The sequence below is a fragment of the Bacillus sp. JCM 19034 genome (assembly GCF_001310635.1).
Classification (GTDB): Bacteria; Bacillota; Bacilli; order Bacillales; family Bacillaceae_D; genus Halalkalibacter.
In genome coordinates, this window is the sequence record NZ_BAXR01000027.1 from 1 (window position 1) to 41,135 (window position 41,135).

The 41,135-nt window shown below is 38.2% G+C and carries 61 protein-coding genes and 1 pseudogene; 9 read left to right on the forward strand and 53 right to left on the reverse strand.

All coding sequences use genetic code 11. The annotated features are described in order from the left end of the window. Positions 1 to 212 precede the first annotated feature (212 nt). Positions 213 to 464, reverse strand: a complete 252-nt coding sequence (locus JCM19034_RS19115; protein ID WP_062052314.1) for a hypothetical protein — start codon at positions 462 to 464, stop codon at positions 213 to 215. Positions 465 to 558: 94 nt separating this feature from the next. Between JCM19034_RS19115 and JCM19034_RS19120 the strand changes: the two genes are divergently transcribed. Beyond that, positions 559 to 900, forward strand: coding sequence for a YolD-like family protein (locus tag JCM19034_RS19120; protein WP_062052316.1), 342 nt, complete (start codon positions 559 to 561; stop codon positions 898 to 900). A 66-nt stretch (positions 901 to 966) separates the two neighbouring features. Continuing rightward, a complete protein-coding gene (locus JCM19034_RS19125) occupies positions 967 to 1,803 on the forward strand; it encodes a toll/interleukin-1 receptor domain-containing protein (RefSeq protein WP_062052319.1) in 837 nt (278 codons plus the stop codon). Here the strand turns inward: JCM19034_RS19125 and JCM19034_RS19130 are convergent. From JCM19034_RS19130 to JCM19034_RS19175, 10 genes are all read right to left on the reverse strand, one after another. Then, entirely contained in the window at positions 1,796 to 2,023 is a 228-nt protein-coding gene (locus JCM19034_RS19130) for a hypothetical protein (protein WP_062052320.1), read from the reverse strand. The two genes, JCM19034_RS19125 and JCM19034_RS19130, sit on opposite strands and share 8 nt — an antisense overlap. Before the next feature lie 54 nt (positions 2,024 to 2,077). Continuing rightward, entirely contained in the window at positions 2,078 to 2,398 is a 321-nt protein-coding gene (locus tag JCM19034_RS19135) for a peptidoglycan-binding protein (RefSeq protein WP_156324067.1), read from the reverse strand. Between the two features lie 47 nt (positions 2,399 to 2,445). Then, the gene (locus JCM19034_RS19140; protein ID WP_062052324.1) at positions 2,446 to 3,042 is read right to left on the reverse strand and encodes an N-acetylmuramoyl-L-alanine amidase family protein; all 597 of its coding nucleotides are present in this window, start codon (positions 3,040 to 3,042) and stop codon (positions 2,446 to 2,448) included. Positions 3,043 to 3,058: 16 nt separating this feature from the next. Further along, the gene (locus JCM19034_RS19145) at positions 3,059 to 3,493 is read right to left on the reverse strand and encodes a holin family protein (RefSeq protein WP_231687050.1); all 435 of its coding nucleotides are present in this window, start codon (positions 3,491 to 3,493) and stop codon (positions 3,059 to 3,061) included. Positions 3,494 to 3,564: 71 nt separating this feature from the next. After that, complete coding sequence (locus JCM19034_RS19150) at positions 3,565 to 3,819, reverse strand: hypothetical protein (RefSeq protein WP_231687051.1); 255 nt, start codon at positions 3,817 to 3,819, stop codon at positions 3,565 to 3,567. Then, entirely contained in the window at positions 3,819 to 4,241 is a 423-nt protein-coding gene (locus JCM19034_RS19155; protein ID WP_062052330.1) for a hypothetical protein, read from the reverse strand. The genes JCM19034_RS19150 and JCM19034_RS19155 overlap by 1 nt, the downstream gene beginning before the upstream one ends. Then, positions 4,238 to 4,417, reverse strand: a complete 180-nt coding sequence (locus JCM19034_RS19160) for a hypothetical protein (RefSeq protein WP_062052332.1) — start codon at positions 4,415 to 4,417, stop codon at positions 4,238 to 4,240. The genes JCM19034_RS19155 and JCM19034_RS19160 overlap by 4 nt, the downstream gene beginning before the upstream one ends. Then, positions 4,384 to 7,293, reverse strand: coding sequence for a gp58-like family protein (locus JCM19034_RS19165; protein WP_062052334.1), 2,910 nt, complete (start codon positions 7,291 to 7,293; stop codon positions 4,384 to 4,386). The genes JCM19034_RS19160 and JCM19034_RS19165 overlap by 34 nt, the downstream gene beginning before the upstream one ends. Then, complete coding sequence (locus JCM19034_RS19170; RefSeq protein ID WP_062052336.1) at positions 7,290 to 7,859, reverse strand: hypothetical protein; 570 nt, start codon at positions 7,857 to 7,859, stop codon at positions 7,290 to 7,292. The genes JCM19034_RS19165 and JCM19034_RS19170 overlap by 4 nt, the downstream gene beginning before the upstream one ends. Further along, the gene (locus JCM19034_RS19175) at positions 7,820 to 9,178 is read right to left on the reverse strand and encodes a prophage endopeptidase tail family protein (RefSeq protein WP_062052338.1); all 1,359 of its coding nucleotides are present in this window, start codon (positions 9,176 to 9,178) and stop codon (positions 7,820 to 7,822) included. The genes JCM19034_RS19170 and JCM19034_RS19175 overlap by 40 nt, the downstream gene beginning before the upstream one ends. Before the next feature lie 177 nt (positions 9,179 to 9,355). On the opposite strand from JCM19034_RS19175, the gene JCM19034_RS19180 reads away from it, so the two are divergent. Further along, positions 9,356 to 10,111 (forward strand): DUF4393 domain-containing protein, encoded by a 756-nt coding sequence (locus tag JCM19034_RS19180; protein ID WP_062052340.1) that lies wholly within the window; start codon positions 9,356 to 9,358, stop codon positions 10,109 to 10,111. A gap of 23 nt (positions 10,112 to 10,134) precedes the next feature. Here the strand turns inward: JCM19034_RS19180 and JCM19034_RS19185 are convergent, their stop codons facing one another. From JCM19034_RS19185 to JCM19034_RS19360, 42 genes and pseudogenes are all read right to left on the reverse strand, one after another. Further along, complete coding sequence (locus JCM19034_RS19185) at positions 10,135 to 10,833, reverse strand: distal tail protein Dit (RefSeq protein ID WP_062052342.1); 699 nt, start codon at positions 10,831 to 10,833, stop codon at positions 10,135 to 10,137. 1 nt (position 10,834) lies between these two features. Beyond that, positions 10,835 to 14,395: a tape measure protein gene (locus JCM19034_RS19190; protein ID WP_062052344.1), complete on the reverse strand. Its 3,561-nt coding sequence runs from the start codon at positions 14,393 to 14,395 to the stop codon at positions 10,835 to 10,837. Further along, positions 14,396 to 14,968 (reverse strand): Gp15 family bacteriophage protein, encoded by a 573-nt coding sequence (locus tag JCM19034_RS19195; protein WP_062052346.1) that lies wholly within the window; start codon positions 14,966 to 14,968, stop codon positions 14,396 to 14,398. A gap of 143 nt (positions 14,969 to 15,111) precedes the next feature. Beyond that, on the reverse strand, positions 15,112 to 15,432 hold the full coding sequence (locus JCM19034_RS19200) for a hypothetical protein (protein WP_062052348.1): 321 nt from the start codon (positions 15,430 to 15,432) through the stop codon (positions 15,112 to 15,114). A gap of 112 nt (positions 15,433 to 15,544) precedes the next feature. Continuing rightward, positions 15,545 to 16,006, reverse strand: coding sequence for a phage tail tube protein (locus tag JCM19034_RS19205; RefSeq protein ID WP_062052350.1), 462 nt, complete (start codon positions 16,004 to 16,006; stop codon positions 15,545 to 15,547). Further along, positions 15,999 to 16,397: a minor capsid protein gene (locus tag JCM19034_RS19210; protein WP_062052408.1), complete on the reverse strand. Its 399-nt coding sequence runs from the start codon at positions 16,395 to 16,397 to the stop codon at positions 15,999 to 16,001. Before JCM19034_RS19210 ends, JCM19034_RS19205 begins: the two co-directional genes overlap by 8 nt. Beyond that, complete coding sequence (locus JCM19034_RS19215) at positions 16,397 to 16,720, reverse strand: minor capsid protein (RefSeq protein WP_062052352.1); 324 nt, start codon at positions 16,718 to 16,720, stop codon at positions 16,397 to 16,399. Before JCM19034_RS19215 ends, JCM19034_RS19210 begins: the two co-directional genes overlap by 1 nt. Beyond that, positions 16,720 to 17,055: a putative minor capsid protein gene (locus tag JCM19034_RS19220; protein WP_231687052.1), complete on the reverse strand. Its 336-nt coding sequence runs from the start codon at positions 17,053 to 17,055 to the stop codon at positions 16,720 to 16,722. The genes JCM19034_RS19215 and JCM19034_RS19220 overlap by 1 nt, the downstream gene beginning before the upstream one ends. Next, positions 17,055 to 17,462, reverse strand: a complete 408-nt coding sequence (locus tag JCM19034_RS19225) for a hypothetical protein (RefSeq protein WP_062052356.1) — start codon at positions 17,460 to 17,462, stop codon at positions 17,055 to 17,057. Before JCM19034_RS19225 ends, JCM19034_RS19220 begins: the two co-directional genes overlap by 1 nt. Before the next feature lie 2 nt (positions 17,463 to 17,464). After that, complete coding sequence (locus tag JCM19034_RS22475) at positions 17,465 to 17,611, reverse strand: putative Ig domain-containing protein (protein ID WP_197276459.1); 147 nt, start codon at positions 17,609 to 17,611, stop codon at positions 17,465 to 17,467. After that, positions 17,602 to 17,937 carry a hypothetical protein gene (locus JCM19034_RS22480; protein ID WP_062052358.1) on the reverse strand — a complete coding sequence of 112 codons (336 nt, stop codon included), beginning with the start codon at positions 17,935 to 17,937 and terminating at the stop codon, positions 17,602 to 17,604. The genes JCM19034_RS22475 and JCM19034_RS22480 overlap by 10 nt, the downstream gene beginning before the upstream one ends. 75 nt (positions 17,938 to 18,012) lie before the next feature. Next, entirely contained in the window at positions 18,013 to 18,948 is a 936-nt protein-coding gene (locus JCM19034_RS19235) for a phage capsid protein (RefSeq protein WP_197276460.1), read from the reverse strand. Positions 18,949 to 18,967: 19 nt separating this feature from the next. Beyond that, entirely contained in the window at positions 18,968 to 19,537 is a 570-nt protein-coding gene (locus tag JCM19034_RS19240; RefSeq protein WP_062052360.1) for a phage scaffolding protein, read from the reverse strand. A 106-nt stretch (positions 19,538 to 19,643) separates the two neighbouring features. After that, on the reverse strand, positions 19,644 to 20,219 hold the full coding sequence (locus JCM19034_RS19245) for a hypothetical protein (protein WP_062052362.1): 576 nt from the start codon (positions 20,217 to 20,219) through the stop codon (positions 19,644 to 19,646). Positions 20,220 to 20,269: 50 nt separating this feature from the next. Continuing rightward, a complete protein-coding gene (locus tag JCM19034_RS19250; protein ID WP_269431735.1) occupies positions 20,270 to 21,178 on the reverse strand; it encodes a phage minor capsid protein in 909 nt (302 codons plus the stop codon). Further along, complete coding sequence (locus JCM19034_RS24335; protein WP_269431736.1) at positions 21,175 to 21,444, reverse strand: phage minor capsid protein; 270 nt, start codon at positions 21,442 to 21,444, stop codon at positions 21,175 to 21,177. The genes JCM19034_RS19250 and JCM19034_RS24335 overlap by 4 nt, the downstream gene beginning before the upstream one ends. 4 nt (positions 21,445 to 21,448) lie before the next feature. Next, a complete protein-coding gene (locus JCM19034_RS19255) occupies positions 21,449 to 22,939 on the reverse strand; it encodes a phage portal protein (RefSeq protein ID WP_062052364.1) in 1,491 nt (496 codons plus the stop codon). Between the two features lie 13 nt (positions 22,940 to 22,952). Continuing rightward, positions 22,953 to 24,250: pseudogene (locus tag JCM19034_RS19260) on the reverse strand (PBSX family phage terminase large subunit). Then, entirely contained in the window at positions 24,189 to 25,160 is a 972-nt protein-coding gene (gene terS, locus JCM19034_RS19265; protein WP_082394257.1) for a phage terminase small subunit, read from the reverse strand. Before terS ends, JCM19034_RS19260 begins: the two are co-directional and overlap by 62 nt. A gap of 46 nt (positions 25,161 to 25,206) precedes the next feature. Further along, positions 25,207 to 25,446 carry a hypothetical protein gene (locus tag JCM19034_RS19270; RefSeq protein ID WP_062052366.1) on the reverse strand — a complete coding sequence of 80 codons (240 nt, stop codon included), beginning with the start codon at positions 25,444 to 25,446 and terminating at the stop codon, positions 25,207 to 25,209. A gap of 137 nt (positions 25,447 to 25,583) precedes the next feature. After that, positions 25,584 to 26,870, reverse strand: coding sequence for a site-specific DNA-methyltransferase (locus JCM19034_RS19275; RefSeq protein ID WP_062052368.1), 1,287 nt, complete (start codon positions 26,868 to 26,870; stop codon positions 25,584 to 25,586). Positions 26,871 to 27,272: 402 nt separating this feature from the next. Continuing rightward, entirely contained in the window at positions 27,273 to 27,680 is a 408-nt protein-coding gene (locus JCM19034_RS19280; protein ID WP_062052370.1) for an ArpU family phage packaging/lysis transcriptional regulator, read from the reverse strand. A 112-nt stretch (positions 27,681 to 27,792) separates the two neighbouring features. Then, complete coding sequence (locus JCM19034_RS19285; RefSeq protein WP_062052373.1) at positions 27,793 to 28,551, reverse strand: Panacea domain-containing protein; 759 nt, start codon at positions 28,549 to 28,551, stop codon at positions 27,793 to 27,795. Between the two features lies 1 nt (position 28,552). Beyond that, positions 28,553 to 29,278 carry a hypothetical protein gene (locus tag JCM19034_RS19290; RefSeq protein ID WP_062052375.1) on the reverse strand — a complete coding sequence of 242 codons (726 nt, stop codon included), beginning with the start codon at positions 29,276 to 29,278 and terminating at the stop codon, positions 28,553 to 28,555. Continuing rightward, a complete protein-coding gene (locus JCM19034_RS19295) occupies positions 29,278 to 29,478 on the reverse strand; it encodes an XtrA/YqaO family protein (RefSeq protein ID WP_062052377.1) in 201 nt (66 codons plus the stop codon). The genes JCM19034_RS19290 and JCM19034_RS19295 overlap by 1 nt, the downstream gene beginning before the upstream one ends. Positions 29,479 to 29,551: 73 nt before the next feature. Next, positions 29,552 to 30,310: a phage antirepressor KilAC domain-containing protein gene (locus tag JCM19034_RS19300; RefSeq protein WP_062052380.1), complete on the reverse strand. Its 759-nt coding sequence runs from the start codon at positions 30,308 to 30,310 to the stop codon at positions 29,552 to 29,554. Positions 30,311 to 30,402: 92 nt separating this feature from the next. Beyond that, positions 30,403 to 30,930: a Holliday junction resolvase RecU gene (locus JCM19034_RS19305; RefSeq protein WP_062052382.1), complete on the reverse strand. Its 528-nt coding sequence runs from the start codon at positions 30,928 to 30,930 to the stop codon at positions 30,403 to 30,405. 18 nt (positions 30,931 to 30,948) lie between these two features. Then, positions 30,949 to 31,725 (reverse strand): DNA cytosine methyltransferase, encoded by a 777-nt coding sequence (locus JCM19034_RS19310; protein WP_062052384.1) that lies wholly within the window; start codon positions 31,723 to 31,725, stop codon positions 30,949 to 30,951. After that, complete coding sequence (locus JCM19034_RS19315; RefSeq protein WP_062052386.1) at positions 31,725 to 32,318, reverse strand: DUF6011 domain-containing protein; 594 nt, start codon at positions 32,316 to 32,318, stop codon at positions 31,725 to 31,727. The genes JCM19034_RS19310 and JCM19034_RS19315 overlap by 1 nt, the downstream gene beginning before the upstream one ends. Further along, positions 32,302 to 32,469 carry a hypothetical protein gene (locus JCM19034_RS22045; protein WP_156324068.1) on the reverse strand — a complete coding sequence of 56 codons (168 nt, stop codon included), beginning with the start codon at positions 32,467 to 32,469 and terminating at the stop codon, positions 32,302 to 32,304. Before JCM19034_RS22045 ends, JCM19034_RS19315 begins: the two co-directional genes overlap by 17 nt. Further along, positions 32,466 to 32,846: a hypothetical protein gene (locus JCM19034_RS19320; RefSeq protein ID WP_062052388.1), complete on the reverse strand. Its 381-nt coding sequence runs from the start codon at positions 32,844 to 32,846 to the stop codon at positions 32,466 to 32,468. Before JCM19034_RS19320 ends, JCM19034_RS22045 begins: the two co-directional genes overlap by 4 nt. Next, a complete protein-coding gene (locus JCM19034_RS19325) occupies positions 32,816 to 33,484 on the reverse strand; it encodes a helix-turn-helix domain-containing protein (protein WP_062052390.1) in 669 nt (222 codons plus the stop codon). Before JCM19034_RS19325 ends, JCM19034_RS19320 begins: the two co-directional genes overlap by 31 nt. 22 nt (positions 33,485 to 33,506) lie before the next feature. Then, positions 33,507 to 33,698 carry a hypothetical protein gene (locus JCM19034_RS22485; RefSeq protein WP_197276462.1) on the reverse strand — a complete coding sequence of 64 codons (192 nt, stop codon included), beginning with the start codon at positions 33,696 to 33,698 and terminating at the stop codon, positions 33,507 to 33,509. Positions 33,699 to 33,835: 137 nt separating this feature from the next. After that, a complete protein-coding gene (locus JCM19034_RS19335; RefSeq protein WP_062052393.1) occupies positions 33,836 to 34,657 on the reverse strand; it encodes a hypothetical protein in 822 nt (273 codons plus the stop codon). Between the two features lie 86 nt (positions 34,658 to 34,743). Next, positions 34,744 to 35,085 (reverse strand): hypothetical protein, encoded by a 342-nt coding sequence (locus JCM19034_RS19340; RefSeq protein WP_062052395.1) that lies wholly within the window; start codon positions 35,083 to 35,085, stop codon positions 34,744 to 34,746. Further along, entirely contained in the window at positions 35,085 to 35,243 is a 159-nt protein-coding gene (locus tag JCM19034_RS22490; protein WP_197276461.1) for a hypothetical protein, read from the reverse strand. The genes JCM19034_RS19340 and JCM19034_RS22490 overlap by 1 nt, the downstream gene beginning before the upstream one ends. A gap of 214 nt (positions 35,244 to 35,457) precedes the next feature. Next, on the reverse strand, positions 35,458 to 35,832 hold the full coding sequence (locus JCM19034_RS19345) for a hypothetical protein (RefSeq protein WP_062052397.1): 375 nt from the start codon (positions 35,830 to 35,832) through the stop codon (positions 35,458 to 35,460). A gap of 19 nt (positions 35,833 to 35,851) precedes the next feature. Beyond that, positions 35,852 to 36,124 carry a helix-turn-helix domain-containing protein gene (locus tag JCM19034_RS19350; RefSeq protein WP_082394261.1) on the reverse strand — a complete coding sequence of 91 codons (273 nt, stop codon included), beginning with the start codon at positions 36,122 to 36,124 and terminating at the stop codon, positions 35,852 to 35,854. Between the two features lie 89 nt (positions 36,125 to 36,213). Beyond that, positions 36,214 to 36,471, reverse strand: a complete 258-nt coding sequence (locus JCM19034_RS19355) for a hypothetical protein (protein WP_156324069.1) — start codon at positions 36,469 to 36,471, stop codon at positions 36,214 to 36,216. A gap of 25 nt (positions 36,472 to 36,496) precedes the next feature. Then, positions 36,497 to 36,667: a hypothetical protein gene (locus JCM19034_RS22050; RefSeq protein WP_156324070.1), complete on the reverse strand. Its 171-nt coding sequence runs from the start codon at positions 36,665 to 36,667 to the stop codon at positions 36,497 to 36,499. A gap of 224 nt (positions 36,668 to 36,891) precedes the next feature. Beyond that, positions 36,892 to 37,056 (reverse strand): hypothetical protein, encoded by a 165-nt coding sequence (locus tag JCM19034_RS22055; protein ID WP_156324071.1) that lies wholly within the window; start codon positions 37,054 to 37,056, stop codon positions 36,892 to 36,894. Between the two features lie 20 nt (positions 37,057 to 37,076). After that, positions 37,077 to 37,310, reverse strand: a complete 234-nt coding sequence (locus JCM19034_RS19360) for a helix-turn-helix transcriptional regulator (RefSeq protein WP_062052400.1) — start codon at positions 37,308 to 37,310, stop codon at positions 37,077 to 37,079. Between the two features lie 163 nt (positions 37,311 to 37,473). Here JCM19034_RS19360 and JCM19034_RS19365 point away from each other — a divergent pair, with 163 nt between their 5' ends. The 6 genes from JCM19034_RS19365 to JCM19034_RS23665 all read left to right on the forward strand — a co-directional run bounded on the left by JCM19034_RS19365 (position 37,474) and on the right by JCM19034_RS23665 (position 40,955). Beyond that, entirely contained in the window at positions 37,474 to 37,836 is a 363-nt protein-coding gene (locus JCM19034_RS19365; RefSeq protein WP_062052402.1) for a helix-turn-helix domain-containing protein, read from the forward strand. 2 nt (positions 37,837 to 37,838) lie between these two features. Further along, entirely contained in the window at positions 37,839 to 38,411 is a 573-nt protein-coding gene (locus tag JCM19034_RS19370) for a hypothetical protein (RefSeq protein WP_062052404.1), read from the forward strand. Between the two features lie 92 nt (positions 38,412 to 38,503). After that, positions 38,504 to 39,052 carry an ImmA/IrrE family metallo-endopeptidase gene (locus JCM19034_RS19375; protein ID WP_231687053.1) on the forward strand — a complete coding sequence of 183 codons (549 nt, stop codon included), beginning with the start codon at positions 38,504 to 38,506 and terminating at the stop codon, positions 39,050 to 39,052. Beyond that, entirely contained in the window at positions 39,030 to 39,389 is a 360-nt protein-coding gene (locus tag JCM19034_RS19380; RefSeq protein WP_062052406.1) for a hypothetical protein, read from the forward strand. Before JCM19034_RS19375 ends, JCM19034_RS19380 begins: the two co-directional genes overlap by 23 nt. A gap of 26 nt (positions 39,390 to 39,415) precedes the next feature. Then, positions 39,416 to 40,114 (forward strand): recombinase family protein, encoded by a 699-nt coding sequence (locus JCM19034_RS23660; RefSeq protein WP_231687054.1) that lies wholly within the window; start codon positions 39,416 to 39,418, stop codon positions 40,112 to 40,114. Continuing rightward, positions 40,083 to 40,955, forward strand: a complete 873-nt coding sequence (locus tag JCM19034_RS23665) for a recombinase family protein (RefSeq protein ID WP_231687055.1) — start codon at positions 40,083 to 40,085, stop codon at positions 40,953 to 40,955. The genes JCM19034_RS23660 and JCM19034_RS23665 overlap by 32 nt, the downstream gene beginning before the upstream one ends. Positions 40,956 to 41,135 lie beyond the last annotated feature (180 nt).

A 41,135-nucleotide genomic window follows, 5' to 3' on the forward strand; every position in this document is an offset into this window, starting at 1 on the left:
CTCTAAGGTGTATACATTTTCATTTAAAACGAACTTACTCTCTTTCTTTTTACATCAGCTGCTAATATATTTTCAAGTTTAAAGATTCTTCTTTGTTTTTTGTGATAGCAATAACACACAAGATGAGTTTCATTTACAGTAATTACTCTTACAAACCTTTGAGACATCTGCCTTTATCCGAAAGATAAATAATTTGTAACTTCACATTAGCGTCAGCTGCTCTTTGCAGTAACCCTCTCATTGGTCTCTTCTCCTTTCAACACTCGTAAAGTTCTGGGTTTAGATTCAACCCAATCAACATACCCTTTTTTTCTAAGCTTAACTAAATGTCCGTGCGTAGTAGATGTAGATTTGTGATTAAGTAAATCGGCTAGTTCTCTTGTTGTAGGAGAGTACTTGTTTTTATTTATATATTTATTAATTGTCACTATTACATTTTTCTGCTTGTTGGTTAGTTCATTCATCATGATCACCTCATGTTTATTATATACGAACGTACGTTTCTGTTCAACTTGAAACAGAACATTTGTTTGCGTATAATGTAGATGAGGTGATCTTATGGAAAAATTACAAAGAGGCAACAAACTGTGGCACATGAAATTCGTATTACCGGAACATGATATTGCTCTAAAACATTGGCATGCTGCACAAGATAAAATATCTAAACCTACTCTGGACGAACAAGAGCTTGCAGAGATTGGCCATATAGTCATGGATAGTTTGAGACACGAACTTGAAGTTAAAATTATTTATTGGGTTAATGGTGGCTTTGACGAGATCATTGGAGTGGTCGATCACGTGGATCAGTACGAAAAGTATATAAAAGTAAGGGCAGAGGATGACATTTTAACAATTAATGTTGATTGTTTGATTAGTGTAATTTATTTATCAGGAGAATAGAAACTATCTTTCTACTTGTATTTTGTGGTATATATTTAAAATAAATACTAAATTGGAGGTTGACACATGAGCATATCATTTTTAGAAACAAAGCTAAAAAGGCTACACAGGGAATTAAATACATTAGAAAGTCAACGTGCATCTGCAATGAAAGATGAAGCAAATGCATTGAAGAAAGTAAACAATGCAAATTCATCTATTTCTAAAACAAAAAACTCGTCCACAATTAATAGTAAATTAAGAGAAATTGATAGAGAAAATAAAAAAATTCAAAAAGCAAAGGAGAAACAATCTGATCTGTTAAATAAAATCAACAAAAAGAATACAGAAATTAATAATACATCTCTTGAATTATCTAAAAATAGACAGAAAGAACAGGAAAAAGCGTTTGAACTTCAAGAAATGAGAATTAGAGAATATGAAAACCAACAACAAACATTGTTATCTAATGCTACCGTACAAAATGAACTTTTACCCGAGCAGGAAGAAAGCAAAGAATATGATGTTTTCATCTCCCATTCCGCCGATGATAAAGATGACTTTGTAGAAGAGTTAGCCAATTTATTAAATGAATCTGGAATAAAAACCTGGTATGATTCAAATGATATCCCATGGGGTGGCAGTATCCGTCAAGAAATTGATAAAGGTCTTTCTAGTTCTCGTTACGGTATTGTTGTAATATCCCCTTCCTTTATAAAAAAGTATTGGACAAACTATGAACTAGATGGAATTTTATCTAAGCAAAGTAGTACTGGTGAACAAATGATACTACCAATTTGGCATAACGTTACCGCAGATATAGTAAAAGAATACAGCCCTTCTATTTCAAATATAAATGCTCTTAACTCGGCATTTATTACTAAGTCGGAGATAGTAGAAAATTTAAAGAAATTACTTAAATAATTTGATTTCTCACTAGTAACGCAATAATACGATAATAATCGTAACTTCCATAAGTATCTGTTTTTAGGAATGGATATGGTACTTCTCCCTTATCACCTACTTTTTTTAGAGGATCTTTTGCCCATTCAGGCACAGTTGATATTAAAATGTTTTCCAAAACACTTATCTTTAGTTGTAGTTCCTTTATTTCATTTTCCAGTTGTTGAATTTTTTGACTCACACTACATTCTCCTTTTATTATTAGCCCCTCACTACAGTGAAGGGCTATTTTTTATTATCTGAATAACCGTCCCCAAGTCTGCTGACCAACAATACCGTCCACAGTAATACCTTGTGCACGTTGAAAATCACGTACAGCTTTCTCTGTTCCACCGCCAAAAATACCATCAAGTGGACCAGGATTAAACCCTTTAATGTAGAGCAACGCTTGCAGTACTCGTGTAAGATTCCCTCTCGCACCATTACGAACAGTGACTAGCTTAGAACGTGTTTTAGGACCCATAATCCCATCTACTACTAATTTTGCATGAAACTGACGATTAAGCTCACTTTGTAGCACACGAATTAATCCACCTAGTGTTTGTGGACCCGGCAATCCATCAATTGTAATCTTAAATCCGAAATTATTTACCCATTTTTGGATTACACGTACAAAAGCATCACCAGTTGGCTTTGTAGCTGTTGTGGACGACTTAGGCTTGTTAGCTTCTCAGGAGCTTTTTTCACGTCACCCTTTACTTGCTTTCCTTTCCTCTCAATCATCTCTAAAAAGTCAGACCAAGAGATGCCATCTTTCGCAGCTCTTAATTGTGCAGGACAATTCTTATTTGCCCAATCAGCATGTTGCTTAACATCTTTGATAGATAAGTCATGCTTGTCCATTAAATGCTTAATAAGAGTAGCACCAAGTTCCAATGTCTTTTTGTAATCAGAATCACTATTGATACACAATTCAACGTGAATCGAAGTCGTGTTACCTGGTCCACGACCATCAGTAGCAGCCCAGCACATCACGTCATCATCAAACGACTGAATAATATCTTTGTCATCTACTTGGTAATGCCAACTAGCTTGACGGCTATTGAGCCTAGATTGCAAATTAGCATGAGCTTGTGCATTTGCCCCTTTATTTGTGTTTCCTGTTTGGTGGACAGTGATTGACGTCTTTTTATTACCGCGTCCATACGATCGTTGGTTAACAACAGAATGTGATACTAATTGCTTTTTGATTGCAACCATAATTACTTATCCCCCTTCAATTTTTCTCCACATCTGATCCAATGACTTCTTTTTTTATTTCCTGTGTCAAGGTCGGACTTTTCTTTGATTCCATCACTTTCAATTTTTCCGCTAGACTGGTTGGAACTAACACATCAATTTCAGCCATGTTTTCTAAAATGGATAATCCTTCATTTGCAATATAAAAAAGAACGGTTGCGTATGTAATCGCACCGCCCATCCCTAATATTTGATCCACCACATTGGCCAAGATGATCACGACCAAAATCATTAACTTACGTGCATAGCCAAACAATGACTTCCTACTCCACAGGTTACCTTTTTTAATGGCCTTAAAGACACCTGTTAAAATGTCTAAAGCCATCAGTAACAACAGCAAGTGTAAAAACTTCACATCTCCAAACAAGTACATTCTAACCACGTCTAAACTCTCTAAATTAAACATAACCATTTTCTCCATCTCCTTTAATTTAAAAAGGAGCTAGCAACTGCTAGCCCTATTTTGACCATAATAAAAAAGCCTTACTGATCGGCTCCAGGTACATCTTCTGTGTCGCTATTTAAACGTGCAACAATTTTTTGACGAGTAAACTCCTGCAACCCTTCCATGCCTTGCCCAGCATACGTAAAGTACTCATCCATCGTCCCCACAACATAACCACTCAAATTAATTTCACCCTGTTGATCGACACCTCTAAAATCGACACGGACCGTATCATCACTATTGAACCTTGTACCATTTACTTGTATCTGCAATTTCTCAATAAGTCCCATCATTATTCATCTCCTTCCTTATTTTCAAATGCTTCGACCAATAAAAAATGAGCCTCTGCATCTTTGTCAGAAAGCTCTTTGTTATAGTCGTTGACTACTTCTTCTACTGTTTTCAATGCTGTTTCTAAGTTCTTGTCATCGACTACGAAATACTCTTGATACAATTCTTCTTGTTGTTTTCTGAATTCCTTCTTGTCTTTGTCCTCCTTAATCTTGAAACCACCTCCTTGCGTTGGTACTAATTCCCCTTGCTCATCCAGTTCAGCATATGATTTCAACAACTCCAATTCTTCTTCAGCAAACTTCTTATTCTGCTCTTCCAGAACTTTTACGATTCGCATACGATGCACCGATTTTTTACCTTTCAGCGATATCTTCTTCAAAAAGTCTGCTGCAACCTTCAAGTCTTTATATTGTAATTTCATGCTACATTCTCCTCTAATTGTTTTATTTTCATTTCTAAATACTGAATTTTGAGCTTAAGATTATTAACCTCGTCATTAACTTTTACGTCTAACTCCTGGATTGCTCTGATTGTTGGTGCTATTAACTGTTCATATCGAACACTTAAAAATCCATCTTCATCAGACCGTTGCACCATTTATAATCATCTAACGAGCCATGCGTATCTAAAGCTGACAAAATGTTTTGTGCTACAACGCCCGTGTTTGTCCCATCCTTATCTCTTGTGAGTTGGTACGTTACGGTTTCAATACTATTAATAAAATCTAGCCCTAGTGTATTAGCTTTAATATCTGTTTTTAATCTCGAATCAGATACAACGACTGGATTATTGCGTAGATAAATGTTACGTATTGCATGAGTTTGTGAATTCTCCCCGATTTGGTAGTTATAACTCCCTCCATTTAATCCTCTTAATGTGATGTCTCTACCTTGTCCTGAATAAGCTGATTCGAGCCGCCAACCACTTAGCTGGTTCGTCGTATTTCTTACGACAAAGGTTTGTCTGACATATAATTGATTAAGCGTTCTAATGTCATAAGCATAGTCAACCGCACTATTCATAAAGGACATAGTTGGATTATTTCCAGACCAGTCAAATGTAACACCTTTCTCAAATCCGGTTGCTTGATTACGCAATTGCACTCTATTTCCATTGAGGCTGATTGCCGCATCATCATTAGCGATAGCAGCACTAGTGTTTACGATTAACCCTGTAAAAAATTGATTTAATGTATCTAATTCGCTTGCCCCAGTTGTCCCAATATAAACAAATGGGTAGCGACCTCCAATACGATTCCCGACACCCATACCAGCAGACCGTGTTAATGATGATGTACTGTCATACAAACGATACGTAATACGGTTACCAGGATCGTCAAAATCAATTTTAGCTCCGTTAGCAATCGTTAGATTGGCATTTTGCATCGTTAAATTACCCGTATTGAGATTAAGGTCCATGTTATTATTGTTACTTAGTAAACGACCTGCTCGCACTGTGCCTAAGTTAGAAGATACAGCAGACAAATTCGCCACGTTCAAATGATCAGCTGTAATCGTACCAGCTGTAATACGATTACCGTTTAACGTGTTTACTTGGATACGGTTCCCATGCATCGTTCCGGTTGTGATCTTAGTAGCTGACAAATTCGCAATGTGTGCGTTTTGGATAATCCCGTTATCGATTAGCGTTAAGCCATCTAGGTGTATGAGGCTACCTTGTATACGGATACCTTCTTTCGATAGGTTGATTGCTGATACGATACCATCAACATCAACTTTAAGTTCTATCTTATCTGCTAGTTGAGTGATAGAGGATTCAGCTCGACTAACTCTACTCAAGGCTAAAGAACCATCGTTATTCCCAAAGTCAACTGTTCCATCCTTAATTGTGAAAGTAACGTCTAACCATCCCCCATAATTAATGGTTGTACCTACTGGACGGAAATATTCAAGACCTGCTCCTTCACCCATTCCGGGAATACCTATTAGGATATAGTTAGCTCCACCGCCCCAACCCTCACTCTCATTAAAGATTTCTCGAGATCCACCACATCTACGAATTTGTGCTGGTAGCCCCCCAGCTAATCTATTCCTTTCTGGAGAGTGTCCGGCTATTAGGATCACCAAATAGTTCTCATCATACCGAGCTAAGTCATTAGCCAATCTAGTAGCTTCTGTATTGGTAGTATAAACATCATATAATTTTCTTAAAACCCAATTTTCAGTTGATCTATTCATCACATATAAAATATATGAACGATCACTAGAACTTGTAGGCGCATTTTCGTAACTTATATGATTTCCTTCTTCATCATGAAGTCCAGAAGTAACAGGGTAGCGATTATTTCCTCCTCCATTCCAAGCCCTAGCTACTGCCCTGAAGAGTTTACCTTTCCTATCTAATCCATTATTAAGCTGGGTCAAAGTAATTCTTTGTGTAATAGCTTCTGCATTATGTTCAATTGAAGATTCGGCATCATTCAACCTAGTAATAACTCCATTTTGATCGGTACTATACTGAGAGACAGTCACTCTTTGTGTTATGGCTTCTGCATTCTGCTCGATTGAACTTTCCGCATGAGTTAGTCTAGTTAGAGTATTTTCATGATAGTTATTAAATTGTACATTCCCTCCGTTTATGATTAGCTGAACGTCTAACCACGGAACATCAGTAGAAGACAAGTACTCGTTACCCTTACCTTCACCCATTCCTGCTATTCCAACTAGAATATACTCTTTTCTTGTATTACCCCATGCAACTTCGAATACATCCCTAGACCCACCACATCTATAAATGGCCTTAGGTAAGCCATTAGTTAGCCGATTCTGCTCAGCGGCATGAGCTCCTACCAATATAATTAATTTGTCATTCCCTAGACTGTTAAGGTGCTCTGCTAAAAGTAAAGCCTCATTCTCGTCGGTATAAATGTCATATCGGGTATGACTTTCCCATGTCCTAGAAGATCTATCATAAATGCTTAAAGTATATGATCGGTCATTACCGGAACTATCACCCCATAAAGTTGTATCCCCTCTGTAAAGACCGGACATCTTGTGGTACCTTTGGAATCCTGAATTGTTGTATCTAACTGAGACTATACGGTAGATTTCTATTTGCTCAAATTCGGTTCTCGTCACCCTTTGCTTAATTGCTTCTGCATTCTGCTCGATTGAGCTTTCTGCTCGAGATACCCTGTTTATAACACCATTAAGGTCATACTGAAGGGAACTAACACTAGAGGACATACCATCCACAGATACCCTTAAGGTAGCTACATCACTAGATAAATTAGTTATCCTACCGTCTACTTGCTTTAGTTCTTCGCTACTAACCTTCATCTCGATTTCGCCAGCAAGTATCTGTAGTGTCGTATTCATAGAGCTGATGTTCCCAGACAAGGTATCAACTTCATCTTGACTCGCCTTTAGAGATATAGCTTCTGCATTAGCCTCAATCTGTATCTGTTGATTTTGGATCGTATCATCAATGACCGACAACTCGTCGATGGTCAAAGACAACCTACCTCTATGTCATCAATCTCAGTCTCGATAGTAACAATTTTACCATCCGCTTCGGCTAATGCTTGTTCATTTTGTGCCACTCGCTCACGTAAATTATCGGAAATGGTTGTTAGGTTATCGACCGTGTCTGTGACAAATCTGATCTCCTCATCCATTAACCTAAATTGCCCATCTACGTAATCAAGATTTGCCTTTTCTGCCAAGTCTTCCAACAGTTCTCTTTGTATGCGTTCCACTTCTTTATCCGTGTATACTCTCGCTTCTTGTTCTAAGAGTTTACGAGCATGTTCCGAAATGTTTTCAAAATCTACACCGCCCTCACCAATGATATCACTTATGCGATTTAACTCACGTAAGTGTTTCGCTAGATCGGGACCAAACAGAATATCGTCACTAATTACTCGATGTGTAGAAGCTGTCACTTTCACTGACCAGTCACTAGGAGTGTCTTGATAATTTACAGCTCTTACATAGTAATACCAGGTTTGATCGGTACCGACCGTATGAGCAAAAGCACTTACTTGACCACGCCATAATAGATGTTGACTTTCCGGCACAAAATCTTTGACTTGGGATCCGTATACTTCATAGTGCTTGATAAAAATTTCATCGGCGTAGTCCAATACAGCTGTATTACTTCAATTCCACCTTCTGCTCGTAGGTTCACAGGTCTGGATGGTTTAATGTTTGGGTAACTTTTGTCTGTTACTTGTTGTGGACGATTTCCAATCCTTTCTATTTCATTCTCTAACTCTTCAATACGATCATCGTCCAAATTTAAAAATTGCCCCATCTCTACGACTGCTGTGTTATCCGGATCCATCAGATCATATTCAACTGCTATCACGCGAGCCTGTATTTCAATCGGTCTGCTAAAATAACGATCAATTGCAATAGCTGTATCACCAAGACTTACTCTGTCCTCAAATAAATCAACCGAAAGCTTATATAAAACCTCCGGCTGTTGCTCAGTTTGCAATTGTTGCCATGTAGCTTTTAAGAGTTCAACACGATCCTCAATGTCATGGTTACTATATTGACCTTTACGGTGGATCCGTACTCCATCTTTTAATCGACCGTATTTTTGTAATGCTTTAGGATCACCGACCCATTTTTGACCTCGAGGTTTGTCAACTGGATCTCCTTTTGCAACTGACCATTCTACGTCACTAAAATCAATATAACGTGTATAACCACCACCATCAGTTTCTAGTGACGCTCCCCAACCGTATAATGCAGTCTTGGGATAACTCAATACAGTACGCTGTATCTCGGTTATATTGTGATCAATCTCAAAACGCTGTCCGTGATCCTTACCCAACCTTTGTACAAGCTTGGTCTTACGAGCGACAATATTATTTTCCTCGTTAAACTCAACGACATCTTTAATGTCACCGCCCCACGTATTTCGTATCTTCCAAATAGCGTTGATCGATGACAGGTGGTAAAAGTTTGTGCTTGCAAGCCCTAAGTTCACTTCGACTTCACCAGTATAGCGGGTACCTTGAAGAGCTGCATCCATCGCTTCTTGTGCTTCTTTATCCGAAAAACGACGATCTTCAATGACATTGTCACTTAGTTCGTCCACAAAATTGGGTTCGCATGTTGCAGTTGTTTGTGGACCATCTATATTGTCGATGTCGTCTAACTCCTTGATGACGTACAATCTTAGATCGCCTTCACGATCACGAAAAACTACCTGATGTTCTTCTTTGACGTATTGGGCGTTCTCGCTATCAGCTTCAATGGTAAAAGAAAAAGGCGTGTCAGGCACACGGTTTAATTCCTCCCGTACTGTTGCACTGACAAGCCCTGTATCCTCACTAATAATAGTAAGTAATTTGTCATCTCGGTCAAAAATGTAGATTTCTGACATTTTTTTCTCCTCTCTATAAAATTCTTCAATTAAACTAATCCTTTTTGATCTGACTAAAAGCAATAGTTAACCAAAATCCTAGTAAAAATATAAACCAAGTTGTCAAAAAAGGATGATTGTATACTGTTTCCATTTCCAATTCTCCTTTATAATGTATTTAAATAAGGAGGTGAAACCATGGATATAAACATAGTCCCTAAATTTATTGACAACGCTCTATCTCCCCCAGCAAAAGCAGCAGGCGATACTCTTACTAACCTTTGGGAACTAGGTGTCGGTAACCACCTTAGACTTTGGGTTAAGAAGCAAGAAACAAGACACCAAAAAAACCTTGAACTCTATAAACAAAAAATTGAAGAAAAAACACAAGCTATACCACCAGAGAATATTACTGAACCTAATATTAGTATAGTAGGTCCAGCTATCGAAGCTTCTAAATACTACATAGATTCTGAAGAACTTCGAAATATGTTTGCTAATTTAATTGCTTCATCTATAGATAAAACGAAAATTGACGGTACTCATCCATCTTTTGTAGAAATCATTAAACAGTTAGATTCCTTAGACGCACAAAACATAGAGCGATTTAAAAACAAAAAATCATATGCTTTATGTGAGATAAGAGCAAATTTTAATGATGGAGAAGGTTACAATCCAATTTTAACTAACATATTTGAACCTACTATGGATCATAAAAATTATTATGCGATATCTAGTTCTTTAAATAATCTGAATAGATTAGGTTTACTAAATATATCTTATAGTATTTATCGTCCTGATTTTAATTACGATAAATTTAAAGAAACGCAGATTTTTAAAACAATTGAAAAACAAGCAGACATATCTCAAGAATACAAAGACTGTGTAATAGGTAAAGGTGCGGTTAGTAAAACACCTTTAGGAGAAAATTTTATAAAAATTTGTCTTAGTTGACCTAGGATACTAGGTCTTTTTTTTTACAAGTATTTCTCATCATATTTAAGCGTACACACATGGATGGCCCTCAACCTAACCTCACCTACATCCAACTCTACAAAATTACTACTCATACTCACAGCGCTCCTTAGATCGTTTCCGTTTAGAGTCACTTTTCGACCGACATAATCGATCTGCAGGACGTCACCAGCTATAAACGAGTAATTGAGTTGCAGGTTTAGACCGTTAGATGCATGTATCTCGAATCTCGATTGAGGTACCGTGAAATTTACTTGGATACTCCACGGTGTTTCGGTTTGTCCTGTGATCGTATGAGTTGCGTTAGATGTTGTCACATTGATTTCTTTACGCTCACCAAATCGATAAGCCTCTGGCAAATAAAAATAAATATATCCAGTTGCATAATACGGAGTATGAATATTTAAATCCATATTCTCATAGTAAGCTAGATAATATCTATTTGGAGTACCACTGAATACTAGCTTTTTAGGTTCATCATGCACTAGCCAAGCGGACATTTCTTCCTCAAGTTCCTCTATACGTCGATCGCTACTAATACGGATCGGTACAGGCAAAGTAGCATCGGTAAACCTTTTTTTCTTTACCCTGCTTCCACCTTTAGCACTTGCTATGGTATTGAACTCTATAGGAGGTGTAGGTGGTCGAAATAGTTCCATACGTACTCTGATGTATTCTTTTTCGGTGCCATTAAAAATCATTCTAAGCACCTCCTGGCTTCGGTCTTCTATTCTTTCTGATTTTGGATCGATCTTGAAGTTTGGTTATATCATCTACTAATTCACTTGCAAGCTTCTTGGTTCCCACGTAAACGTTAATAATAGCTGGTTGTTTTTGATCAGTGATACCTTGACTGCTGTTGCCAGTAGAAGGTAATTTAAATCCTTTTATGGCTTCGGCTACTTGATTACCGGTATTTGTATAAGCCATTCTAGATGTGCCTAGTGCCTGTTCAGGAGTTGATGTCATGACCATTTTATCTGATAGTGTTTCCAGCTCCTTATAAACTGACTTTGCATTTTCTCTTATCCCCAAAGCAATCCCCTCAGGAATAAATCGCCCAACATCATCACGCATTAAACGAGAAGGAGAATGAATTCTCAATGCACTCTTCATGGTACTTGCGACGCTATTGGCAATTGACCTTGCCGTCGACATCACTTGTCCTCTACCAGCTAACAGACCTTGTTTTAAACCAGCCATCGCATTACGACCAACGGAATTTAGCTGAATTGGCGTGCTGTTAAAAGGTCTGATTAAATCAACTGCTAATTTACGCATAACGTTTACTTGATTTGTAGATCCATTTTTTAACCTCGTCAACATATAACTCATAGACATTTGCGTGATAATTGGCAATCGTTTGAGTGATCGTTCAATCTCGTTTACGGCTCGATCATGTCCTTTGGTAATCGATTGAAAGCTTCTTTCCGAACTCCTGATAACATGTTCAAACATTTTCTCGACTGCTTGAATAACTGCTGTGGTACCGTTGATAATGCCCAGGACTAAACCTTCTGTGATGTTGCCACCAAATTCCTCGAACTCTTTAGATGGACTATTTATACGTGCTTGAGCCTTAAATGAATCAGCCACGCCTTTAGCCAGTTTTTTAGAAGCTTCTTCTGCTTGTGGAGTTCCTCCCTCAACTCCATCAACAAGACCTTCAGGGATCATGCTACCTATTTCATCAAAGCCCGACTTTTTAATTTGGTCTCTAAGTGTCTTTGATCCATCGTCAACAAAATGAACCATAACATCCACAGCTTCATCAAAGCCATCACCTAAAGAATTTTTGAGTGCGTCAGTAGCTACGTCCGCACCATTTTCATAAGTTTCGGCTAACTTTTCTAACTCTCTCCTCTGGTCATCATTTGAGCTTTCTAGATTTTCTACCAACATCGCCAATTCCCCAGCATGGTCAGGACCAAGTTGTTCAACCCATTGCATGAAATTCTCATGCCCTTCCTTAGAGGCCCATTCCATTAGCTTTGCTTGATTTTCTCCCCATTCTTCAACGGCCTGTTGATTATGTTCTAAATTCTCTATCATATCCGACAAGCTTATTTCTGATTCGGTGGATATTTTATCAAATGCATTAGTAGCACTATCCACCAACTCATCATAAGTTGCCTTCATACTATCGAATGCTTCTTTTTGAGCTCCTTCTAATTCTTCGTATGAAGTAATCTGACGTAAATTGTTTTCTTCGATTACTTGAGTAACATTTTCAGTAGCTGTGACTATTTGTTCCTCAGTTATTTCTTGTTGTTCCCCTAAATCTTCTAATGCTTCCGTTAATAATTTTTCTTGTTCTATCAAGTCTTCAGTTATCTCTTTTTTCTCACTTCTAGATAGGTTACCATTATCTTCTGCTTCTTTCCTTTTAGCTATCGTATCAGCTAATTGAGCCTCCACTTCCTCTTGCTCTTTTAAGATTTCAGTTAATCTGCTTTGAGCTTCTTGTGCAGTCTCCTGCTCTTTCATGAGATTAATTCGTGCTTGCATTTCTTCTGACGACATACTTAAAGCGTCAGCTTCTTCGTCATATGCTAAATTTAAATCATCTACAGAACTATTTAACTCTTGGATATATGAATTTAATAACGCCTTATCTGCAGCTGATTTATTCTCTTTTTCCGAAAGTTCTTCGATCTTTTTGGCCAAATCGCTATTGACCTTTGCACTGTTTTTGATTTCATCTTGATTCGATTTATAAGCATCCGAACTCTCATCGATGGAGTCGACAAGGGCATCTGTTTCCTCACCAAGTTTCTCTGTTTCTACTTTTAAACGCTTCGCTTCAGCACTTGATCGGTTGAACCACTTGACAATTCCTACTACCGCACCAACAAGTAATCCAATACCAGCTGTAACCCATCCAATAGGACCCATCAAAAATCTGATCGCAGCCCCAAATGCATAAGACGCTGCTGTTGCAATTGTTTTAACTGCTGTTGCTGCCGAAATGGCACCGGTCATCACACCCATTGCTAATGAGCTAGCTTTTATCACTGCTGTCTTTGCTGCTAAGGCGACAGTCATTATTTTTGTTTGAGTAGCGTTGATTAGCGTTGCGGCAGTATTTCCTTTTATAGATGTCGTGTATAAATTCATGGCTGCTGTTGCTAATTTTTTTAATGTTGTTGCAGTAGAAATGACTGCATTAGATGTTTTTATAACTGTAATTGTTTTCCCTATCACCGCATGCATTGCATATGCCGTGGCCATAGCAATTAACGCAGGAGATAGTGCTTTTACAACTGGCAATGTCGCCTGGACACCAGAAGCAAATGCTTTTACAAAAGGTGTAGTCCTATCGATAGCATTACCAATCGCTTGAAAAGAAGCATTTGTAATATGTTTTAAACTGTCAATATTTTGAGCGATATCTTTCCCTGTGACCTCTTTTGATAAACGATCAAATCTCTGAATCATATCAGCTACACCACGAGCTATCGCCGTTCTTACGTTTTGCAAGGAGGTAGCAAGCCCCAAGCTGTTTTCTTTGGCCAACTGTGCCATAATGCCTGTTCCAGTCCCGACTTCAATTAACTTGTCGTTAAACAGATCCATGGTAATAGTTCCATCTTGTAAAGCTTGATATAGATCATCTTTTGCACTTTTGCCAGCAAAACCAAAGCTTTCTGCAATTTTAATTAGACCTACATCCATTGTTTCCTGCAACGTGCGCCATTGCTGCATATCCATATTTCCGGTTTGTAGTGCCTGTAAGTATTGCTCGGTACCTCGTCTTGCTTCGTCAGCACTTGCACCGGAACCTAACAAAGCGTTATTAAGAGCAATTGCCGAATCTGACGCCTTATCCATATCATTAAAAGATGTGTACATACGTTGTGCAGTTGAAGCAATTTCATCTAGTTTGGTGGGCAAACCCTCAATTCCATCTGATAATCGTTCCATAGCACGTTCTGAATCTTCCGCTGAAACCCCAAGCGCTTGTAATACCTTCGGAAATTGGTTGAGTGTGTCAAATCTCTTTATAGCATCATCCATCGATGCTTTTAACGTCTTAAAGGCTGCTGCACCAATCGCAACTAATCCCAATGCTGTCGCAAACTTTTTGACGTTATTGCCGGCTTTCGGTGCTTCCTGGTTCACACCTTTAAGTCCATCTTCTGCCTGTTTTGTTCCGTCACCAGCTTTATACCCTGATGATTCTAAGTTGTCTAACTCTTTTGATGCGACATTAACCTGCTTACCGTCCACCTCAATAGCTATACTAATGACACCATCTGACAACTAATCCACCTCCTCCCTATCATCTTCTAATGCAAATCTACGCTGTAAATCTTCCATAGCTTTCTTATATTCGCCAGAATCCCCTTTGCTTGGTTTCCACGTACGTATTTCGATGATTCTTTTCATGATCGTGTCACTTGGTAGGCCGTTCAATAAAGCCTGAAACTCATGCCAGTGTAGCTTTCCTTGTTCTTCATACAGATTCATTCCGTAAGCTTGCTTAAAAGACGCAAAAATATATTCCGCGTCTTGTTCCAAATCAATCACTTTTTCTTTTTCATCATCGGATTGAACAGGCAATGGATTACCTTTTAAGTCATATTCAATCGGTTGTTCATTTTTAATATGGATAAACTGTTCATAGACGTGGTTCCATAACTCAATTGTGGTTGCCTTGTCATATTGAGCATCACCTAAAAGTAAAGCCAGGCATATCACCGCTCTTTCATGTTCCCTCAGTGTCTTATCACCTAGTACATCAAACACATCTAGCACATTATCAAAAGCTAAATCAATTTGATACTCAATGCCTTCAAATTCAAAGCCAGTGACATGAGGATCGTTCAACCTCATAAACGTCACCTACTTCTTTTTAGCTTTTTTGTTTAAGTATTCATATTTCTTGGCTTCCACTTGCTTTTGACGTTCATCTTCTAGTTCTTCAATTCGCTTAGCAATGGCTAATCCGATGGGATCTAATACTTGTTCAAGTGCTACTATATCTGGATAATGCTCGTAGATTTTTTAAACGCTCCATCACCAAATACGATGTCATATTGAGCAGCAATATACTCTTTATTCACATCTAGTGCTGCATCAACTGTTTCAATTTCAACATCTTCAATATTTTCAAGTTCATCTGGAAAGTGAATGTGCTTCGCTTTTTCTTGAGCTTCTCTTAACTTTTCTTGGGCTATTTCTTCAACGTTAAAAAAATGTCTTAGATTTTCGATAGAACTATCAAACCACAGCTCAACCTCTCCCACTTTCACAGGAAACCCCGTTCGTTTTATATCAATCTTTATTTCGTTTGACATTACAAACCCTCCTCATTAAAAGGAGACACTCTAATAGGGTGTCTCCGCTACTAATCTAATGTTACGGTTGCCCCATCCGTTGAAAGTGTGGTACCAACAACAGATGGGGGATTTACTCCCCCGATAAGTCAGTTTCATTCGGGATAGTATCAAATCTGATATTGCAGCTAAATGTTTCATAAGCACTTGCATCACCAGCACCTGCGACAATCGACGAAACAGTAGCTCGTCCGACCCATTCCTTTTTTCCATTAGCTGACACAACTTTGTGCCAAATTTTCCGTCCTTCACCAGTTTTATATTTTAACGAAGCAATTAACGCCTGTGCAGGATCATCTGGATCATAAAACCCTTCTGGAGTGTAGGCTCCTGCAACAGAAGTAACGTCCGTTTCAGGGGTCCCATCCCCATCATAGAATGCTGTATTTTCTGTTTCTTCTTGCGTATCGTCACCTATAGAAGAAATATACTTCGCTAACTCTAACCACTCATTTCCAGGCTCTTTTTGACCCGGCTCATAAGCTTGTACAAAATGCCTCGTAATGCGTTTTTTTGTCTTGGCATGATTATTCACTCTCCTTAAATACTGTTATTTTTGCTTGCACATTCAATAAAAAAACAAACCATCCTTGATCATCAGCGTTATTGATGAATGGTTTGTTGGTTATGATTAATTCATCAAATTCAAAGCTACCATCAGCACTTTCTATCTCTGATAATCCTTCTAACTCATTTTGAATAGCCCACAATGATTGATGTATCTTGCTTTGGGTTTTAGATTTCATGGCTATTTCATAATTTAACTGTTGATCAGTGGTGCCATCCATGTACTCTGCGGTTACTCGAGAGCCTGGTAATGGATACAGCACAAGAGATTCTTCAGTGCCTAGATAGCCTAATTTACTAACGATCGGCAACTGATCAATCGCATTGATTTTGTCATTAAGTCTTTCTATAAAATCCATCACCAACCGGCTCCCCTCTTATATGCATTTATCCAATCTCTTATGAATAGTGGCTTAGCTTTCATATCCCAACGTGGCCCCGTTCCAGGTGTAGTGTAATTATACATATGCATATAAAACAATACGCCTGCATACTTTGCGTGATAATTAATACTCGATCCATCAGTTGCAATAGTCATTTGTTGTCTCAAATTCCCCTCTTTAAAGGGGATGAACGGATTCATGTCTGCTGCAGCTTGATTCGCAAGATCTCTTTGCCCTTGTAGCTGTGCCTGTGAACTCAACTTTTGACGGGCACCTTGTAAATTAATGTCTAATCGCATCAGACCACTTCCAACTCGTATGAGTAAATAACCTTTTCATATGCCTCATAGATCGGTATCACCTTTGTCACAACATGATCTTTGCCATCGAACTGCAATACTGATTGAGTTTTAAACTCCGGAAGTGGAGTAGTAATTCCCTCATAGCAAAAAACAACCGCGTTATAAAGTAGTTGCTTACCGGATGCGTTAGAACTATAAGTTGCACCACGATCAATACGACAATGATCAATTATTACAGGAGGAGCATATTCGGGTTCTGACCAACTATTTCCGCCTTTATACTCTAGGTATATAAAGCGATCAATGCAAAAATCCTTAGGTGGCTTTGGCATTACCATGACCTCACCCCACTATACAAAAGTCCTGTGCCCTCCAAGTAAATATAGACATCCTCAGCAAGTAGAGGCTTACTTTCGTTTGCACCAGACGGATTATATCGGCTGGCATTAGATACAACCGTTCGTCCTGCCTGGAACGTCTGTGGTGAGTTATTAATAGAATCAAAGGTTGTTGCTCCCAAATCATTAAAATATTCAATTTGAGTGCATAAGCCACGTTTAAATTGACGTACACGCCACTTATTATCCTTGTCGATATCATGTCGATGATAAAAATGACTTGTAACATTGTCTAATACAGCTGAAGCTTTAGGGAGTAAATTTTTAAACTCGTCCTCTTTTACTCCTGTAGTCCCTTCTGTCAATTCCACAAATTCTTTAAATGTTAGATAAGCCATCATGATCAACCTTCTTCATCTGGATCAGGTTCCGTAAGTGTCAGTGTATGCTGATCCGTCTTACCTCCGTCATCTGTTGTCACGGTTGTAGTATATTGACCAGCAGGCACATCATCTGTCCATGAAATTAAACCACTTTCACTTACAGACAATCCCTCTGTTTGAGGAGCAATGGAATACGATACTTTTTATCTGTCGCATCATCTGGCTCTACAGTAGCTGTCAATTGACGACTTCCAGCAGTTCCTGCTTCTGCACTAGATGTCTTAGGCGACACCGTTACACCTGTCACGGAGATTGGCAAAGTAGTAAATGCAGGAATATCCACCTTATCACTTTCGTTCTCTCCATCCACTTTCACAGCTTGATATTCTCCTGCAGCAACACTCGTATTTGGATCTAAACCAGTAATAGCCAAGGGAGATGCCCCCTCAGCTACTACATCATCACCTTTATAAATTCTAAATGTGTTAGCCAATGTAATTGCTCCTTTCTCTATGTTAAATCGATGACTGCCCCGTCAGTCGTTGGTGTGACATTATCAATAACGGGGTCAGTTAGTTTCCCTGACCACCAAAAACCACCTTAGCAACTGCTTTTTTGTTGTCATCCAAAATGAATTCTCCGGCTTTACCTGCACCTTGCAATGCCACACCATCAAAGCTCTCTGATTCAATCGTGCGAGCTGTATTAATCCCCGTAAAGGCTTTTCCAATTCCAGTGATATAAGCATAAGCCACTTCATTTTCTTGCAACATTGCATCAGGGATTTTTCAATAGCAAAATCTTTAAAGGTTATGATTCTGTTTTGATCAATGTTTGCTGAAGATGATTTTGCACTTGTTGTAAGTGGATGGTCTACAATAGCGTTATACAATTTCGCATTTACTTTAGCCACTTTTGTTCCGATAGCTTCAATGTTTGTGTAATACTCATCCAGTGTGTTAAATAGTTCAAGCACTGGGTCATTTTCGTATCCTGACAAGGTTTCAGTGCGTGCAGCCGTACTTGAAATAAACTTACTGTGCTGAGCATTGAACTTCTTGATTTTAGCTTGAGCCTGCAAATCCAAACGATCAGCTACTGCAGCCTGAAAATCGTTATTAACCGTGTGACGGTCAATACCTTCGTGGTACACCCATTCCCAAGTATAAGGAACTGGCGTGTCTTGGTAGATGATCTCAGTACGCGGACCAAAGCGTGTGCTGTTACCTGTACCGGATCCAAAGGCAGTGTCCGGATCTTTGTTGTACTCGGTACCCACAACCACCGGAATATCACTTGTCTTGACATAAAACGCTGTGTCGTTGTGCTGCACACCATCCAGTGCTTCAATTTCCCCGCCGAAAAAATCACGGAAATAAGCTTGCGTACGGAAAACAGCTTGAAGTAACTGCTTGAATTGCTTTTGATAACTACGGGCTGCTTTGTTTTGGTTTGCTGTACCCTCAGCAAAATACTGTAAATTTAAACGCATTTTCTTTTTCATTTCTCATTACCTCTTTCTTTTAATTATCGTATTTAGCCAATTTCGCAGCGAACGGATCGTTTTCAGGAGGTTTACTCCCGCCGTTCGGATTACCGGGTGGAACAATTTGGGGAGAACTTTGGCTTTCTTCTGAATCGAATAGATACGGATCACTTTCTTTTAAACTATCAAGCTGACTATCTAAACCTTTTAACACATCGCCATCAAGTTTAATAGTATCCATATCCAACAAAGCCTTTATTGCTTTCGTATTCTTGACTTTAGCACCAGACAAAGTATTTTCTAACTTGTGGTCAAACGCTTGTTGTTCTAACTTCTTTTCTAACTCTGTCTTTGTTGTTTCATTCTCGCTTTTCAAACGGTCAATCTCGGCAGTTAACTCCTCATTGTCCTTTACCTTTTCGCCCAAATCAGCAAGCTGCGTATCACGGTCAGCGATTTGTTGCTTATAATCGTTAATCTGGCTTTCTAGGCCGTCTACTTTGTCAGCTTTCTCCTTGAACGTGTTAACTACTTTCCCGTGACTTGCCATAACCTTATCAATCTGTTCATCTGTTAAACCTAAAGATTTCAATTCTTCTCTATTCATTTGAGCCTCCTACATTTGTTGACGCAGTATAGTCTGCGATGGATTAGCTATTTAACGCATAGCTACGATTTTAATGGCATAACAAAAAGACCTTTTTATGTCGTGTCTAGGACATGGTTTTTAAGCAGGCTATCAATTCTTCTTGCTTTTTTATCAATTTACCGTGTAAAGAATCAATTTTAGTTGTTAATTCTATTGCTATAATTGAAATGTTGGTATGGTCCCGTATTGGAATTAAATCTAAGATTCTGTGAACCTCCATTCGAAATTCTTCGCACTCCTCTATATCGCTTCTTTTAAAATCACATATTTTCATTGTAGACCCTAATGAAATCAATTCACTAGACAAGTTTATAGCAATATCAGATAATTTCTGACTGTTTTCTTGAAACTTTTCTGTATCCTTTAATATACTATTTACATCAAGTAAAGCATTCGGTAGATGGATTAAAAACTTTATAGCCTTCCTACACTCAGTTAATTGTATATTTATCAAATTAAGACTTCTTTCATGATCTACTATACCTTTTCGTTGTTTCTCGTGATGTCTTTCTGATTCTTTCACTTGATGTTTAGCAATCCTTAATGCAAATAAACCTCCAATTATAGCCCCTAGGATAGTTGCCCAAAAATTGTGACTTCTTATTAGAGATAAAAGCCAATTTAAAAGTTCGTCGTCCATTTTACCACTCCTCTCTTAACTTACATTGTATAGAAAAGAATTAAACAAATCTATTTACTATAACTAAAATCTTCTAATAAATTTCTTAAAGGTGTGTACACTTTCTCACGACCATAATTCCTGCTTAAATAATCACCATTCTCTTCAAGGTGTTTCCTCATTGCTGCTTGCCTACGTCTTACCATCATGCTCCAGTGAGCCACATTCTTACTTCCTAGCTCTTCGGCAATCATAAGGTTCTTCTTATACTTCACAATCTCCCTTTCGATTCGTCGCTGTGTATCCCTAGCTTTTGCAACTCTTTCGTTTAATTCCTTGTCGTAATGCGGTTGATTATTCGTGTTGACACCTGGAATAAATGGTATATGCAAATGCCTGCAATTTGCTCCTCTATGACCACCAGCTGTGCCGTACTCTGCTTTCCAATATTGATCGTAAATACTTTTGTATTCGCTAGCCTCCGGTATTTCACTAGGGAGTCTTAAATCCACAACATGGCCTTGGATGATTGAACATTGGTCCCTCGCCCCGGCAAGGCTAGTTACAACGACCGTATATACGCCATAATCAGCCATACGCTCCGTTCTAACCTCATTGAAGGTGTTTCCTAGTGTTGACTTCAAAACGGTGCGTGTGTAGCCTTCTATGCTTAGAGAGCGACCTCTATTGTTAGTGAAAGTAGATTTAATCCCTTTTTGAGCCATTTCGATGATTGCCTTTTCGACGGATTCCTCAAACGTATAAATACCTGTATTAAATAGAGCAGACGTACGATTTAACACATTTTGATATGCGATTGCAGCTGTCCCTCTGCTGTAGTTAGAAGTTACCAGTGATTGATTGACATAATTATCAATATCGCTCCATGCTTGGTTATAGTAGCCCCTCATGATGTCGTCCAAGTTGTTAGGCACTGGCTTAGTTGGATAGGGCATAAATTGATCTATGTCTTGGATCATCCTTTGCCAGCTTCCTCAAACATTCTTCTGACTTCCGGCTCTGCTATTGCTGTCACTTCTGATAGATGCCGAACCACATCGTTATTAAACAATCGCAACTCTGCTAACTTTTGAGCTTGCCAATATGTGATATCTTTAGAACCACCTTTCAAGCGTTTGATAAGGATTCTAATAATTTCACCCTCGAGACTGTTATAGAGTTCAGACATATTGCTGGACCACAAATCTAATTGAATAGGTGTGATTCGAGGACGCTTAGGATCCATTCAATCACTCCCTATCACCATATAACTCATCTTCATCAACATTAGCAGGATCCATCTCTAATTCTTCTTGTCTTATGAGATTAACCCAGTCTTTTGCAGTCTCCTCAGATACACCAAACATCCTCTGAATAGCCTCAATTTTCGGCATTAACTTAAATGTCGTAGCTTTACCGTAATACTTCAACTTACTGTCCTGGCTTTCAAAAACCCCATCATCAAAATCGATAATAGGCTTTATATCTCTTGGCATTGGGTGAATCTTATAAGCAGCTGCAAGCTCAAAAATCGTTGTTACGAGCTCCTTAATAGCTTCACCAACAATTAACACATTGTCAGAACGAGTGGAAAATGTCTCAGAGTTTTCCGAGATGATTTCCGTTGCCGTTTTAACAGAGTGGCCATCAAAACTGAAAGTACCTGCACTAAAACCGGTCTGTAATTCGATCGTTCTTAAAATGAAGTTAATGCTTTCAATAAACTCCTTCGCTCTCAGAGAAGGTACAAATTCATCGATAAAAGGCTCGTCCGTTTTAAATTTTTGAAAAACAGATGTCTTTGTGTCAAACCGTTTTATCGGCCTTCCTTTTTCGTCAAATCGGACTTTGAAAAAGTGATCAGAAGCGATTATTTTCCGTTTAGCTTCTTCGATCTCCCACATGAACTGGTCATACTTATCATTTATGTCCTTAATCTGTCTTTTAGAGTTATCTATAATCCCTAAACTAAGTGGACTGTTTAAATTGATGTTGTTCTTTCCAGCAAGCTTGATGTATATAAACAAAGGCCTGCTAAAGTTTTTCATGTGTACTTCTGCTTCGAGATTTTCATATTTTTTTAAGGAGTTTAAAGAAACCTCAATACCAACTTCATCTTTCCGTTCAGAACGGTATAGTTCATTTCGTATCCAATATTCGTTTTTACGCCATTCATGAAATTCAAGTAAGGTGTAGTATACTTCCTTCTTGCCTTCTGTCTCCCTTGTGACTGTAACAATGGCAGCTTCACTTACATCATTAGTGTTTGATTGCAAAGGAAAAAATGAATCAGCCTGACAATAAGAAATTTTTATTTGATTAGACCCTGTATCAACATAAGGTCTTAGCACTAACCCACCTATCGCATAACCAGCTTCTAGCTGCTCCCCGAAATTCTTCCGGAATTTGTTATGAGTGAATACATTTTGCAGAAAATCATTGTCCGTTTCTTTTTCCACTTCTATTGTGCAACCTTCGTTAAATACCAATTTAGCTAGTTTCTTCGAGATAACTTTACTCACATTGAGCGAATGATAAGGACGTTCTACAATGTCTCCCTCACTGTTTAGATACTCAACATCATCGAAGATACTTCGATAAATCTGTTTATTTTCTTCAATTCGTACATACTCTTCCTGCGTTACAGCAATTTTAGGATGATCTGTTATCTTATTTAAGCTTTGTACCATGCCGATTTTTGCGCCCCCTTTCCGAAAGAAATTTTTGATTCTCTCAAACATTCCCTCACCTCTTTCACACTAGGTATGTTTTTGTGAAATAGTTAACGCCATAACGTAATTCGTCACATGCGTGATTATACTTATCTACAGGCATTCCAGTATCATTTCTGACGTACATCCCAATCTCTTTGATCAAGTTGTAATGATCGTACTCACCTTCTATGTCCAATAAAAAAGAACTCCTTTAGAGAAGGCGTTCTGTACTCTTTCAATACCTACTTCAATTTTCAAACCATTACTAGATATCTTATCTCTGCTGTTGTTATCTGCTTTGTCAGTCAAAATGCCTAACAAATGAAGCTCTTCTCTCAAAGACTTACAAGCCGGATCCACAAAGAAATGATTCCAACGGGGGAAATCCCATTTGCTATAACACCACTCTACAAATAGTTTGATTTCCTTCGCATAGACAGACATGGCTTTAACTTGCCCCGATTCTGACCCAGAATGATAGTAATTGGCAAGTCTATAAAGATAATATTTACCCTCATGAAAGGACACCGCCCAAAATGCACAAGTTGTAGCATCCCCTTGACCACCATCAGCAGTAAAGAATGTTTCAATTACTCTGCCTTCGATCGTCTTTACTAAATGCATATCTTGATTAAACATAGCGTAAATAACGCCTTCTGGCATGACACGTTTTCCAAACCAATCTCGATCAAGTAAGTATTCACTTGATGAAAGCTCTTCGTATAATTCCTTTTTCCTTTCTTCTGTGAGTGCTGGGTTGTCATTAGGTGTCCAATGCCTAAATAAATAACGTCCTGACTTAATAAACCTGTCCAACTCTTCAAGGTTCGGATGGTTAGGAGCTGGTGGGTTTTGCTCTCCCAAGTGATAACGCCACTTGGCAGCAAAGGTACGTCTGAATGATTCCTTAATAAAATCCTTGTGCAAAAGGTTAAATTCTAGAAACGTAACGGATCCCAGCGACATACCCGTAATAGCACCTACGCTATTCGCTTTCCCTCCGCCCTTGTAATAGATCTTTTTCTCACCGTTTGGAGTATATATTAACAAGTGGTCGCCGTGTTCGTCGTGTCTTATATCAGAACACCCGGCAAAAATATGCATCAGTCCTAACCCGTCACCATCCATAAACATACGGAAGGCCTGCTCCTGGTTGTAGGCAGACACTAAATGGTTTTGGTCCGGTGTACGCAAATAAAAATAGGCCATTTTAAAAGCATCGGAAGTAGTTTTTCCGGAACGTGGAGTGCCTTCATTCAACTCAAATGTAATTCCATCAACTACTTGGTTTATGTTCTGAATCTGCTTTTCGCTGAACTTCAGCCGTGCCACTGCCATCACCCCCAGCCTTGACATCTAATAGGGCCTTAAGCAGTTCGTTGACTTTGCCACTTGAAGTTAGTTTTTCCGCTTTATTTATTGCAATTTCAGCTTCAGCTTCAACCTTGGCAACTTCAACTTTCATCTTATCCATACTCAGCTGCAGCTGCTCAAGCTTATGTTGCTCAAAAACACTCCCAATTTCATGTTTAAGCTTGATTGCTGCCTGCTTCCTCCCTTGGATACGTGTGAGTGCTTCCTCTAATTTTAAAACATCATCAATTTTCCGGTAGGTCGTTTCCTCTTCTTCCGTTACTACCAACTGGTCTTGCTTTGCTGTCTTAATTTCAAACTTGCCAGTTCGATCATTAAACGATTCTACTGGCACCTTCACGGAAATTCGCTCCTTTAATATTCGCTTTTCTGTCTCCGTTAATCCTGAGAGGATACTTCGTATCCGCTCCATCATTCGCCTTTCACGGATGGACAAGACCCGAATATTCTCATCAATTTGACCAACTGGAGAAGTATCAATTACTCCAAACATTATTTGCTCTTCTTCAGTCAGCGTGTCAAAAAGGATCGATTCATACTCCCCTGTAACAAGAGCGTTCTTATTGCCAATAGGAGCAGCTCCACCACTATTCCCTACTGCGTTCTTATTGCCGGGCGGCGGCCCTCCTTTGTTACCCTCAGCATTCTTATTCCCGTTTGGAGCTCCTGTTCTGCCTCGTTTAGGAGCGCTCCTTTTCAGTTTAGGAGCGCTCCCTTTCAATTCATCTTCCCAGTTATCTTGTGCCTTCCATTTCCGGATGGTCGAGCTAGTCACTCCAAGATAGGAAGCAATATCCTTTAATTTTGCTTCCCCTTTGGACTTCAGCCACGCTTCCTTGGCTTCTTCGCGTCGGGGATCTCTTGGTCTTGGCATCTACATCATCACCAACCCCCATAAATTGGATTGAGTTGTGTTTGTTTCAGAAATCGTCTCGCTGCAACTCAAGGTCGAGTTCGATGAGTTTTTTCAAGTCGTCTACAGAATCAATTTTGATATGGCCACTTTGAAAATCTTTTACCCATCGACTAATACCAGCATTAACGATTTTCCTATATTTCTCCTTTGCTTCATCTATCGCTTCTACCTGGGCAACCTCATATTGAAGCAACAAGTTTTCTCTATCTTCCTCTTTCACAGAACATTTGTTTGCGTTTTTCATTGCCTTCTACCCGACCTTTCACCTATAATGAAAGCGAGATAGCGAGTTTATCAGAAACCGTGCACGGTGTGTCGCTATCTCAGCCGGGTTACCGGCGTTGTGAAGGGAGGGAGGTGTACCAGCACCCCCTCTTTTATTTATACTTGCTCGATTAATTTAGGCTTAATACCCGTCAACTGCTCAAATCTCAACTTAATGGCATCACAAAAATATGGGTCTAATTCTAATAATCCGCACGTTCTTCCTAGTTGATGACTGGCAATTAGTGTTGAACCACTCCCTCCAAAGAGGTCAATTACATAATCCCCCTTTACGCTGCTGTTCTTTATAGGGATTTCTAACAGCTCTAGCGGCTTCTGTGTTGGATGTACGTATTTACTCACGTCTCCCCGACTAACTTCCCAAACCGTAGTAGGTTCAGGTTCTTCTTCTAACAATCCCGTTCTCCAAATTGTTGCTTGCTTCCGATCGCCATACCAGTTTGGTGAATTACCTTTTTTAAAACCGTAGAATACCGGCTCATGCTGCCATCGATACTGGCTCCAGCCAAATGATGGTGCATTTTTCACCCAAATACATTGACTACGAACCACAATACCAGCTGCATTCATGGCGTTTTCAAATTCTCGTTGAAAAGAAGATGAATGGAATACATAAATGGCCGCTTCCTTATCCATGATTGCTGCATAGTTTGCAAAAATGGCATTCAAAAAACCTGCAAATTCTTCTGCAGGCATGTGATCATTCATAATGGTATTATGGCCATCAGAATTAAGACGTTCGGAGTCGCTCTTAACTGCAACATTGTAAGGCGGGTCCGTAACAATTAGGTTAGCGTGTCTCACTCTCATGAGTTTCTGTACATCATTTTTTTTGGTTGCGTCTCCACACACAAGTAGATGATCACCCAACTGCCAAACTTGCCCGTACTCGGTCTCCGTTTCTCTTTGACAGAGGTCTTCCAACGTTCTTTCAACGTCGAAATTATCTTCCTCCACAAAAGCCTCCTCCGTGTCTGCTGGTGTCGCTGACAGGATTTCTTCGATATCTTCTTCGTTGAAACCGGTTAATGACATCTCGAAGTCCGCATCGTTTAGCTCCAAAAGCAGCGTTTCAAGTTTTTCTTTGTCCCAATCACCACTAATTTTATTTAGAGCTAAGTTCAGTGCTTTTTCTCTATCCAGATCTAGATCGACTACAGACACCTCGATATGCTTCGGCTGCTCCTCCATCAAAACTTTGAACCGTTGATGTCCGCCTACAAGGTTACCAGTCCGCTCATTCCACACTAACGGTTCGACATAGCCAAACGTTTCGATTGACTGTTTGAGCTTTTCGTATTCTGAATTTCCTGGCTGTAGATCAACTCTTGGATTATATGGAGCTGGGTTTATTTTAGTAACAGGTATAGACAAAATATTCATACTACACTTCCCCTTTCTATATAATGCACAAAAAGAGAGCTTCCTCGTAAGTCAGCCCTTTTTTCATTCATTATTTCATTAATCAGTGCCATCTGTTACCGCCTCCAGGAGAAAGTCAAAACGTCAAGATGGCTTATTAATAATGATATTGGATGGAGCTTTTAATACCATCCTGCCCGCGCACCAATCAGACGCGACTTGCGCTAAGCTCCAATCATGTCTCCTAGTTAAGACTGCATGATTATCAACGCTATTCTGATCAATCCCGGTACGCCATTGATACTGGAGATAGGCGTGTCTCCTTTGTATAAATAGCTTAACGTGGAACCAAAACAAAAAAGGTACCCATTTTGGTACCCTTTTTGTTCGATTATTGTCCGGAATTTCTCCAATAATTGTCCGCTATATAATTCCAAGTGCTGTTGCTAAACGGAAGATCGCTGACCGTTTTTTTTCGTAAAATTTCCCCTTTTTTATACCTAACTCCAAGTAAATAGCTATGTCATTTATCTCATCCGGAGACAGGTATTTTTTTTCAATTATTAACCTCTCAGCAGAGTCAAGGCTGACTTGAATAGCACGTTCCATCTGCTTAACCCTAAGCTCGTCCTCTTTTTCAATTTCTTTTATGCCGTTTGCACTGCGAAGTGAAGGAAATAGCGATACGCCTTGTTTTTGCTGTTCATGTTTGTTCTGTATTTTCACTTTAAGAGCTCTGTACTTCCTCAATTCTTCTATAACAGCTTTTTGCACAGCCTTATCGTTAATCTCATGTATTGCCGGGATAAATGATAATTGTCTAGCTTCCATTATCGATCACCCTTTCTTTTAAAGTTGATGCTTTGCCTTTTGCAAATAAAAAAAGACACCAATTGACTACGATTAATTCGTAATCAATAAGTGTCCTCCAGTTGGCTGGTAGTTAAATTTTCAATAATGAAGAATTTGAAGATTTTATTATTAAATCATCAGTTATTTCTCGGTTTTCCCCCGGTCTAAAAACCTGTGACCATGGTCCATCGGGAACATGAGTAAGATCAACAAGTTTGCTCGCTGAAAAGTCTTTATATTTATTTAATACTTCAGTTATGCATTTTAATGCTAGCAACCCGTGTTCAGATGAATAAATTTTCATAAAAGAAGGTTTAACTGCAATATCCGATGATGAAATTTCAAATACATCGTCTTCCACATAGTCAATTGGGTTTCGACCATGATGCCTAAACTTAAAAAATACATTCTCTACAACTGGACCATATTTAAATGCAACAATTTTGTCATCAAATAACTTTTCTCCAGTTCTAGTAAGGAATTCTGTATAGCTAAAATATATAAGCTTTTGTAATTTTAAATGGCTACAAGGGAGATGAGCTAAGATATACTTGGCTACATCATATGCTGTTAGTCTTTTATCAGTGCTTGCCATTTTTACAAAATGCTCAACATCCTTAGTTACTATAACATCTTTAAAAAAGCTATCTTTGTTTGCTACCGAACTCCAATCTAAGGAATCTGTAGAAAGTTTATGGATCCCAATTTGAATATCACCACAACATTTTTTGAAAATACTATAAAATTCTTGTATCTTCTCTTTATCAAGGTTGTTTTCAGCAGCATAATGCCAACCTATCCGAGCACCCGATTTGTAATGACTTAGAATAGCGATAAAATGTAACGCCATATTAACTCCCCCTTTCATGTTCAGTATCACTTTTATGGATTTTTGCCCATTTTGTGTACTCTTGCTTGTATCTCTCATGAGACTCATCATTCATTTTAAAGTCATCTTTATTCCAAATTTGCAGTTCCCAAGGGAAATACTTGTTCGAATCTCCATGGAAATATATATGGGTTGCTTTATAACCACCTTTAAATTGTCTAGTATGCTTAATATTTATTCTAAATTCTTTTAGTGAATCTTTAATATCAGTAAACATTTTCTCAAACAATATACAATTATGGTCAAATCCTTCAATAACTATTCTTAAACCAAACAAATCATTAAGACATTTATTGATTGCATATTTCCCTTTTCCTTCTTTGCCAAACCTATAATGAATAATCTTATTCATTATTGAACTGGGTTCTTTAATACGTGAACGAAGATCATATTTAGTATAATTGTATTCTAAATCAAGAGAAGCCGTCAATGCATATAAATCAGAAGTGTATGTTATTATTTGCCTGAGGAACTTAGAATCAAAAGTATTGATTCTAAGTTCATTATTTATATTAAATATATGTCTTATTTGCCTTTGATTCAAATTTAATAGATCTGACTTACCAGATACCCATTTTTTTGAAAACCCTAAGTGCTCTTCACTAATGGTGTCTATAATATTTTGTATATCATCATAATAGCAAAAAGGTGGAATGTCTATCCTACCACCTAATTCTTTTTCTGTCACTAAAACTCCTCCCCCTCATCAAACTTTACTCTTTTCACCTTCCCTTGATGAGTCACCACTTTTGTCTCTCCATGAGAAGGCAACTCTGTCAATCTAGCACGACCACCAGACACAACTATTACAAACGGCTTGTCTATTTTACAAATATCTACTTCTATTTTACCAGAGTTAGGATTAATTTCTACATTTTTCAGTCTCATGCCGATTCCCCCTCGGATATGATATAATAAGTATTACCAGTACTTAGTCATTCCGAGAGGAATGGCTTTTTTATTATCCTGACATTAACTCCTGGTCCATCATCGCAACTACACCTCTCTTTTCGAGCACTCTATGGATAAACAACCTTCCCTTTTGTGTCCAGTGTGTATTCATTTTTACATCTGGCGTCCCGTCAGAGCGCTCGATATCCACCGTATAGGATTTTGTGTATCCTTTATCGTGGTAACCAGATTTCAGTACCCATTGTCCTCTTACCTTGTACTGTATACCTTCCTCTTTTAAAATCCGATTTAGTGCTGTTGCTGACATACCATAGTCTTTAGCAATTTGAGTAGTGGTGACTGTATTTTTTGATTTAAGAATTTCGTCAACATAATTGGCTTTCTCTTCGTAAATTGCTGCACGTTGTTCAAGCAGCTGCACCTTTTTCTGTTCCTCAATCCACAACTCTGCTCTCTTGATCGGATCCTCAACCATATATGAAGGAGTTTCGATGGTGTATGATCCTGTCTTGCGAATCGAAGGTAGAACATCTCGCTTAATCCAACGTTTAAACTCCTTTGCTTCTTTCTTTCGACTAGACAAAATCAATTCATACAGTCCACTTTCATCAACAATATTTACCGATCCTTGACGCCCTATGTTGAACATAGACCGTTCATCTTCCTCTAAACGCTGGATAGCTTGAGTTACATTTTTTATTTCGAGGACTTTACAGACGTCACTGGCCACAAACCATACTTTTTTGTCAATCACAACAGTACGAACTTGCTGATCCTCATAATCAAAAACCTTTTGCAGTTGAATCATCATTTTCACTCCTTCATTATGGCTCGTTTTTTTTGATAAAAGCTCTTCTACCTCGCACGGATCCAGTTAATAGATAACAACTTTAGATGCTCTCATTGATTGATCACCTTCTCCAACTCCAACTTATTAACCACTGCAAGATAATCTAAAAGCACGCCCCTGCCTCGATTAACTTCGTATGCATAAATATCTAGATCGTCTAGCGGAATGCTTTTGCGTCCTCCTTTTTTGGCTTTAACCATGTAATGGCGGAACGTTTCAACAGGTAGAAGAAATACACGATGTACTGGCCGTATCTCAATCAAAAGGAAGGCGATAGCACCATTCTTATGTGCCTGCTCCAGGTAATCGTATTGGTGCTTAGAAAGCATAGATAGCGGGAAACGTTTTTCACCCGTTGTTTTTGCCTCAAATACGATTGGCTTGCTCTCATAGATGCCGTCATAATCAACTGTTGATTTCTCTTCAAAGTAACCGCTTAACACACGCGTTCCTTTCGATTTAAGCACCTTAACAGGAGTTGGCCTTTTGTTGATTATGGCCATTCCTTTGTTAGAATATTGCTGATTCGTGACATTGATTAAATGCTCAAACGCCATACCGCGATTTCCGTGCCCCATCAATATCCCCTCCATTTTTTAATGAATTTCTATATCAACAATTGTCTTTAATAATGGGTAAATCTGTTGTGGAATAACCGCATTTCCTAATGCTCTAAGTCTGTCCACCCCTTCGGAAAGCCCATCATCGTTTCGTAAAACTCTGCCGCTTGGATTGGCGAGTAATTCTGCGCCTGCAAAAAGTATATTAATCTCTTTGTCCCAACTCCCCGATTCGTTTTTGGGATGAACAGATATTTGTTCAAACTTTCTAGAACCGTTTTTTTTGCTGTTTTTGTCCAAACCTCTCCATCGCTTGCAAAAGGAGTGGGCCACAACGAAGGTCCGCTTTCGTTCGTGCATGGCTTCGACAGCACAAGCTGGTATAACAAACGCCCTCCCTTTGTAACCGATGCTCTCCAAGTCAAAAAGCGTGCGGTCGAGTTCCATATTGACGAAGTTAGCAACGTTTTCTCCAACAACCCAAGTGGGTCTGATTTCTTCGATGATCCTAAACATTTCTGGCCAGAGATCGCGGTCATCTTCCTTGCCTTTTCGCTTCCCGGCAATACTGTAAGGTTGGCAAGGGAATCCTCCGGTAATAAGCTCAATTGCTCCAACGTCTACACCCCTGTCATTTAGAGTTTGTTTATTTAAAGTCCTTACATCATCAAAAATCGGTACATCAGGCCAATGTTTCCTTAAAACTTTTTGACAGAATTTATCCCTTTCACAAAATGCAATAGTTTCTATTCCAGCCCATTCTGCAGCAAGGGATATTCCACCAATCCCTGCAAAAAGTTCAATGCTTTTCATTAAACAGCAATTCCCTTCTTATCACTTGTAAGCTCGTCCATAAAATTTTCATCATTTTGTGATTCAAGCAGACTTATTAGTTCAGGTTGTTCATGTTCTTTTTTCCAACACTCTGGACCATACCCACGCATTTGGCTTTCTCTGGATCTCAAAGGTCGATTACAACGTGAGCAAGTAGTATGCATTTGTCCATCAGCTTGTACCACGTCTTTTTTTAAAAGCTCGTCAACCGATTGATATGATTCCCACTCAATACCCTGTTCTTCTAAAATCGCTATGCAAATAGCCATTGCTAATGAATCATCTTCTATTTCCACCAAGAGGTAACGCTCTCTTTCATTCTCTTCCCATATCTCGCACCTATGCGACCCATCAGATGACCTAGTTAGCGTATAATCATCAAAATACTCAAGCAATTTAATGGCTCTATTCAAGTCGCTTGTCGGTTTAAAATGATGCATCTTCGTCACATACTTACCGTTCTCGTTATACCAATTAACTGCAGAGACTTTGCCAGTCGAAGTAATATTGCTCCAACCTAGAATCTGCGTGGCAATCAAGGTATCAATAATTTTGTTATGTTTGTGATTCAAAACACCCATCCACCTTTCTCAACATATCTTGCAATTCTGTTAGAGTTAATGTCGCAAGTTCATTACGCTCATATCCCCGAGCGTTCGCTAAATGCTCAATTAGCTCTTCTCTTTTCGCTACTATAGCCGATCTCAGCAAACCTTGATTCATGTCATCACTCCTTCTTTTTTCATCCTGTTCCGTTCAGCAAGCAATTCTTCAAAGCTCTTTTCCGGCTTTACAGTTTCGGCTCTTGATTTAACAGGATTTTGTCCTTTTTCCTGCTCCTCGATAAGCCACTTTGGTAAAGTGTCTCTTCTTGTATTTTTGAATTTACGATTTTGATTAAATCTAGCAATTGGTTTGGTTTGCTTTTTAGGATTTTGAACATTCTTTTTTGCTTCAAGGCGAGCTACATTCTCATGATGGCGATCAATTATGTAAGGCTCGCAGTAAGAAAAAGAATTAATTCTTTGACCTGGTCTTTTCGTTTTTTCATAATCTGAAAAACAAGCCTCTAACAGCTTAATAGCTTCAACGATTGGCACTTCGGATAACACTCGCTGAATGGATTGATAATCATCAGCTTAAGATTTAACCCACTCGCTCGTAATTCAATATATCGATTAGCAAGCTTGTCCACGTCATCTTCAGGAGTTTGTGGTATTTCTGCATCAAGAACAACATCTTGACGATCGTCACGCAATGGACCGGGGAACGACACCCCGCCACTTTCTCCATTTTCAGATACCCTATTATTTTTAGTATTAGTAATTTGTAATATCTCTGTAGTATCTTTATTAGATCCGACATTTTTGTCTGTTTGATCCGACATTTTTGTCTGTTCAGTATCAGAACCGACATTTTTGTCTGATCTGTACTTTTTAGAATTTTTTACTGTAAAAATTAATCCATAAGGTGCTCTCGTTATGCGAAGATAACCTTCATCACTAAGCCTTTTAATCCACCTCTCAACGGTCTTGACATTAACATCAAACAGAGCGGCGATTTCCGTTGTCTTATGAGGTTTATTGCCCAAGACAATGCCCCACGTTTCACCGTCACGTTCAATTTCTTTAGTTGTAGAACTTATACACCAGAGGAATAACCATATGGCATTTCCCATCCGTTTATAATGCTCAGCTGTCAAAAGACCGCTATAGGTGTTGAACGGAAAACTAGACATTGTCTCACCTCTTTCAAATAGACTACAAGTGGATAACCAATTGATCTTGTTTTTCCCTATGCACCAAATGCAGTTCGCTAGCTAATGATTTAACTACTAACCACTCGTTAGAATTAAGTGCGTTCTGCTCCATTAACAGCTTTTGACGCTTAGTAGGTCGTTTTCCTTGTTTCATAGCAAAAATGCCCTCCTTTTTCTCGCAGATCGCTGTCATGCCTTCTATTTTTATAAGAGATAGCTCGGGATAACTTTTTGACACGTATCCCAAGACATATCCCTTAAACATCTCTGCACGATTCTCATAACCCTCAGTCAACCAAATGAAGTCGTGAGGTATTTGCACCTTATAAATCATTTATCAAACGGAAGATCATCATCTGAGATATCAAAAGATTCTGTTGCTGCAAATGGATCTTCAAACTCTTCCTTTTTCTCCGGTGGTTCAGGTTGACTTTGATCTTCTTTTTGCTTTTGTTTCTCATGATTCTTTGCTGCATCAAACATTAGTTGTATAGCCTTCTTATATGATTCATCGGTCTTTTCCGCATTAAGCATCCATTCAAGATACCCTTTGTTAGTTTTAAAGATTTCTTTAAGCGTTTTCCCTTTATGTTTTCCAAATGTGACCTTCATCTTAGCTGCATCTTCAGCAGTCATCGTTTCAAGGTTCTCTGCCTGGAAGTATTCCTTCATGTCCTCTATGTCTTGAGTGAAAATTTCGGAGAGACTAGCAAGGGTTAACGTAGCATCCACTTGAGCACGCTTCTTCGCCATTTTTAGACAAGTATTTGCTAACGTATATGGATCCTGTTTAATATACTTAGTCTCCTTTGTATTGCAATGACCAACACCTTCAGTTATTTTGGTTCCATTACGAGAGATCGTACATAGAATAGTAAATGCAAAGAAACCTTTTTCGTAATCCTGAATACGCTCTGTAACCTCGTATTCACTCGTAACCCCAAAAAGCATTTGCACCTTTTCAGCACCTGGCTTATACATAGTTGGTTTATTTGTTCCAGGAATAACTCCATAATCGTGACCTTCTTTTAACGTGCTTTGAATAAGTGCTTGTAATTGCGAAATCTTGGTTAATGTTTGTTGAATACTATCTAGATCTACCGTATCGATGATTGAAATTGACTGATTATCCCTTACTTGTAATTCGTTCATGATTACCTCCTAATTGATTAACTTGATTTTTTTGGAGGATTACCTATACTGAAATAAAGGGTTTTGTATAAGTAATCCACGGATCATCAGACGGCATTCTGGTGATCTTTTTTGCTTGGAACTTTGAAATACTCAAACACCTCGTTCCAATCCTTGAACGTAAAGTAACAACCAAATCCATGACCATCATCCACTCTTACTTCGTGACCACCGGCTATTAGCAACGTCTCTAAATGCATGATGTCGCTAGTGATATATTCCGGATGTAACTGTTCGTGTACTCTTACTTTTCTGATCCTGATTTTCCCTAAGTATTCCGCTTGGCTACCAGCAGGTAGATCAAACTCGGTGATGAATTCTTCATTGTTTTCCCTGTATCGCAACGGTTTGATTACCTCTAACGGATCGCCTGGCTGTAATCTTTGCATCACACGTCCTCCTTTCGATACACAACTAGTACTTGTCCAATACCACTAAACTTAAAGTCAAGTACTTCTACATCAGCATTTTGTTCTAGCCACTCATTCATCTGATCGAAGTTAAAACATGCGTGTACCGCCAAATTTCCAGCAATTTCATTAATCAATTGAAAGCCTCCTATTCTTTTATCAAAGAGCAAAGATTTGGTGCCAGCTGCACCGAGAGAGCCATGACGTTGTGAGAGAGATATAAAATAGGAGGTAGATAAATTAACGTCAGTTGGGATGGACATGAATCGTCATGACTCTCTCGGCAAAGCTAGCGGCTTGCCGAATCAACTCAAAGTTGATAAACTACTTACATAAAGTTATTTATTCGGTTTAAGAAGCGTGAACTGTTACCGCAGTTTGCGCTTTTTCTATTTTTTCAATCGATGGTCCATATTCTCGTTGAAATGCGATAAGTCTCATAGAAATGGTGTGAGCAAGGTTGTACATCAACTTTTTCTCCGTCTTTTTGGATTCGATCCCGTACAACGTATGTAGCATCAATGCTTTATTCATCAGAGATCGCGTAATTTGCTTCATTTCCATCCCGTCTAGATCTGCATTTGCTCCATGATCGATCACCTTGTTCAAGCTAATTTCAGTCAATTTCTTAACCTTCTCTGGCTTACCTTTCATGCTCAAACGCAACGTATCTATCACCAGCTGCACTTCCGCACGGTTAAATCCTTCTAACGCTTTAATTTTCAATTTCCATCGCCTCCAATTTTTAAAATGAAAATAAGTAAATCCAACTAATTAACGACAAACTCGATAACAAATGCATGAGTGCTCCTATATCGACACCACATATAATCGCTGCTGCTATCTCTGGTGCGTTCGTTACTTGGAACCACCTAATTAAATCGCCTGCTTTCAGTTCCAGTTTGTCATTTTCCAATCGGGAGACTGCACTACGAGATAAAAACATCTTTTCTGCTAATTCTTCTTGGCTTAACTCAGCGTTCAACCTCACTTTCTTAAGTATTGATCCAAACTGCATCTTTCTTCCTCACCTCCTCCATGTGCAGATATTGCACATAACTTGCAAGGCATTAACAACAAAATGTCTAGTTAACTAGTAAAATTGAGTTAAGGTTGATCCTTTGCGGTTGCAATGTTTGAAACTGCCGTCACTAAACTATGTGCAACCGGATCACCTTGCTTGACAGCTTCGTCAAACCATTCCTGAATTTGATCAGGTGACATATTAACAAGAGAAGAGTGAATCGTGACAATTGTGTTGCCAATCTTGATAGTTTTGGATTCCACAGCATTCGCCCCCTTTGGGACATCTATATGCTGTAGATTGAGTGGGACAGCCCTTGCGTTTTGTAACATGTTTAACATTCACCTCCTTCCCGGGAATAGAATCTTAAATCTTGAGTATTTCTGCCATAGCTGCAACTGTGGCAGAATCTCTCTCTTCAATTGTTTGCTCAAGGTGCTGCAACACAATTTTTTGAGCCTTAACAATATTTTCTTGTTGTTCTTTTTGTAGAGATAATATCTCTTTTCTAGAATCTTGTTCACGTGATTGAGTCATTGGTTTCACCTCCTTCTCGGAGTTAAATGGCGTTTTATTTTTATTTCCACCTTTTTCTAGTAAACTGATACTAGAAAGGGGGTGTTACACGTGTCCTTAACAGATAAAGAAATTGCATTAGAATTAACGAAGTCCTATATTGAGCATTTAAATGAAAGAGTAAAAAACAAATCATCTGGTTCTCATACGAATGTAGAAAATATCTCCAAAACATTTAAATATTTTTACTCAACTGTAGAAAATTGCGGTAAATCAGCTGACAAAGAATAATGATCTAACTCAGAGTGAAGAAGGTTAATAACTTTGGCGAGTTCTTCTTCACTCCACCCTTCTGACTCAACAAAATTCACTAATTCAATAGATTTAATAAGGGTATCTTTTAAAATCATCCTTTCACCTCCTTCCAGGGTTAGATGGCTTTTTTACTTTGAGTTTCATGACACGATTCGTGACATTCCTGTTCAAAAAAAATTGTCCATTCAAAGTCAAGAACCGTACCTATTTTTTTAGCAACAGCCACGCTTGGATTTCTCAAACCTTGTTCAATTGAAGCATATGTGGTTCTTGCTATTCCAGCTTTGTCGGCTACATCTTCTTGTGTGAATTTTAGATCAGTTCTTTTTTGAAGTAACCATTTTCTCATTTCTTCACCTTCTTTGACGCGTTTTGTGTACTTCTTGAAATTATGATAATACACATAACGCGTAAAGTCAATGATAAATTACACTTTTTGTGTCATTTATTTAATTACGCTAATTGTGTAGCTATAATTGAGTTATAATGTGATCCTAGAAAGGAAAATAAGTATGTTAAGTAAACGATTGTCTAGTTTGCGTAAAAGCAAAAAATTAACTCAAGCAGAACAAGCCAAAGTTTTAGGCATTGCTAGAACTACATATGCAATGTACGAACAAGGAAATAGAGAACCTGATTATGACACCTTAACAAAAATAGCAAATTATTTCGGAGTTTCAACAGACTACCTACTTGGTCTAACAGACAAGCCGAACACAGACGACCGCGATCCTAAAACAGAAATAGCGAAAAAAATAGCAACCGAATTCCCTGACATTGATCTTATGTTTCATGATTTAGAATCACTGTCAGCAGAGGATTTGAAAGAAGTTTATGAGTATATAAAATTTAAGAAGAACCAAAAGGAGAAGTAATATTGAAGAAACTATCTATTATGCTATTGATGTTTACTTTTTTATTTGGTTGTAGTAATGATAACTCAACAACCAATAATGTTGAGGAAATAAGTGAGGACAATAATACACCTGAAGAAACTGATGATCTTGTAACTGAAGAGCAAGAACCAGATGAAATTGACGAAGTAACTGAGTTTGTTAAAAGGTTCAATGAATTAGCTTCATTATCAGACGAAGTAAATGAAATTACTGACTCAAATGAAATTGATGAAACTGGAGCACGAATGTTATATGCATCTAATAACTACGGAGTGATAGCAATCTATAATGAGGAAAAGATTTTAGATAACTATTCTGTCGTTTTTTCTAAAGAAGAACCTTACCAAGATTTACAAGGGGTCGCTCTTAATACTGCACTTCATATCGGATCTATACTTGACCTAGACTTAAATAAATTCGCAGAAGAATTTGAAAACTCTCTATCAAAAGATTTTCATTCATACTTTGAAGACGACTTTTTAATTGCCTTTTTTAATCATAAAATAAGTGGCCAATCAGACTTTGGGATGGTTGTAGAATTCTCTTTGCCTTAAATGAATTGTTTGGATTTTAATGGTGTACTTAGTACACCTAATAATTTTCCTTTAAAACAGAACATACGTTTCCGATATTGGAGGTTTTGCTGTTGAACACACATCTTGAAGATTACATTTACGAACTTTATAAGTCAATTGGGGTTAAATCCCCTTTGGATTTGGATATGAATCTCATAGCAAAAAAACTAGGAGTTGAAATCACTTATAAAAGAAGAGCTTTTCGACTCAACAATGAAATCGTGATGATGAAAGGTACTCAGATCGAAGAATGGATGATGTTTGGCCATGAAGTGTGTCACTTTTTACGACATAGCGGTCTGCAATTGAATATGCATGATTTATTTAGAAAGCTCCAAGAATACCAAGCCGAGTATTTCGCCTATCATTTTTGCGTACCTACTTTTATGTTAGACGAGCTATCTGATATTACAATTCATCTAATTATGAACACATTCAATGTTAATTATGAATTTGCACTAAGACGGCTGGATATGTATCAACACAAGCTTTATAGATCGAAGAGACGAAAATCATTACAGCCAGGCAAAGTCTATGATTCTACTATAGAAATATTAAATAAGTTGAAAAATCAAGTTGGAGAGGAACGATTAAGCCATGAAATTAAGCGTTTACTATGATGAAATAGATGGTCTATTAAATCCGCAATGGATGCTTATGCTTATCCCTTGTAATACATCTGAGGAGTATATAACTGTTGCTGTTGATGCACCATTTGAACGATTTTGGCCAGAAGACTTCCATGATGCATTATCCGTCACGACAGTTACACAAGCTGCCTTAACGAAAGACCCATTCAATAACAAGCAATTTTCTGTACATATACCAACTGTTTTAAGTGATCTTAAATACCAAAATAAATCTATGGACATTGATTCAATCGATTATTTTTTAGTCCGCTTAGATGATTTAGAGGAGCTTCTTTTGATGAATGTCCGAAGCTTTTTCTCAATATAAATTAAGTATGAAGGCAGGTGTAACTTATGCGTCCAACAGGATTAGATATATTCATATACCTTAGAAAAAGCCGTAAAGATATAGAAAGCGAAAGAAAAGAAGGTGGCGACACTTTAGAGAGGCATAGAAAGCTCTTGCTGGAAGTCGTAAAAAAAGAGAACCATAACCTAGTAAGAGAACCGTACGAAGAAGTCGTATCTGGTGAATATATAATTGAACGTCCTCAAATACAGCAAATGCTGAAAGAAGTGGAGAATGGAGCTGTAGACGCGGTGCTCGTTGTAGATTTAGACAGGCTTGGTCGTGGTGATATGTATGATATGGGATCAATATACAGAGCATTTAGCTATTCCGAGACACTAGTCTTAACACCTACTGACGTCATTGACCCTACTCAAGAAAATTCAGAATTAATGTTTGGCGTTAAAAGTATCGTATCTCGTGAGGAATTAAAAAGTATTAACAAGCGCTTGCAAAATGGAAGAAGAGCAAGTGCAAAAGAAGGGAAATTCATCGGAAAGCAAGCACCATACGGATATCAAATTGATCAGAATTTAAAATTAGTTCCTGATCCGGAGGCAGCTCCAATAGTTAAAATCATTTTTGAAAAAATATCAGAAGGATTAGGAAGGCACAAAGTAGCTAGATATTTAGAAGGAGTTATAAAAGCTAATCCTCCCTCTAAATATCAGTTTGGATCAATCAAGCATTTCTTATATCATTAAAAATGAGGTTTACAAAGGAACGATCATATGGGGAAAAACGAAGCAGTATAAACGAAATGGCAAACGTATAACGAAGAAACTTCCTCGAGAGAAATGGATTATTGTTGAAAATGTACATGAACCTATTGTTTCCGAGGAATTATTTCAAGCAGCAAATAATGCACTTTCTTCGAGATACAGAACGCCAACTGTACAAACACTAAAGCTATCGAATCCAATGGCTACCATATTAAGATGCTCCATTTGCGATCGTGCTCTTAAAGTAACTCATACTAAAGATAGACCAAATAAACAAGTGCGCTGCGAAACAAGAACTTGTGCTCCTTTTCAAAAAGGTGCTCTCCTACCAATTGTTTATGATAAGTTAATAGAATCCTTAGAATCAATTTTAGAATCTATTACTATTGAAGGCGAGTTAATAAAAAAACAAGAAGAAAAATTATCAGTAATCCCAGGTCTCAAACAAACATTAGAGCATGCTGAAAAAGAGTTGAGTGTCCTGGAAAAACAAAAAATGAATTTACATGATTTGCTGGAACAAGGTGTATACGATATTGAAACATTTATGGATAGACAAAACATCATCGTATCGAAGATGAAACAACTGCAGCAAACCATATCTGAAACTATACTGAGTATTGAACGCGAAATGGAAAAAGAGAATCATTACTCTACGTTCCTCCCTCGAGCACGATCAGTCTTAGAAACGATCAAACAAACTGATGATCCTGAACAAGTTAATAAGCTGCTTAAGTCGATCGTAGAGAAAGTCGTTTATACTCGTAAAAAGGAATGGAAAGAGAAAGACAAATTTAAATTAGACATTCATTTAAAAATATAAAAGCCGCATGATGTTATGCGGCCTAAGCAGTCTCTGTTTTTTCTTTTTTCGAAAAATGTAATAATGATTTTAGTACATCTCTCTTCTCTTTAATTAGAAAATACTTGAAACGTTCATCATGAATTTTAGAGTAGGTTTGCATTAACTGTGTACCTGTTGAAGAATTGTATTGATTCACTT

Coding starts and splice junctions, on each gene's coding strand:
- JCM19034_RS19200 (WP_062052348.1), bottom strand. CDS start 15,432: ATGTCAAACGAAATAAAGATTGATATAAAACGAACGGGGTTTCCTGTG.
- JCM19034_RS19310 (WP_062052384.1), bottom strand. CDS start 31,725: ATGAAAAGCATTGAACTTTTTGCAGGGATTGGTGGAATATCCCTTGCT.
- JCM19034_RS19140 (WP_062052324.1), bottom strand. CDS start 3,042: ATGGTTGCAATCAAAAAGCAATTAGTATCACATTCTGTTGTTAACCAA.
- JCM19034_RS19355 (WP_156324069.1), bottom strand. CDS start 36,471: ATGTTAAACATGTTACAAAACGCAAGGGCTGTCCCACTCAATCTACAG.
- JCM19034_RS19120 (WP_062052316.1), top strand. CDS start 559: ATGGAAAAATTACAAAGAGGCAACAAACTGTGGCACATGAAATTCGTA.
- JCM19034_RS19115 (WP_062052314.1), bottom strand. CDS start 464: ATGAATGAACTAACCAACAAGCAGAAAAATGTAATAGTGACAATTAAT.
- JCM19034_RS19300 (WP_062052380.1), bottom strand. CDS start 30,310: ATGATTCAACTGCAAAAGGTTTTTGATTATGAGGATCAGCAAGTTCGT.
- JCM19034_RS19180 (WP_062052340.1), top strand. CDS start 9,356: ATGGATATAAACATAGTCCCTAAATTTATTGACAACGCTCTATCTCCC.
- JCM19034_RS19270 (WP_062052366.1), bottom strand. CDS start 25,446: ATGAAAAACGCAAACAAATGTTCTGTGAAAGAGGAAGATAGAGAAAAC.
- JCM19034_RS23660 (WP_231687054.1), top strand. CDS start 39,416: ATGCGTCCAACAGGATTAGATATATTCATATACCTTAGAAAAAGCCGT.
- JCM19034_RS19255 (WP_062052364.1), bottom strand. CDS start 22,939: ATGTTTGAGAGAATCAAAAATTTCTTTCGGAAAGGGGGCGCAAAAATC.
- JCM19034_RS22485 (WP_197276462.1), bottom strand. CDS start 33,698: ATGACAGCGATCTGCGAGAAAAAGGAGGGCATTTTTGCTATGAAACAA.
- JCM19034_RS19155 (WP_062052330.1), bottom strand. CDS start 4,241: ATGAAATTACAATATAAAGACTTGAAGGTTGCAGCAGACTTTTTGAAG.
- JCM19034_RS19365 (WP_062052402.1), top strand. CDS start 37,474: ATGTTAAGTAAACGATTGTCTAGTTTGCGTAAAAGCAAAAAATTAACT.
- JCM19034_RS22045 (WP_156324068.1), bottom strand. CDS start 32,469: ATGAATCAAGGTTTGCTGAGATCGGCTATAGTAGCGAAAAGAGAAGAG.
- JCM19034_RS19185 (WP_062052342.1), bottom strand. CDS start 10,833: ATGATTTTTAATGGCACCGAAAAAGAATACATCAGAGTACGTATGGAA.
- JCM19034_RS19305 (WP_062052382.1), bottom strand. CDS start 30,930: ATGGGGCACGGAAATCGCGGTATGGCGTTTGAGCATTTAATCAATGTC.
- JCM19034_RS19220 (WP_231687052.1), bottom strand. CDS start 17,055: ATGCCAAAGCCACCTAAGGATTTTTGCATTGATCGCTTTATATACCTA.
- JCM19034_RS19225 (WP_062052356.1), bottom strand. CDS start 17,462: ATGATGGCTTATCTAACATTTAAAGAATTTGTGGAATTGACAGAAGGG.
- JCM19034_RS19195 (WP_062052346.1), bottom strand. CDS start 14,968: ATGAGGTTGAACGATCCTCATGTCACTGGCTTTGAATTTGAAGGCATT.
- JCM19034_RS19125 (WP_062052319.1), top strand. CDS start 967: ATGAGCATATCATTTTTAGAAACAAAGCTAAAAAGGCTACACAGGGAA.
- JCM19034_RS19280 (WP_062052370.1), bottom strand. CDS start 27,680: ATGGAAGCTAGACAATTATCATTTATCCCGGCAATACATGAGATTAAC.
- JCM19034_RS19175 (WP_062052338.1), bottom strand. CDS start 9,178: ATGTCAGAAATCTACATTTTTGACCGAGATGACAAATTACTTACTATT.
- JCM19034_RS19325 (WP_062052390.1), bottom strand. CDS start 33,484: ATGTCTAGTTTTCCGTTCAACACCTATAGCGGTCTTTTGACAGCTGAG.
- JCM19034_RS19350 (WP_082394261.1), bottom strand. CDS start 36,124: ATGCAGTTTGGATCAATACTTAAGAAAGTGAGGTTGAACGCTGAGTTA.
- JCM19034_RS19150 (WP_231687051.1), bottom strand. CDS start 3,819: ATGATGGGACTTATTGAGAAATTGCAGATACAAGTAAATGGTACAAGG.
- JCM19034_RS19240 (WP_062052360.1), bottom strand. CDS start 19,537: ATGAATAGAGAAGAATTGAAATCTTTAGGTTTAACAGATGAACAGATT.
- JCM19034_RS24335 (WP_269431736.1), bottom strand. CDS start 21,444: ATGGATCCTAAGCGTCCTCGAATCACACCTATTCAATTAGATTTGTGG.
- JCM19034_RS19235 (WP_197276460.1), bottom strand. CDS start 18,948: ATGAAAAAGAAAATGCGTTTAAATTTACAGTATTTTGCTGAGGGTACA.
- JCM19034_RS19275 (WP_062052368.1), bottom strand. CDS start 26,870: ATGAATATTTTGTCTATACCTGTTACTAAAATAAACCCAGCTCCATAT.
- JCM19034_RS19285 (WP_062052373.1), bottom strand. CDS start 28,551: ATGGCGTTACATTTTATCGCTATTCTAAGTCATTACAAATCGGGTGCT.
- terS (WP_082394257.1), bottom strand. CDS start 25,160: ATGCCAAGACCAAGAGATCCCCGACGCGAAGAAGCCAAGGAAGCGTGG.
- JCM19034_RS22050 (WP_156324070.1), bottom strand. CDS start 36,667: ATGACTCAATCACGTGAACAAGATTCTAGAAAAGAGATATTATCTCTA.
- JCM19034_RS19360 (WP_062052400.1), bottom strand. CDS start 37,310: ATGAGAAAATGGTTACTTCAAAAAAGAACTGATCTAAAATTCACACAA.
- JCM19034_RS19245 (WP_062052362.1), bottom strand. CDS start 20,219: ATGGACGACGAACTTTTAAATTGGCTTTTATCTCTAATAAGAAGTCAC.
- JCM19034_RS19380 (WP_062052406.1), top strand. CDS start 39,030: ATGAAATTAAGCGTTTACTATGATGAAATAGATGGTCTATTAAATCCG.
- JCM19034_RS19145 (WP_231687050.1), bottom strand. CDS start 3,493: ATGGTTATGTTTAATTTAGAGAGTTTAGACGTGGTTAGAATGTACTTG.
- JCM19034_RS19210 (WP_062052408.1), bottom strand. CDS start 16,397: ATGGATTTTATAGAAAGACTTAATGACAAAATCAATGCGATTGATCAG.
- JCM19034_RS19215 (WP_062052352.1), bottom strand. CDS start 16,720: ATGCGATTAGACATTAATTTACAAGGTGCCCGTCAAAAGTTGAGTTCA.
- JCM19034_RS22055 (WP_156324071.1), bottom strand. CDS start 37,056: ATGATTTTAAAAGATACCCTTATTAAATCTATTGAATTAGTGAATTTT.
- JCM19034_RS19335 (WP_062052393.1), bottom strand. CDS start 34,657: ATGAACGAATTACAAGTAAGGGATAATCAGTCAATTTCAATCATCGAT.
- JCM19034_RS19295 (WP_062052377.1), bottom strand. CDS start 29,478: ATGAGACTGAAAAATGTAGAAATTAATCCTAACTCTGGTAAAATAGAA.
- JCM19034_RS19340 (WP_062052395.1), bottom strand. CDS start 35,085: ATGCAAAGATTACAGCCAGGCGATCCGTTAGAGGTAATCAAACCGTTG.
- JCM19034_RS19160 (WP_062052332.1), bottom strand. CDS start 4,417: ATGGTGCAACGGTCTGATGAAGATGGATTTTTAAGTGTTCGATATGAA.
- JCM19034_RS19250 (WP_269431735.1), bottom strand. CDS start 21,178: ATGATCCAAGACATAGATCAATTTATGCCCTATCCAACTAAGCCAGTG.